Source organism: Streptomyces sp. NPDC111520 (assembly GCF_055635295.1).
Genome location: NZ_JBVKBW010000007.1, coordinates 1 through 56973, shown reverse-complemented (window position 1 = coordinate 56973; position 56973 = coordinate 1). Strand labels below are relative to the sequence as shown.

Here is a 56973-nt window from a genome sequence, read left to right as displayed (position 1 = left end):
CTCCGGTCCGGACTCGTCCGGGCAGAGCAGCGGCTGCAGCCCGGGGTCCGCGTCCTCCAGCAGCAGCACCCCGCCGGGGCGGAGTGCGCCGACCATGCGGCGCAGCGCCTCCGCCCGGTCGGTGACGTGCACCAGCACCAGCCGGGCGTGGACGAGGTCGAAGCCGCCCGGTGGCGGCGGGTCGGCGGCGACGTCGTGCCGCAGCACCTCGACCACGCCGCCCGCGGCGCCGCGGGCCCACGACACGTCGATGTCGGTGGCGACCACCGCACCGCCGGGGCCGACGCGGGCGGCCAGCCCGAGCGGCACGGAGGCGCCCCCGGCCCCCACCTCCCAGCAGCGCATCCCCGCGCCGACGCCCAGCGCGTCGACGTGCCGGAACGTTACCGGGTCGAACAGCTCGGCGAAGGCCGCGAAGCGCGTCCCGGCCTCGGCCCGGCGGTTGTCCAGCAGATAGCCGTGGTCCTGTCCGGGGGCGTGCCCGTGGCCCGCGCCGCGTGTCGTCATGGCGCGATTCTCCGTTACCGGGGCCCTTCTCCGGCCGCCGGGGGGCGCCCGGCGATCAGGGCACTCGTGTGGGTGACAGCGAGAAGCCCGGACGGCCGTGCCCGGCGGATGGGTGCATCACGCAGTCAGTCGACATGTCGCCCGGGACTGACAGATGTCGCTTACAGCTAACAGTTACGGATATGTCCGCATTCTGTAACGCGAAGCGATTGTTCCGGTTGTGTGCGTCGCCGGTGGGCCAGAGTTGGGTCATCGGCAACCGCCGAAGCATCCGCACCGCGGGAACGGCCCGGAAGGGCCGGGAACGCACCTTTGTTGAGGGGGCATCATGTCTGCTCGTATCACCCGCCGCGTCATCGCCACCGTCCTCGCCTCCGGAGCGGTCGTGGCCGCCGCCTCCCTGCCGGCCACCGCGGCCGACCACCGCGACCACGGCCGGTCCCGGGTGGTCATCGGCGACGTCAACACCCGCGACGGCCACGGCCGGTTCGGCCGCGGCGGTGACGAATGGATCGAAGTGGTGAACACCGGCCGCGGTACGGTCAACCTGCGTGGCTGGACCCTGTCGGACCGCGAGGGCAACCGCTACCGTTTCAACAACGTGCGGCTCGTCGGCCACTCCAAGGTGCGCGTGCACACCGGCTTCGGCCGCGACGGCCGGCGCGACGTCTTCCAGGACCGCCGCAACTCCGTCTGGGACCGCCGCGACGCCGCGACCCTGCGCAACGACCACCGCCAGGTCGTCGACGTGAAGTCCTGGGGCGGCCGCCGCTGACCGGCAACCGATCCGGGCCGTGCCGCCGCATCCCCGTGGCCGGCACGGCCCACCCCGTCCCCCTCGACGGCGTGCCGCGGCGAAATCCCGCTGCGGCACGCCGTCGTGCTGCGCGAGCATGGGGGCATGGACCGAAAACCTGACGCATCTGACGCATGGGTGACCCTCCTGGGCTGCGAGAACCTGCCGGGCCGTCCCGGGCCCGTCGAGCTGACGGCCCTTTGACTGCGGGACCGCGGCATCGACTGGTGGCCGTTCGCCGGCCACGAGGTGATGATCGACCTCATGTGCGGGATCGGGGCGGACGGGCACTGGCACGGAACCCACGAAGTACGGGTCGACGCGGCCGCCCTGCGCCGGCTCGGACTCCACCCGGACCAGCCGACGTCCGCCCCCGCCGATCCGCCGATCCCGGCCTGGTGGGGTTCGTGGGCGACACGCCGCGCACGCCGCGGATGACGGAGACGACGGAGCGCCGTGGTCCCGGCCGGACGACCGGCCGGGACCACGGCGCTCGCGCGTCCGGCCGCTACGGGTTGGTGTTGATGGTGAAGGTGGACGTGGTGTTCTTGATGTTCAGGTAGTTGTCGTTCATCGTCAGGTTGTTGAAGGTGACGGAGCCGACCGCCGGACCCTGCCCGGCCTCCGGCATCTCGTTGGCCCACAGGCCGAAGCCCGACTTGGCGTCGTAGGCGTCACCGCTGCGGTGGGCGCCGGTGATGGACACGTTGGTGAGGACCGTGTCCTTGATCGGGTTCTGCGGCTGGCCCCCCACGTAGTTGGTCTGGAACATGATCCCGCTGTAGGTCGGGTCCACGATGTCCACGTCGCTGACGCGGATGCCCTGGAAGACCTTCGAGGCGGAGAAGAGCCAGATGCCCGGGAAGGTCTGGCTGCCCCAGAAGTGCCCGCCGCAGCGGACGATGGAGATGTTCTGGAGGTTGGTCGGGTCGGTCCCGAAGCCGTTCATCGGGTAGCCGAAGTCCAGGGAGCTGATCGTGACGCCCGAGTAGACCAGCGTGTCCGCGACGAGGATGTTGCGGAAGGTGTTGGCGTAGCCGCCGTAGACGGCGATGCCCGCGGCGCGCCAGGTCAGCAGGGACGTCAGGTTCTCGTAGAGGTTGTTCTTCTCGTCCGCCCCGCCGGCGTCGATCGCCGAGAAGAGGGCGAAGCTGTCGTCACCCGTGGCACGGGCCTCGATGTTGTCGAGGTGGTTGTCCGTGCTGCCGTTGGTCATGTTGACGCCGTCGGCGAAGGTGTCGCGGATCCGGGAGTTCGTGATGGTGACGTTGTCGGTGTTGGCGCCCCAGTAGAGGCAGACCGTGTGCTCGTTCCAGACGTTGTCGATCGTCATGTTCGCGACGTTCGCGAAGTCGAAGACCTTGCCGGGGCCGTCGATGCGCGAGGTGTAGTTGCCGAAGAAGGAGAAGCCCGAGAAGGACGAGCCGTTGGCGGTGGAGTCGGCGCGGAAGCCCGCGTCGGTGTTGGACTGGCCGGACGGGGTGTGGAAGCGGGTGTACCAGGGGCCGGCGCCGATGATCTTGACGGTCTTGCCGTAGACCTGGAACTTGCTGCCCGTCTCGTAGTCGCCCGGCGGCAGGTAGACGCCCTTGAGGGTGCCCGTGGTGTCCATCCGGGCCTTGTCCAGGGCGTTCTGCACGTCCTGGTGGGTGAACCCGGTCGGCGCGGTGTAGGCCGCGGGGTCGGGGTTGGCGATGGGCGAGACCTGTTCGGTGTTGACGAAGTCGATCGCGTACTGGCTGCCGTTGGCGGCGTCCTTCTGCAGCTTGATCTTCGCCCCGGCCGGCACGGTCGTGCCGAGCATCATGTTGGCCTCGTCGTAGATGTGGCGGGGGCTGCCGTCACCCGGGTTGTTGCCGGGGGCGGTCTCGCTGCCGTACAGCCACGCGTACTTGGAGGTGAGGTCGATGGCCTTGAGGAACGCGCCGTTTACGTAGACGTTCAGGGTGGAGTTGATCCCGCCGCCGCCCGCGGCGTCGGGGATCGAGTAGCGCACGACCAGGGTGTTGGTGCTGGCCTTGGTCGTGAACTCCACCGAACTGCCGGTGCTGTTCAGCGTGACGGCCTTGCGGCCGGACGCCTCGCCCGCGAGGTCGCCGACGGTCCGGTTGGGACCGGTCACGGCGGCGCCCCCGCCGAGGACCCCGTCCTCCGCCTCGTACATGTCGTACGGCATGTTGGCGCCGCGCCCCACGAACAGGGACTTGGTGCTGGTGTTGTTCTGCTGCTTGACGGCCAGTTCGTTCGCGTCGGGTGCGATGACGGTCTTGACCGTGTACTTGCCGTTGGCGGCCGTCCAGGTGCCCAGGGAGACCGGGCTCGTGGTGCCGCCCGCGGCGATGGCGCCGCTGTAGGAGCCGGTCAGCGTCTTGACGACGGAGCCGGAGGCGGTGTCGGTGACGGTCAGGGTGATGCCGTGGGAGCCGCCCGCGGACGCGACGGTGCCCTGGTTCTTGATCGCTACGGAGAAGGTGACGGTGTTGCCCTTGGCCGGGTTGCCGGGGGACCAGCCGGTGGGTGAGGCGATCAGGTCGGAGCTGTCGACCGGCCTGACGACCAGCGGGGCCGGGCTGCTGTAGGCGTTGTTGGTGTCGTTCTGCTCGATCACGTCCCCGGCCTCGTCGACCGCGGCGCCAAGCGGGTAGCTGCCGGCGTCCCGTACGCCGATGTTCGCCGTCACCGTGGTCGAGGCGCCGGCCGCCAGCGCGCCGACGGAGGCGGTGCCGACCTTGGTGGTGCCCAGGTAGAAGGCGACGTTCGTGGCACCCGAGGCCAGTTCACCGATGTTGTGCACGGTCGCGGAGAGGCTGACCGCGTCGGTCTCGACGGGTGCGCTCGGGGACACGGACATGCCGCTGATCGTCAGGTCCGGGTTCGGCGCCGGGGTGCCGATCACCTGGAACTCCGCCAGCTGGCCCGCGGCGGCACCGCTGTTGGCGGTGAACTGCAGCCGTACGTCGGCGACCCGGGCGCTGACCGGGATGGTCACCGTGTTGCCCGAGGACGGGTTGAAGGTGTAGCCGGCCGCCGCCTTGAGGCTGGTGAAGCCGCTCGCGCCCTGCTCCCTGCCGAGCACCTGCACGGTCTGGGTGCGGGTGCCCCATGCGCCGTCGGGGTTGAGCTTGAGGACCACCGAGGTGACGTCGGCGTTCGCCCCGAGGGAGACGGTCAGCGTGTTCGGGTAGCTGCCGCCGGCGCCCTCCCAGTAGGTGGTGACGTTGTTGTCGTTGGCGTTGGCCGCGACGAAGTTCTGCGTGCTGGACGAGGCCGTGATCGGCTTGCCCACGGCCAGGTCGGAGCCGTTGCCGCCGGAGCCGTTGCGCGTGACCGTGGTGCTGGCGACGCTGCGGTTGCCCGCCGCGTCCTTGGCCTTCACGTAGTAGGAGACGGTCGCGGTGTCGGGCTGGTTGTCGGTGTACGTGAGCGTGCTGCCGGACACCGTGGCGCGCAGCACCTCGTTGGCGTAGACCTCGTAGCCGGTGACGCCGACGTTGTCGCTCGAGGCGGTCCAGGTCAGCTTGACCTGCCCGGAGCCGGGCTGGGTGAGGGCGAGGTCGCCGGGCCGGCTGGGTGCCTGCGTGTCGCCGCCGGAGCCGGTCCGGGTGACGGTGTTGCTGTTGCCGGAGACGTTGCCGGCCGCGTCCTTGGCGCGCACGAAGTAGCTGACCGTGGCGTTGTCGGGCTGGTTGTCGGTGAAGGTGAGCGTGCTGCCGGAGAGGCTGGTGCGCAGCTCGCCGTTGGCGTACACGTCGTAGCCGGTGACGCCGACGTTGTCGCCGGCGGCGTTCCAGCTCAGCCGGATCTGGCCGGAGCCGGGCTCGGTGTAGGCCAGGCCGGTGGGCGCGTTCGGCGCGGTGGTGTCACCGGAGGCGGGGCCGTACACCTCCAGCTCGGACAGCTGGGCGGCGGCCCATCCGGTGTTGCCGGTGACGTCGACCCGCAGGTAGCGGGTGGTCGTGCTGCTCAGGCTGATGGTGACGGTGTTGTTGTCGGCCGGCTTGAAGGAGTAGTCGCGGGACGCCACCAGGTCGCTGAAGGACGAGCCGTTGGTGCTGCCGCGCAGCGACAGCGTCTGCGTCCGCGCCTCCCACGTGGGCGGCAGTTTCAGCACCACCTTGGTGACGGCGACGGAGGACCCCAGGTCGGCCTGGATCCACTGGGGGAAGGCGTTGTTGTTGCTCTCCCAGTAGGTGGTCTGGTTGCCGTCGCCCGCGTTGGCGGCGATGTAGGGCGCGTTGCCGCTGCTCGCGGTGAGGGTGCGGCCCCGGGCGAGGTTGTCGGTGGAGGTGGCGGAGCCGTGCACCTCGAGCTCGGAGACCTGGGCGGCGGGCCAGCCGGTGTTGGCGGTGACGTTCAGCCGTACGAACCGGGTGGGCGTGGCCGCGAAGTCGATGGTCACCGTGTTGCCCGAGCCGGGGCCGAAGTTCCGCCCGGCCGAGCCGGAGAGCGTGGAGAAGGTGGTGCCGTCGGGGCTGCCCTGGACCGCGAAGGTCTCGGTCCTGGCCTCCCAGGAGGCGGGGAGCTTGACGACGACCTGGTCGACGCTGGTGCTGCTGCCCAGGTCGACCTGGACCCACTGCGGGAAGGAGCTGCCCGCGCTCTGCCAGTAGGTGTTCTGGTTGCCGTCGGTGATGTTGCCGACCCCGTACTCGGCGTGGGAACTGCTCGCGGTGGCCGGCGCCCCCGCGGCGAGGTCGGGGCCGCCGGCGGCCGCGGCGGGCAGGGCCGACAGGCCGAGCAGCACCATGCCCGCCGCGATCACCCCCGCCAGCAGCCGTCTGATGAACCGTTCCTTTGGCATGTCGTCCCTGTACCTCTCGTCAGAGTTGTTGGTGCCATGACATGTCGCATGCGATACGGCTGCCACGCGGAGAAAATTGCGTCGATTGCTTTGGTAATTGCGCGGCCCGAGCCGATAGTTGCAGAGGTGTTTCCGGGCGTCTATGCCCCCGACCGGGCTTTCGTCTCAGTCGACACGGGCTTGCGCTGGAGTGTCGTTCAGCCGACAGGCCGTTGCGGAAGCCCCGCAAGAACTTGCGCGTCCTACTCCGCGGTGCGCAGCGCCTGGTACATCGACCAGAGGACGGAGACGAGCGGCACCGCCACCACCGCGCCGATCACCCCGGCGGCGATGGCGCCGCCGATGACGGTGAGCGCGACCACCACGGGGTGCAGGCGCACCGCCCAGCTCATCACGAGCGGGTGCAGCACATGGCCCTCGATCTGGCCGATGACGACGATCAGGCAGACGACGATCGCCGCGATGAGGGGCCCCTTCGCCGCCAGCGCCACCACGGCGGCGACCGCCAGGGCGATGGGCGAGCCGATCAGCGGCACGAAGGCGGCGAAGAACTCCAGCAGCGCCAGCGGCAGCGCGAGCGGCACCCGCAGCAGGTACAGGGCGACCCCGACCAGGATCGCGTTGGTCGCCGCCACCAGCACGATCCCGTGCGTGTAGCCGGTGAACGTACGCCACGCCGCGCTGCCGGCCAGCGACACCCGGCCCCGCACGCTCCCCGGCAACTGCCCGCAGAACCAGGACCACTGACGGTCGCCGGAGTGGAGGAAGAACACCGAGCAGAACAGCGCCAGCGCGAAGACCGTCAGCACCTCGACCAGGCGCCCGGCGCCGCTGAGCGCGGTGCTGATCAGCGTCGCCCGGTGGCTGGAGAGCCACTGCCCGATCTTCGACTGCAGGTCGTTCAGCGCCTCGGGGTCGAGCCGGAACGGCGGGGCCTCCAGCCAGCGTTCGATCCGGGCCAGCCCCGCGCTGAACTCGCGCTGCAGCCCCGCGGTCTCGCCGGCGACCACCTCGCCGACCATGGCCAGGATGCCGAACACGACGAGGATGCTGCCGATCAGCGACACGGCGACGGCCAGCGAGCGCGGGATCGCCCGGGCGAGCAGATCGGCCACCGGCCGCAGCATGGCGGTGACGACCAGCCCGAGGAAGACGGCCACCGCGATCTCGTGGAAGCGTCCGAGGGTGGCGAAGACGGCGTAGACGACGGCCCCCACGACCAGCAGCCGCCAGGAGTAGGCGGCGGCCGTGTTCAGTGCGGGGAACACCCGGACGCCGGGCCGCCTGGCCGGCCCGCGCACCTCCCGGCGCCCCGCGCGGATCCGGATCCGCCGTCCTTGGGACACCGTCCCGCACCTCCCCGTCGTGCCCGGCCTTACGCCGCGCGCCCCGCGCGCCTGTCCCTGCTTGCTACCACCGGCGGCGTGCCCTCCAACGCGGCGTGCGCCGCATTCGCCCGAAGGCACCCCCGGGCCGGCGGTGGATCTGCGGGGGGCCCGGCTGCTAAATTGGTCTAAACCAGTTACGGTCTCCCTCACCAGATCGGCGGTCCCGAAGTGGAAGTCGTCATCGTTCCGGACGCCACCGCGGGCGGCGAACTCATCGCGGGCGCCCTCGCGGACCTGCTGCGCCGCAAGCCCGACGCGCTGCTCGGCGTCGCCACCGGATCGACCCCGCTCCCCGTCTACCGCGCGCTCGCCGGACTGGCCCGGCAGGGCGCCGCCGACGTCTCACGCGCCCGGATCTGCCAGCTGGACGAGTACGTCGGCCTGCCCGCCGGGCACCCCGAGTCCTACCGCTCCGTGGTGCTGCGCGAGGTCGTCGAGCCCCTCGGCCTCGCGCCGGAGTCGTTCATGGGACCCGACGGCACCGCGGAAGACGTCGTCGAGGCCTGCGCCGCGTACGAGCGGACCCTCGCGGGCGCCGGCGGCGTCGACCTGCAGCTGCTCGGCATCGGCACCGACGGCCACATCGGCTTCAACGAGCCGTGCTCCTCGCTGGCCTCCCGGACCCGGATCAAGACCCTCACCGAGCAGACCCGCAAGGACAACGCGCGCTTCTTCGACCACCCCGAGGAGGTGCCGCACCACGTCATCACCCAGGGCATCGGCACCATCCTGGAGGCCCGGCACCTCGTCCTGCTCGCCACGGGCGAGGCCAAGGCGGAGGCCGTCGCCCTCGCCGTCGAGGGCCCGCTGGCGGCGGTCGTCCCCGCCTCCGCGCTTCAGCTGCACCCGCACGCCACCGTCGTCGTCGACGAGGCCGCCGCGTCCAAGCTGAAGCTGGCCGACTACTTCCGGGCCACCTACGCCGCCAAGCCGGCCTGGCAGGGTCTGTGACCCCGGCGGTTCACGTGCCGGGCGCCGGGGCGGGCGGCGCGAACAGCGTGCCGCGCGCCCCGGCGTGCACGGTACGCGCCGCGACCAGCGCCCACGCCGCCACCAGGCCCGCGTAGAGGACCAGCGCCGCCCCCTGGAAGGCCGTCGAGTGCAGCCGCAGCGCCAGCGCGCTCGTCCCCGTCACGCACGTGCCCAGCGGGAAGGTGAAGCTCCACCAGGTCAGGGTGAACGGCAGGCCGCGCCGCGCGGTGCGCAGGGTGAGCGCCGCCGCCAGGGCCAGCCACATCATCGCGAAGCCCCAGACGGGCACGCCGTAGAGGTAGCCGAACACCTCGGCCCCGGTGGCGTACGGACGGGGCAGGGCGGCAGGCGCCACGCCCCCCAGGAGGTTGGCCGCCGTGACGGACTGGCCCAGCGGGCCGAGCACGATTCACAGGGTCGGCACCATGGCCGCCGGGCCCGTCTTGTGGCGCACCAGCCTGCCCCAGATCTGCGGGATGATCACCAGGCTCGCGAGCAGGCTCATCCCGAACATGGCGTAGCACGCCAGCAGCAGCGTCAGCCGCGCCTGCCCCGCCGGCAGGTGCGGGACGAGGGCGGCCCCGGTGGCCGCGGACACCATGGGCGGCACGACCGGCATCAGCCAGCCGCCGAACGCCGAGTCGTCGGCGACCCGGTGGTCGGTCATCGCCCGGTACGGGATCCACACCCAGGTCAGCAGGCCCAGCACCGTGCCCGCCGACCACAGCGCCCCGGCCACGGCCAGGGCCGCGTGCGGTCCGGTCCAGTCGGAGCCCAGCGCCAGGGTGCCCGCGCCGACGGTCAGCAGCGCCATCGCCGGGGCGCCCCAGAAGTGCGCCATCACCGGATGGCCGGCGTGCGCCAGCGCGCGGTCGCGGTGGCGGGTCCAGTGCACCGCCCAGGCCGCGGAGAGCACCACCAGCCAGCCGGCCGCCAGCGCCCACACGACCGTGGCGGCCGTCCGCAGCCCCGGTACGTGCGCGGGCAGCCCGGCCGCCGCCGTGGCGACGACGCCGGTGCCCATCACGGAGGCGTACCAGTTGGGGCCGAGGTCGCGGAAGAGCCGGGAGGGGCGGGCCGGCTCCCACTGCGGCCCGGTGCGCGGATGGGCGCCGGGCCGGGAGGGGACTGCGAGCTTCGAAGGCATGTCCTCAGCCTCGCCCCAGCGGGTGCGAGGCCGGTAGGGACCACTTCCGGATGGGCTCATAGACTGGGCTTATGCCCCTGCCCGAGCGTGTGAGCGACCTGGCGGCGTACGACCTGCTGCTGTCGGTCGCGAGCCTCGGCAGCGTCGGCGCCGCCGCACGCGCCCACGGGGTCAGCCAGCCCGCCGCGAGCTCCCGCCTCCGGCACCTCGAACGCCGGCTCGGCCTGGACCTGCTGGAACGGTCCCCGCGCGGCTCGCGGCTCACCGAGCACGGCGCCCTCGTCGCCGACTGGGCGCGCACCGCCGTCGACGCCGCCGCCTCGCTGGACGCGGGGATCACCTCGCTGCGCGGCACCACCGAGTGCCGGCTGCGGGTGGCGGCCAGCATGACCGTGGCCGAGTACCTCCTGCCGCAGTGGCTGCTGGCCCTGCGGGCCGGCGCCCCGCGCACCACGGTCGCGCTCACCGCGGGCAACTCCGAGGACGTCGCCGCCGCCGTCCTGGCCGGCGAGGCCCACCTCGGCTTCGTCGAGGGCCCCGACGTCCCGCGCGGGCTGGTCGCCCGGCCGGTCGCGCACGACGAGCTGACCGTGGTCGTCGCCCCCTCCCACCCCTGGGCACGCCGTCGTTCCGGCGTCGGCGCCGCGGAACTCGCCGCCACCCCCCTGGTCAGCCGCGAACGGGGCTCCGGCACCCGCCGCCACCTCGAGCACGCGCTGACCCGGGCGGCGGGGCTCACGCTCGCCGACCCGCTGCTCGAACTCCCCTCCACCACCGCCATCAAGACCGCCGTCGCCGACGGCCTCGCCCCGGCCGTCCTCAGCTCCCTCGCGCTCACCGCGGAACTCGCCGGCGGCAGCGTCGTCGCCGTCCCCGTGGCCGGACTCGACCTCACGCGGACGCTGCGCCTGGTGCGTGCCCACGGGCGGGAACTGACCGGGCCGGCCCGGGAACTGGCCGGGATCGCGCGGAAGGGCGCCGTCAGCGCCGGGCGGCCGGAGGCGGGAAGCGCAGGTTCCGCAGGTCGGGCGGGACGGGAGCGGACGGCCGGTACAGCGGAGGCACCTCCCCGTCCGCGGCCGCGGCCGGCGCGTCACTGAGCCGGAAGCGGTCGCGCACCCGCCCGTAGAAGTCGGTCGGCCCCAGCCGGACCAGCCGCAACCGGTGCCGCGCCTTGTACACCCCGACCCAGTCGCCGGGATCGAGGACGCCCCTCAACTGGCCGTCGATGCTGACCGCGACCCGGCCCGAACGCGTCAGCACACGCACCCCCACGACCTCGTCCGGGGCCGCCACCAGGGTGCGGTCGAAGGCCATGTGCGGCGCGACCGGCGTGAACACGATCGCGTCCATGTGCGGCGAGACCACCGGGCCCCCGGCGGCGAAGCTGTACGCGGTGGAACCCGTCGGCGTGGCCGCCACGACCGCGTCCGCGGAGTAGGACGCGAACAACCGGCCGGCCAGGTACACCGCGAGGCTGGCCTGCCGGTCCCGGGCGAGCTTCTCGAAGACCACGTCGTTGACGGCGTTGACGGCCATCGGCACGCCCCAGCCCACGTCGTCGGGGTCGCTGGAGCGCACCCGCGGCGGCGGCAGCGCGGGCCCGCGCCCGTACCTCAGCAACGACTCGATGCCCTCCGGGATCTCCAGCGGCCGCGACGCCCGCAGCGTGAGCGTCATGCGGTCCTCGACGGACGCCCGGCCCTCGTGCACGCAGTCCAGCGCGTGCTCCACGTCACCGGAGCACACCTCGGTCAGGAAGCCGACGCGCCCCAGGTCCACGCCCAGCACGGCCGCCCCGCACGCCGCGGCCACCCGGGCGCCGCGCAGGAAGGTCCCGTCGCCCCCCAGGGTCACGACCAGGTCCGGGTAACCGGCGGCGGCCGCCTCCTCCTCACCGCTGTGCCGGGGTTCGTCCCTGCGCCACACGTCGATCTCCACCGCGGGGACCCCGTGGCGCGCGGCCCAGTCGTGCACCGTCGCGGCGGCCTCGCTCGCGTCCTCGCGCGCCCCGTGCACGACCATCCCGATCCGGCCCACTGGCATCACGGCCTCCCCGGCGGCGTCCGTTCCGGCGTCATGACCCCATCGTCCGCCTCCCCGGTGCGCGCGTCGCGTCGGGACGCCGCCGCCCTCGCCGCGCCCGGGCGGCGTCCTCGCCGCCGTGCGGTGGCACGCGGGGCGGAGTACCGTTCGGCTGTTCCACAGGTGCAGGGAGGACGAACGTGGAGACCAAGCCCGCGCCGGGTGTCCTCGCCCAAGTGGCGGACCTGATCGGCCGTACGCCCGTCGGACAGCGCGGAGCGCTGTGGCGGCTGGGCGCGGACGGCCGCCAGCTCGACGCCAACGTCATCCGCCTTCCGGCGGGCACCGAGGTCCGCCCGCACGTCGAGGCCGACCTCGACGTCCTGCTGTACGTCGTCGACGGTGGCGGACACCTCTCGGGCGACGACGGCGGACGCCAGACGACCCTGGCACCCGGCGCCCTCGCCTGGCTGCCGCGCGGCACGTGCCGCGCGCTGTCCGCCGGCGCGACGGGGCTGACCTACCTCACGGTCCACGCCCGCCGCCCCGGCCTGACCATCGCCGCCCCCGCCCCGGCCCTCGCCCCGGCGCCGGAAGCGGGCGACGCGGCGTGCCTGCTGCACCGCGTGTGCCCGGACTGCGGCCGGCTGTCCGGCGAGAGCGACGCCCTGTTCTGCTCCCGCTGCGGCACCGGACTCCCGCCCCGCTGAGCCGGTCCCCCTCATGCGGCGCCCCCCGGTGGGGCACCGGACCCGGTCCCGTGCGGCGGGACGTCGCGTCCGGCCGAGCGGCCCGGCGTCCCGTCTCCGTGCCGCTGGTCCCAGGTCCACGGGCCCTGACCGCGGGCGTTGCCGCTTTCGGGCCGGCCGCCCTCGAAGGGAGGGCGTCGGGCGCACCGGCGCCAGGCCCACGTGCCGCACACGCTCAGAAGTCCCCCTGCAGGGGCTGCTCGGCCCAGATCGTCTTGCCCTCGCGCGTGTAGCGGGTGCCCCAGCGCTCGCTGAGCTGGGCCACCAGGAAGAGCCCGCGCCCGCCCTCGTCGGTCGTGCGCGCCCGGCGCAGGTGGGGGGAGGTGCTGCTGGTGTCGGACACCTCGCAGATGAGGTGGCTGTCGCGGATCAGCCGCAGCGTGATGGGCCCGCCCGAGTAGCGGTACGCGTTGGTGACCAGTTCGCTGACGATCAGTTCGGTCACGAAGGCCGCCTCCTCCAGCCCCCACTCCGCGAGCCGGGACTCCACGAGCGAACGGGCCCGCCCGGCGGCAGTGGCGTCCGGCGGGAGGTCCCACGTGGCGACCTGCTCCGGCGCCAGGACGCGGGTCCGGGCGACGAGGAGGGCGACGTCGTCGGCCGCCTCGGTGGACCGGCGGCCCTTGAGCAGGGTGTCCTCGACCGCGCCGCAGGTCTCCTCCAGCGAACCGGACGGCGCCGTCAGCGCCCCGCAGAGCATCGCCAGGCTGTCGTCGACGTCGCGGCAGCGGGTGCAGAGCAGCCCGTCGGTGTACAGCGCGAGGGTGCTGCCCTCGGCGAGTTCGATCTCCGCCGTCTCGAAGGGGAGGCCGCCGAGGCCCAGCGGCGGCCCCGGGGGGATGTTGACCAGGCCGGCCCGGCCCTCCGGGGTGACGACCACGGGGGGCGGATGGCCGGCCCGGGCCAGCGAGCAGCGCCGGGAGACCGGGTCGTAGACGGCGTAGACGCAGGTCGCGCCGACGACCGGCGGGGCGTCCTCGTCGCAGTCGCGCTGCTCCGAGGCCAGCCGGTCCACGAGGTCGTCGAGGTGCGACAGCACCTCGTCCGGGGTGGGGTCCAGGTGGGCCAGGGTGTGGACGGCGGTGCGCAGCCGGCCCATCGTCGCCGCCGCGTGCAGCCCGCGGCCGACGACGTCGCCCACCACCAGCGCGATGCGCAGCCCGGAGAGCGGGATGACGTCGAACCAGTCGCCGCCGACCCCCGTGGCGGTGTTGGCGGGCAAGTAGCGGTGCGCCACCTCGGCGGCGGGGTGCCGGGGCACGTCCCCGGGGAGCAGGCTGTGCTGCAGGGTGAGGGCCGCCTGGTGCTGCTGGGTGTAGCGGCGGGCGTTGTCGATGCTCAGGGCGGCGCGGGCGGCGAACTCCTCGGCGAGGGTGAGGTCGTCGGCCTCGAAGGGCTCGCGGCCGCGGGTGCGCCACAGGCTGATCAGGCCGAGCACGAGGCCGCGGGCGAGCAGCGGGACCACCATCAGGGAGTGCGCGCCGACCTCGCGGGCCGCCCGGGCCCGCGCGGGGTCCTCGTCGAGCCAGGCCATGGCCCGGTCCATGTCGGACTCGAAGACCGGACGGCCCTCGGCCAGCGACCGCGCCTGCGTGGAGCCCCGGGGGATGACGATGATCCGGCCCACCGGGTACATGATCCTCTCGGTGTCCGGGAACACCGACTGGACCGCCGCGCGGCAGACCACGGGGAAGGCGTCCTGCGCGGGCTCGTCCCCCTGGGGCACGGCCTCCAACAGGTCGACGGAGGCGCTGTCGGCGAGCCCCGGCACGGCCACCTCGGCCAGTTCGCGGGCGGTGCGGCCGACGTCCAGCGTGGTGCCGATGCGGGCCCCGGCCTCGCTGAGCAGCGCCAGTCTGCGGCGGGCCCGGTGGCGTTCGGTCACGTCCTCGACGGTCTGGGTCACCCCGAGCACGTGCCCGCTCGCGTCCTGCATCCGGAACGCCGATACGGCCACGTACAGTTCGCGCTGCGGGTCCCGGCGCAGCCGGCAGGGCTGCTCGGAGAAGATCGAGGAGCGGCCCGTCGCGAGTACCTGCCGCAACTGCTCGTCCACGGCCTCGGCGTCCGGACCGTAGAGGAAGTCGGCCGTGCGCAGGCCCTGGTGCTTCTCCGGCGGGACGCCGCTGAACTTGGTGATCGCCCGGTTCACGCGCAGGAAGGTCAGGTCGGGCGCGAAGACCGCGAGCCCGATGGGGGAGCGGCGGAACAGTCCGTCCAGCACCCACCGGTCGGTCTCCCACTGCACGACCTCGGCGGCCGGTGCCGCGACCACGTACCACTCGCGGCGGTCGTCCTCCCGCGCCACGGCGCGCACCCGGCAGCCGACCTCCACCCGGCGCCCGTCACGGTGCAGCACGGGCACGATCCCGAACCAGCCGCCCTCGCGGACGCACGCAGCGGTGACGCCGAGGACCAGGTCGAGGTCGGCGGGGTGCACGAGGAGTTCGGGTGCCGGGCGGCCCAGCACCTCCCCGGCCCGGTGGCCGAGCAGCGTCTCGGCGCGCGCGCTCCAGCCCACCACGGAAGCGTCGTCGTCCAGTACCACCGAGGCCGCGCCGTGCACCGAGAACGGATCCTCCGGTGACTCGCTGAACGTCTTGGCCGGGTTGTCCATCGCTACCACCGTCGCACGTGCCGGAGCGCCGGGCGAGCCGCGTCAACTCCTGTGGTTCCCCGCCGTGGCTCGGGACGGGCGCCCGTACGGGCACAGCTCCAGTATCGGCCCGTCCGGCCGGTGGCGCGTGGCCCGGAGGGCCACGTCGCGCGCTCACCGCGGGGGCTCATGGCCGGTGGCGGTGGCGGTGGCGGTGGTGGCGGTGGCGGTGGTGGTCGCGCGGAGCGGCCGGGCCAGCAGGATCGCGACGTCGTCCTGCGCGCCGTCGGGCAGCAGCCGGGCGAGGACGCGGTCGCAGATCCGGGAGAGCGGCCGGCCGGGATCGCGCAGGGCACGGGCGAGTTGGCGCATGCCCTGGTCGAGGTTGCGGTCGCGGGCCTCGATCAGGCCGTCGGTGTACAGCACCAGCACCGCGTCGGGCGGCAGCCGTATCCGCTCGGTCTGGAAGTCCCTGCGGCCCACGCCCAGCGGCGTACCGCTCGGGCCGTCGAGGAAGGCCACCTCGCCCCCCGGCCCGGTCACCGCGGGCGGTGGGTGGCCGGCGCGGGCGACCAGGCAGCTGCCGTCGGCCGGGTCGTGGACTGCGTAGACGCAGGTGGCCATCTCGTTCTCGCCGACGTCGGCGACGGCCGCGTCCAGCGAGCGGAGCAGTTCGGCCGGGGGGATGTCGTGCCGGGCCAGGGTGCGCACCGTGGTCCGCAGCTGCCCCATGACGGCCGCCGCGTGCACCCCGTGGCCCATGACGTCCCCGATGACCAGGGCCGTCCTGTCGCCGGGCAGCGTGATGACGTCGAACCAGTCGCCGCCCACCTCCTGGTCGCTGGCGGGCAGGTACCGGCCGGCCAGCTCCAGCCCGGGCACCTCGGGCAGCGCGAAATCGGCGAGGCTGCGTTGCAGGGTGAGGGCGGCGCGGCGCTGGGCGGAGTACATCCGCGCGTTGTCGATGCCGAGCGCCGCGCGGGCGGCGAGTTCGTCGATGAGCAGGTTGTCCTGGTCGTCGAAGGGCTCGCGCCTACGGGAGCGGGTCACCATGACGATGCCCAGCACCGTGCCGCGGGCCACCAGCGGGACCATGCGGGCGGAGCCCAGCGTCCGCAGGTAGCCCCTCAGCCGCTCGTGCTCCGGGCCGGGAACCAGCCGGGGTATGTCGGCCCTGGTGAGCCTCAACGGCCGGCCCTCCACCATGACCTGCTCGTACGCCGAGGCGCGGGGCACCTGGTGCGTCATGCCGACGGCCAGGTCCTCGGCCGGGGCCGCGGGGTCGGCGAAGGACACCGCGAGGCGGCGCACCATCCCGTGGGCGGAGGCGGTGGCCTCGTCCGGGTCGAGGACCTCCTCCAGCAGGTGCACGTCCGCGGAGTCGGCCACCCCGGGCACGAGCACCTGCACCACCTCCTCGGCGGTCTGCCGCAGGTCGAGCGTGGTCCCGATGCGCGTGCCGGCCTCGGCGAGCAGCGCGAGGCGCTGCCGTCCGCGGGTCGCCTGGAGCTGCGCCCGCTCCTCGCGGGTGATGTCGATCAGCGAGGCGATCACGCCCAGCCGGCGGCCGCCGCCGCCGAGCAACGGCGAGAAGGAGCACGACCAGACCCGCTCGGCGACGGGGTCGGCGCCCGTCCGTCCCAGGCCACGGAAGTCCACCACGGGCTCGCCGCGGGCCAGGACCTGCCGCATCACGGTCTCCAGCGCCATGGTGTTCAGCCCCGGCACGACCTCGCTCACGCGCCGGCCGATGTGCTGCGCCGCGGGCACCCCGTTCATGCGGGCCAGCGCCTCGTTGACCCGTACGTAGCGCAGGTCGGGGCCCAGCATCGCCAGACCGATCGGGGACTGGGTGAACAGCCCCTCCAGCGCCGCCAGCGAGTCCCGCATGCGCAGCACCGCCGAGGTCTCGGCGGCGATGCCCATCAGCCCGGTGCGGCCCTGCGGGTCGGCGGTCGGGCAGATCCACATCTCCATGGTCACCAGGTGGCCGTCGCGGTGGCGCACCGGCAGCGTGCCCACGACGGCCTCGCCCGACAGCACCCTGCGCGTCAGCTCGTCCGCCAGCTCCCAGTTCGCCACGGGGACCAGCAGGGGCGTGGCGCTGCGGCCGAGCACCTCCTCCGCGGTGTGCCCGAAGAGCTCCTGCGCCGCCAGCGACCACTGGGAGATGCGGCCCTCGGAGTCGATCCGCCACATCGCGATCGGCAGCAGGTCGCGGAACACGCCCGCCTGCCCGACGGCCACCTGGGGCTGACCGACGTCCTTCGCCGACTGCTGCATGTCCACCGCGACGACCCATCCCCGGGAACGAGGGGCGTTCTCATCCGGCCGGTCGCGGGCGGCGCGACCCGCCGGACCCGACCTGCCGATGTCGCTCATTGTCGGGCAATTCCGACAGAACAGCCTATTCGGAGATATCGGGCGCCGCTCGGGCGGGCGGGCGCGGGCGCCGTGTCCGGCCGATCTGGGTTAGCGTCGAAGGCATGAGGACCGTCCGGCGGATCCTCCGCCTCCTGCCCGTACTCGCCGTGCTCTGCGGTGTGCTGGGTCTCGTCCTCGCGACGGGCGCCGGGGCACGGGCCGCGGGAGGCCTCGACACGGCGGCCGCGGCCCTCCGTCAGGGTCCGGTCTACGTCGACCCCCGGGCGCGGGACGCACTGTCGCCGGCCGAGGCGGACGCCCTCGCCGGGCGCATCGAGAAGGCGGACCGCCCGGTCTTCGTCGCCGTGCTCCCGGACACCGCGGAGTTCCCCGCGACCACGCTCCTGCAGGACCTGCGGACCAAGGTCGGCATCACCGGCGTGTACGTCGTCGCCCTCGGTGACCGCCTCGACGCCGGCGCGGACCCCGCCGTGATGCCGCACAACGCCGTCGAGAACCTGGCCGGCGCCGTACGCCGCTCCGACCCCGGCGACCCCGCGGCGATGGTCACCGGCTTCGTCGACCAGGCGCTGCCACAGGCGGGCGGGCACGCCCCGGCCTCGTGGGGCGGCGGATCCGCGGGCGGCGGCACCGGGGTGCTGGTCGCGCTCGGCCTCCTGGTCCTCGTCGTGGGCGGCGGGGCCGTCCTGATGTCAGGGCGCGCCAAGCGGCGCCGCGAGGAGCAGGACCGGCGCCGCCTCGACGAGCTGCGCCCGGTGGTGGACGAGGACGTCACCGCCTTCGGCGAGGAGCTGGGCCGGATCGGCTTCGACCCGGGCGGCGCGACGGCCGACGACGCCATGCGCGAGGACTACACGCACGCCCTGGACGCCTACGACACCGCGAAGGCCGCCATGGACCGGGCGCGGTCGCCCGACGACGTCCGGCCGGTCAGCCAGGCCCTGGAGGAGGGGCGCTTCGCGCTCGCGACCCTGGAGGCGCGCATCGGGGGCAAGCCGCTGCCCGAGCGCCGCCCGCCCTGCTTCTTCGACCCCCGGCACGGTCCCTCCGTCGAGGACGCGCCGTGGGCGCCCGAGGGCGGCGGCGCCGAGCGGGCCGTACCGGTGTGCGCGGCCGACGCCGCCCGGCTCGCGGACGGCCTGGAGCCCATGGCCCGCCAGGTAGGCACGCCCCGCGGCCCCCGCCCGTACTGGGAGGCGGGCCCGGCCTACGCGCCCTGGGCGCAGGGTTACTTCGGCGGCGGGATGCTGCCCGGGATCCTCGTCGGGACGCTGCTGGGGGGTTCCCTCGGCGGCGGATGGGGTGGGGGGTTCGACGGGGGCGGGGTGGATCAGGTCGGCGGCGACTACTCGGGTGCGGACTTCGACCCCGGGGACTTCGGGGGCGGCTTCGGGGACGGCTTCGGAGGCGGCTTCGGGGACGGCTGAGGGTCCCGGTGGGACGTTGTGTGCGGCGCCGTTGTGGTTGCTGTTGGGGTTGCTGTTGGGTTTCTCCCCCACCCTCGCGCCCTCCCCCCGGCCGAAGGCTGGGGGAGGGCGGGAGGGTGGGAGACAGCCCGCCGCAGGCGCAAAGGACCCGCACCCGGCGCCGCGGACCGCACCGAATCGCCGGGTGCAGCCGACGCGCAGACAATCCGCACACGACACAGGCCGCAACCACAACCCCGGGTGGCGAAGGGCACCGCTACGCCGAGAGGGCGGCGTCCCCGCCCTCCGGCGCGTCGACGCACGCGAAGGCGAGCTCGTCCAGGGAGATGCCCAGCGCCGCGGCGAGGGCGGCCACGGTGAAGAAGGCCGGCGTGGGGGCGCGGCCGGTCTCGATCTTGCGCAGGGTCTCGGCGGAGACGCCCGCCGCCGCGGCGACCTCGACCATGCTGCGGTCGCCGCGCGCCTGCCGCAGCAGTGCCCCGAAGCGTTCGCCGCGTTGCCGTTCCCAGGGGGTCAGGGGAGTTCGCACCATGTCCGTGATACTAATACCGGTATAAGAATTGGGTGCCCCCGGGGGCGGAAAAGGAGTGACGGACATGGTGGAGATCAAGACCGACGCCGCGCTGGCGGCCATGCGGGAGGCCGGGCGCGTCGTGGCGCGTGCGCTCGCCGCCGCCCGGGAGGCGGCCCGGGTCGGGGTGTCGCTGCGGGAACTGGACGAGGCGGCGCGCGCCGTCCTGGACGGGGCGGGCGCGCGGTCGCCCTTCCTCGGCTACCGGCCGTCGTTCGCGCCGACACCGTTCCCCGCGGTGATCTGCACCTCGGTCAACGACGCCGTCGTGCACGGCATCCCCACGGCCTACCGGCTGCGGGACGGCGACCTGGTGAGCGTCGACTGCGGCGCCGAACTGGAGGGCTGGACCGGGGACGCCGCGATCAGCTTCACCGTCGGCACGCCACGCCCCGCCGACGTGCGCCTCATCGAGGCCACGCGGCGGGCGCTCGACGCCGGGATCGCCGCGGCCACCGTCGGCAACCGCGTCGGCGACATCTCGCACGCCATCGGCACCGTCGCCCGCGAGGCCCGCTGCGGCATGCCCGGGGACTTCGGCGGCCACGGCATCGGCCGCCGGATGCACGAGGACCCCCACGTTCCCAACCAGGGCCGCCCCGGGCGTGGTTACCCGCTGCGGCACGGGCTGGCCCTCGCCATCGAGCCGATGCTGATGGCCGGGGGACGCGGCGGCTACCGCACCGCCCCCGACGGCTGGACGCTGCACACCGAGGACGGTAGCCGCGCCGCCCACTTCGAGCACACCGTCGCCATCACGGACGAGGGCCCGCGCATCCTCACCGCGCCGTGACCTGGCCTTCGAGCGCGGAGCGCAGCCAGGTGTGGGCGGCACCCGGGGTCGGGTGCGCCGGGCCCCTGAGTTCGCCCACGAGTTGCCAGTAGCGGTCGATGCGGGGTTCCTCGGCGAGCATGCCGCTCAGCCGGCGGCGGAAGCCCGGGGTGTCGCGCTCCCCGAACGACCGCGCGTGGGCGGTGACGAAGCAGTCGAGCGCCTCGCCCGCGCCGGGGTCGCGGCCGGCCAGCAGGTGCGGCGCGGCCAGCTCGTAGGCCTCGTGAAGTCCCTCGTACAGGGCGGCGGGACGGGGGCCCGTGTCGGGCCGGTGCGGCGCCAGCCGGTGGACGGCGCCGGGCGGGCAGGAGGCCGAGGTGAAGGCGTGCAGCCGGGCGAAGGCCAGGACCTGGGCCGGGGCGGGATCGTCCGGCGGCTGCGGTACGGCGAGGTCGACGACCCGGGCCAGCACGGGGGCCGGCAGCCGGGCGGGCTGCAGCCAGCGGCGCCAGAAGCGGGCCATCGGGTCCGTGCTCGGAGGTACGGGGACGGCGCCGACGAGTTCCAGGCGCTCGGCGCGCTCCTCGGCGGTGCAGTCCCGCAGCAGCCGCAGGGCGGCCTCCCGCCAGCGCAGGGCGGCCAGTTGGGTGCCCAGCGTCCTCAGGTGACCGGCGACGGCGTCCTCCAGGGCGTCCTCCCGCTCCAGGGCCCGCGCCACCTCCGGCACCGGCAGGTCCAGGGCGCGCAGGGAGCGGATCTGCCGGAGGCGGGCGAGTGCCTCGGGCGCGTACCGGCGGTGGCCGCCGGCGCTGCGGGCGGCCTCGGGCAGCAGCCCGCGGTCCGAGTAGAAACGGACGGTCTTGACGGAGACACCGGCCCGCGCGGCGAGCTCCCCGATGCTCAACGTGCTGTCGGACTCCACCGCTTGAACCTCCCTCAGGGGGAGTTCCTACCGTACCGGCGAGCGCGGGCGGCCGGACGGCCGCTTCGCGGACCACCGCGTGCGGGAGGCACACATGACCGTGTTCGTACTCGTTCCCGAGGCCCACACGGGCGGCTGGGTGTGGGAGGACGTCGCCGGGCGGCTGCGGGAGTCGGGCGCGGCCGCCCTTCCGGTGGCCCTCACCGGCATGGCGGGCTCCGGCCGCCCGGCCGGGCCCGGCACCGACCTGGACACCCACGTCGAGGACGTCCTGCGGGCCGTCGACACCGCCGGGTCCCCGGACGCGGCGGACGTCGTGCTCGTCGGCCACGGCTACGGCATCCACCCGGTGGTCGCCGCCGCCGACCGCAGGCCCGGGCGGGTCGCCCGCGTCGTCCACCTGGACGCGGGCCTGCCCCGGGACGGCGACCCGCCGCTGCGGCTGCTGCCCGACCGGGAACTGGGCGCCCGCCTCTCGGCCCCGGTCGCGGGTGACGACGCGTGGCGCGTGGCCCCGCCGGCGCCCGGCGGATGGGAGCGCTGGGGCAGTACGGCGGGCGTGCCGGACGCCGCGCTCGCCCGGCTCGCCGCCGACGCCGCGCCCCAGCCCGCCGGGACCCTGACCCGGCCGCTGCGTCTGTCGGGGGCCGCCGCCACCGTGCCGACGACCGGCGTCCTGTGCACCGGCAACGGTTCCAGCATCGCGACGGTGGAGGCGCTGGTGGGCCTCGGGCACCCGGAGCTGCAGGCGCTCACCGACCCCCGCGTCACCCTCTTCGAACTCGCCACCGGCCACTGGCCGATGCTCTCCCTCCCCGGCGAACTCGCCGACGTCCTGCTGAGGTCGGCCGCCGGGGAGGGCCACCGGATCCGCGTGACGGGTGAACCGCCCGCGCATCTGCGGCCGTTCCTCCTCGACGTGCCCGAACGGCCCCGCGAGCGCCGCGAGCGCACCGACCTGTACCTCCCGGACCGCGCCGACGACGAAGGGCCCCGCCCGGCCGTGGTGTTCGTGCACGGCGGCCCGGTGCCGCCCGGTGCCCGTCCGACTCCGCGCGACTGGCCGGCCTTCGTCGGCTACGGCCGCCTCGCGGCGGCCCACGGGGCGGTCGGCGTGACCGTCGACCACCGGCTGCACGACCTCGGCGACTTCCCGCGGGCCGCCGAGGACCTCGCCGGAGCGGTCGAGCTCGTCCGCGCCGATCCCCGGGTCGACGCCGGCCGGGTCGCGCTGTGGTTCTTCTCCGCGGGCGGGCTGCTGTCCGCGGACTGGCTGGCGGCGCCGCCGCCGTGGCTGCGCTGCGTGGCGGCCACCTATCCCGTCCTCGCGCCGCTGCCCAACTGGGGCCTGGCCGCTTCCCGTTTCCGGCCCGCGGCCGCCGTGCACGACGGCGCGCCGCCGTTCGTCCTGACCCGGGTGGGACGGGAGCGTACGGAGATCGCGACGACCGTCGAGGAGTTCCTGGCCGCCGCCAAGGACGCCGGGACGGACGTGGAGGTCCTCGACCTCCCCGACGGCACCCACGGCTTCGAGACGACCGACCACGGCGAGCAGGCGCGCGGCGCCGTGGAACGGGCGATGCGCACCGTCCTCCGGCACCTGCGGGGCTGAGCCTCAGACCCCCGCGGGCAGCCGGGACGGCGGTACGGCCAGCACCGGGCAGGCCGCGTGCGCCACGCAGTAGCGGGCGACCGAAGCGCGCAGCGCACGCGGCAGCAGGCCGCGCGACCCCGTGCCGACGACCAGCAGGTCGTCGCCGCGGGCGGCCGCCTCGACCAGCACGTGCCCGGCGGGCCCGCGCCCGGTCCCGGCACGGAAGTCCGGCAGGCCGGGCGCGGCGCCGGCGCCGAAGGCCTCCTCCAGGGCGGCGCGCAGCCGCTGCCGCGCCTCCTGCTCCCAGTCGAAGGGCCGCGGCGGGAGCGGCACCCGGCGGTAGCTGAACTCCTCGGGGGGCGGCTCCCACGCCAGGACCGCCAGCAGGCCCGCGGAGCGGGACCGGGCCTCCGCGACCGCCCGGTGCAGCGCGGCCAGGCTGCCGGGGGAACCGCTCAGGCCGACGACGACCCGCCGGCCCGCGCCCGGTGCGCCCCGAAACGGCGACTCGATCACGGACAACCTCATCTCTCGGCCTACGACCAACGGCGGCGCGCCCCGGCGTGGCCGGTCAGCGCATCCCGGACGCGTCGAGCACCGCGCGCGCCGCGGTGCCGTCGATCCGCGCGCCGAGCCGCCCCAGCACCTCGGCCCCCTCGCGGAGCGTGCCGGCCGTGAGGGAGCGCCGCGCGTCCCCCTCCAGCCGGTGCCACAGCAGCGGATTGGCCTCCAGGACGCGGGGATCGAGCTCCAGCCACCGGCCGTGCGCGTCCCGCAGGAGCAGGCGCCGTGACATGCCGGGGGACTGGCGGACGACGGTCAGCGCGTCGGTGCGCACCCTCCGCTCCCGCAGCGGGCCGCGTACCGCAAGCCACCCGTCGCCCGCGGTCACCCGGTCCGGGTGCAGCAGGACGAGCACGATCACGGCGAGGACCAGCCACAGCGCCGCACGCCGCCCGGTCAGCGTGCCCGCGGCCGCGTCGAGCGCCACCGCCAGGCACAGGAAGGCGAGCGCGCAGCCCAGCGCGCGCCGCAGGTCGGTACGCCAGTGGCGGTCACCGGTCGTGTCCTGCCGCGCGGGCCGCGGAGCCGTTCGCCGTTCCATGGGGCCGACCGTAGGCAGGGCGGAGCCCGCCGGGGCGCGGCCCTGACGGGCCCTTGACGAGCGCCGGCGCGGTCTTTGCGCGCCCCTGACGTGCGGGAGTCCGGCCGCCCTCCCCCCCCGTCGCTCAGCCGACGTGGACGCGCGGCCTGCGGTTGCGGTCGGGCTCCGCCTCGCGCAGCACCTCGCGGGTGACCGGGGCGACCTCGCCCTGCCCGAAGAGGAAGAACCGCAGGAAGTTGGCGAACGGGGTGCCCTCGGTCCACTCGAAGTAGATGTGCGGACGCTGTCCGGTGGTGTCGCGGACGTGCAGCAGGAACGCCGCCAGCGCGTTCGGGATGGACGAGCTCTCCAGGGTCAGGACGCGGTAGCGGTCGTGGAGGACCTCGCCGCGGACCACCAGGCCCGCCTCGAACTCCGAGGGGTCGGCGACGGTCACCTCGACGAAGACGAAGTCCTCCTCCGCCGGCAGGTCGTTGTCGGACCGGATCTGCTTGATCTTGTCCCGGTACTCGGCGGCGTCCCGCCGGTCGGGCTCGTTGGCGATGAAGCGGATCGTGCGGTGGGAGATGTCCCGTACGAAACGCTCGGCCATGTCGTCCATGCCGATGCCGGTGATACGCAGTTCGAAGGCGCGGGCGAGCCGGGACAGGAACGAGATCAGCATGATGCCGACGATGAAGCAGGCACCGATCTTCACGCCGTCCGGGCGCTCGAAGACGTTGACGACCGTGGTGTAGAGGAAGACGGCCGAGATCACCCCGAAGCCGATCGTCCAGTTGCGCTGCCCCGCCTTGCGGGCGGCTATGGTCACCGCGATCGCCGCGGAGGAGATGAGCACCAGCACACCGGTCGCGTAGGCGCCGCCCTGGGCGTCGACGTCGGCGTCGAAGATCCAGGTGACCAGGAACGCGACGAGGGTGAAGACCAGCACCATCGGCCGTACCGCGCGCGCCCAGTGCGGCGCCATGCCGTAGCGCGGCAGGTAGCGCGGCATGAGGTTGAGGAGCCCGGCCATCGCCGAGGCCCCGGCGAACCACAGGATGCAGATCGTCGACACGTCGTAGACGGTGCCGAAGGCGTTGCCCAGGTACTCGTGCGCGAGGTAGGCCAGCGCGCGGCCGTTGGCCCGGCCGTCCGCCTCGAACTCGGCGGCGGGGATCAGCAGCGTGGTGATGAAGCTGGTCGCGATGAGGAAGCAGCTCATGATCACGGCGGCCGTGGTCAGCAGCTTCTTCGTGTCGCGGATGCGTCCGGCGGGACGCTCCTCGGTGTCGGACGGGTCGCCCTTGACGTGCGGCATCACCGCCACACCGGTCTCGAAGCCGGACAGGCCCAGCGCGAGCTTCGGGAACACCAGCAGCGCCACCCCGACCATCACCAGGACGTTGCCGTGCTCGGTGGTCAACGCGTGCGACCAGTCGGTGACCACGTGCCCGGCGGTCGCCACGTGCCACAGGCCGACGACCACGACGACCACGTTCAGCGCCAGGTAGATGCCGACCAGGGCGACCGCGACGCCGATCGCCTCCAGGAAGCCCTTCATGAAGACCGCGCCGAGCAGCGCGACCAGCAGCAGGGTGATGAGCATCTGCTTGTCGTGCAGCGAGCTCGCCAGGTGCGGGTTCTCCACCAGGTGCGTCGAGGCGTCGGCCGCCGACAGCGTGATGGTGATGAGGAAGTCCGTCGCCGCGAAGCCCAGCAGCGTCAGGACGAAGAGCTTGCCCTTCCAGAACGACAGCAGCCGCTCCAGCATGGCGATCGAGCCCTCGCCGCGCGGGCTCTCCTCGGCCACCCGCCGGTACACCGGCAGTGCGCCGGCCAGTGTCACGACCACCAGCACGATGGTGGCCACCGGCGACAGCAGACCCGCCGCCAGGGCCGCGATGCCGGGCTGGTAGCCGAGGGTGGAGAAGTAGTCGACACCCGTCAGGCACATGACCCGCCACCAGCGCTGGCCGTGGTCGTGCCGTTCGGGGACCGCCTGTCCGCCCTGCTGGTGCCGGGCCATGTCGGACAGGCCCTCGAGCATCCACGCGCGCAGGCGACCCGTAGGGACGGGGGAGGACATCCATGCTCCTGACGTACTGCGACTGGTTCCCGCCACCACGAGATGGCCTGGTCAGCGTACGCACCGGCCGGCGCCCGATCCCCCGTACGGCCGCGTCACGCCGTTAAGATTCCGTCAAGAGTGCCCGCCGCGTCCCTGACGTGTCCTTTACGCCCCGCTCCGGTCAGGACGTGGGCACGAGGACGTCGTGGTGCGGCCCGCCCACGACGACCTTGAGCGCTCCGGTGTCGGCCGCTGACGCGAAGACGTCGTAGGCCTCCGCCATCTCGTGCAGTTCGAAGGTGTGCGTGACGAACGCCCCGGTGGGCAGCTTCCGGGCCTCCAGCAGACGCAGCAGGGTGGGCGTGGAGTACGTGTCGACCAGGCCGGTGGTGATGGTGACGTTGCGGTCCCACAGCTCCTCCAGGTGGAGCGTGACCGGCCGGCCGTGCACACCCGCGTTCGCGACCCGGCCGCCGGGCCGGACCATCCGCGTGCACGTCCCGAAGGTCTCCGGGAGCCCCACCGCCTCGATCACCACGTCGGCGCCGAGCCCCGCGGTGAGGTCGTCGACCAGTTGCTCCGGCTGCTCGCCCGCCGGGACGACGGCGTCCGCGCCCAGGTTCTTCGCCGCCTGCAGGCGGGCCGCCGACACGTCCACGGCGATCACGGTGTGCGGGGAGCACAGCTGGGCCGTCGCGACGGCGGCCAGGCCGATCGGGCCGCAGCCGACCACGGCGACGGTGTCCCCGGGCCGTACCCGGCCGTTGAGGACGCCCACCTCGTAGGCGGTGGGGAAGACGTCCGAGAGCAGGACCGCGTCGAGCCCGGTCACGTTGTGCGGCAGCACGTGCAGCGAGGTGTCGGCGTACGGCACGCGCACGTACTCCGCCTGCGTGCCGTCGATGCGGTGCCCGAGCACCCAGCCGCCGCCGTCCAGGCACTGCCCGTAGGCCTGCTCGCGGCAGAACCGGCAGCGCCCGCACCCGGACACGCAAGCGACCAGCACCCGGTCGCCGGGCCGGACGGTGTCCACGTCCGCGCCGGTCTCGACGACCTCGCCCACGGCCTCGTGGCCGAGCACCGTGCCGGGAGCGACGCCGGGCACGTCGCCCCCCAGGATGTGCAGGTCGGTGCCGCAGATCGCGGCGGTGTCGACACGGACGATGGCGTCGCTCGTGTCCTGGAGGACCGGATCGGCCACCTCCTGCCAGGCGGCGCGTCCCGGACCCTGGAAGACCCATGCCTTCATGGCGTTCCGCTCCTTCGGGCTGAGCTGTCTCCCCCCTCCCAGCGTGGGCGCGGCCGGCGGCCCTCGCATCCGGCGCCGGGGGCGGCCGTCACACCCGGTTCTGCGTCAGGTCGAAGCGCACGTCGACGACGCCCTCCACCGACCGCACCAGGCGGTCCGCGACCGGCACCAGGGAGCGGTCGCCGAGCAGTCCGCTCAGGGTGACGACCCCTTCCTCGACGTCGACCTCCACCGAGCGCCACGCGTCGGGGAAGAGCCGGGCGACCACGTTCTCCCGGACGTCGCGCGCTATCTCCTCGTCGGACCGCAGGAAGACCTTCAGCAGGTCCCCGCGGCTGACCACGCCCTTGAGCATGCCGCGGGCGTCCACGACGGGCAGCCGCTTGACCTGGTGCCGCGCCATGGCGCGGGCCGCCTGGGCCAGCGAGGCGTCGCCGCGCACGGTGACCGCGGGCGCGGTCATCAACTGCTCGGCGGTGAGCGCGGCCGCCTTGCGGGACGCGGCGGACGCGGTGGACGCCACCGGGGGCGGCTCGTCCTCCCGGCGCTCCTCCTTGCGCAGCAGGTCGGCCTCGGAGACGACGCCCACGACGCGCGTGCCCTCCTCCACCACCGGCACCGCGCTGACGTGCCACTGCTCCAGGGCCCGCACGATCTCCTTGAACGAGGCGAGGCGGGTGACGGCGACGACCCTGCACGTCATCACGTCGCCCACCGTCGTCGGCTGCCGGACGGCGTTCATGGCGGCCTCCACGACCCGGGACGAGCCCCCCTGCTTCCAGTCTCGGCCGGTGCGGCGGCGCGCGCACGGTCCGCCCGCTCCCGCTCGGCCCCTCAGCCCCCGAACGTGAGCGGCACCGTCTCCAGGACGACCCGGCGGCCGTCCTCGGCGGACAGGACGTACGCGGTGAGCGTGCCCGGCCCACCGGCCGCGCGGTAGGGCACGGTCACGTCGAAGGTGCCCCGGGTGCCGCTGCCGGAGGTGGCCGCCACCCGTACGTCGGCGACCGTGCGGCCGGAACGGTCGGAGAGCCGCAGCCGGAACTCCGCCTCGAAGGTGTCGGCGGTGCCGTGCACCCGCAGCGGCGCGGTGACGGTGTCACCGAGGAGCGGCGACTCCACGAGGACGGCGGGGGAGAGGTCCTCGAAGTCGGCGCGGCCGAGGGGGCGCCCGCCGGCCGCCGTGCCGAGGGCGGCCGCCGGGCCTCCGTCCACGCGGAAGCGCACCTTCTCCACGCCGGCGAACCGCGTGGCGGTGAACACCACTTGGGCGAGCCGCGCCGCGACGGACGCGCCTCGGGGGCCGTCGTCGAAGCGGCCCGAGAGGTCGACGGTGGCGACGCGGTCGCGTACGGCCAGCGAACGCAGCACCGTCCCCGAGGGGATCGCCGTCGCGCGGTCCTGGCCGCGCTCGGCGCCGCTCGGCCCGGCGAGCAGGGCCCGCAGGGCCTCGGCCGCGGTCGCCGGGCCGTCGACGGTGCGCGGCGCGGCCGACAGCTTGCCGCCGTGGAGGAAGTAGACGGCCGTGCGGACCGCGCGGGGCGCCGCCGTGGCGGACGGGGGCGGGGACGCCGAGGCGGACGTGGACGCGGTCGGGTCCGGCGACGTGCCGGCCGGCGCGGCGGATGCGGATCCCGGCGGGCCGGAGCCGGCGGTCCTGGAGGGAGTCACGGAAGCCTCTTGACCGGAGCCACCGCAGGCGGACAGCAGAGCGAGGGCCACCAACGCGGCGGCGAGCGCCCGCGCGGGGCGTGAGGAAGCGAGCCGGGCACCGTCCATGTGAGTCCTCCCCTCCGGCCTGCGCCCAGCGTGCCCGCTCCCGCCCCCGGACGCCATCACCCGGGAGGGTCAGGAGCGGCGGAACAGCGCCGCCCAGAGGAAGTCCTCGCCGAAGCACGCGGATTGCGCCGGCTCGTCGCGCATGCGGCGCAGTTCGACCTCCGCCAGCCCGGAGAAGATCCGGCGCAGCGCGTCCGGGGTGTAGGCCAGGCCCCCGTGCAGACGGGACTCGCGGTAGAAGTCCGCGTCGTCGAGCTCGGACCCCATGGCGCCGGCCGCGAAGCACGTCAGCGCCAGATGCCCGCCGGGCGCCAGGAGTTCGTCCAGCAGCGCGAGGTAGCTGATGCGCCGGTGCGGCGGCAGATGGTGGAAGCAGCCCGAGTCGTGGACCAGGTCGTACGGGCCGCGCAGCGTGGTCCCGGCCAGGGCGAAGGCGTCACCGCGGTGGAAGCGCACGGCCACCCCGGCCTCGCGGGCCCGCTCCCCGGCCCAGGCGATCGCGGCGGGGGAGAGGTCGACGGCGTCCACGGTGAACCCCCGCGCGGCCAGGTACCGGGCGTTGCGCCCGGGACCGCACCCGAGGTCGAGGACCCGGCCGCCCGGCCTGATCAGGCCCCGGTCGAGCCACTCCACGAGGTTCTCGTCCGGCTTGTCCACGAAGAACGGCACCGGCCGGGACCGGTCCTCGTAGAACGCGTCCCACCAGTCCGCCGCCCCTTCGCTCCAGCGGTCGGCCCCCGCCTCGAACAGGTCGTCCAGGAGCCTCAGCACGTCGTCGACGTCGCGGATACCACGGTCCATCAGATCCCCTTTCCCGATGGGGCAACGCTAGGCGCCGCGTCCCCGAAAGCCCAGCTCAGCGGCCGTGCCCGAACCCCGCGTACGCCCGCCTCCCCCTCCCCGGCGGCACCCTCGGCCACGGCCTCCCGCGCCCCGGCAGCTCGCCCGCCCGCACCGCCCCCGAAGCCCTCCGCGACCCCTTCCCGGGACACGCCGGGCCCGGTTTCCCCACGGATTTCCGCGTGCGCCTAGGACAGGGTCGCCGCGTGGTCCGGGACGTAGGTCTGCAGGTCGCGGGGCGGGCGCTGGTAGCCGGTCGACCCGGGGCGGGGCGGGAGTTCGAGGGCGGGGAGCGGGATCTCCTCGTAGGGGACGCTCGCAAGGAGGTGGGCGATCATGTTGACGCGGGCGGCGCGCTTGTCGTCGCTCCCGACGACGTACCAGGGGGCCTCGGGGATGTCGGTGTGCACGAACATCTCGTCCTTGGCGCGCGAGTACGCCTCCCAGCGCGGGATGGACTCCAGGTCCATCCCCGACAGCTTCCAGCGGCGGGTCGGGTCCTGCAGGCGGGCCCGGAAGCGCTGCTCCTGCACGGCGTCGCTGACGGAGAACCAGTACTTGCGCAGGATGATGCCGTCCTCGATCAGCAGCCGTTCGAAGATCGGGCACTGGTGCAGGAAGCGCACGTGCTCCTCGGGGGTGCAGAAGCCCATCACGTGCTCCACGCCGGCGCGGTTGTACCAGCTCCGGTCGAACAGCACGATCTCGCCGCCGGCCGGCAGGTGGTCGACGTAGCGCTGGAAGTACCACTGGGTGCGCTCGCGTTCGGTCGGCGCGGGGAGCGCGGCGATGCGGGCGGTGCGCGGGTTGAGGTGCTCCGTCACGCGCTTGATCGTGCTGCCCTTGCCGGCCGCGTCGCGCCCCTCGAAGACGACGACGAGCCTGTGCCCACCGGCTCTGACCCACTCCTGGAGCTTGACCAACTCGACCTGCAGCCGCAGCAGTTCCCGCTCGTACACGCCGCGCGGCAGGCGGTCCTGCGCCTTCTTGTCACCCATGCCCTGGTGCCCTCGCTTCCGTAGGACGCCCACGGTACGGTCCCGGGGCCTGCCGGCACGGTGGAACGGGGCCGCGGGTCCGCCGGCCGGCCCACGCGGGCGGGGGCGGCCCGGGGGGCTCAGCCGACCGGGCCGGTGCCGCCCGGGGCGCCGACGGCGTGACCGGGGGCGGTCGCCGGGAACGGCAGCCAGGGGCCGCGCGGGTGCCCGTGGCCGTGTGCGTGCGGGAGGGCCGCGAAGGGCGGCGGCAGCTCGGTGTCCGCGCTGTCCGGTGCCGTCCCCGGGGCGGTCTCCGCCGTGGGCTTGGCCGCGTCGGCGGCCGGGGCTTCCGGGGTGTACGGGGCGCTGGTCGTCGGTGCCGGGGTCGGGGCGGGGGTGGTCGTCGGCGGGGTCGGGTCCGGCGTGTCCGTCGGCGTGGGAGTCGGCGTCGGCGTGGGCGTCGACGGCGGGGTGGCGCTGTCGGTGGGCTTCGGGGGCTTCGGCGTGCTCGTAGGCGGCTTCGGGTGGGTCGGCTTGGTGGTGGCGGGCTTCGCCGTGCTTTTCCCGGGCTTCGGCTTCGTGGCCTTCGCCTTGGCCTTGCTCTTCGCCTTCGCCTCGGCCGGACGCTTCGAAGGCGCCGCACCGGTGCCCTCCTCCGCATCCGGCGCCGCCTCGCGGCGCCCGCTGTCGGCCTCGACGAGGCCGTGCTCCGGCTGTCCGGAGGCGCTCGGCACGATCGAGGTGACGTGGATCTTGGAGGACCCGGACGAGCGGTCCGCCCCGGAATCGTCCGAGCCGGACTGCTGGAGTGCCCACGCGGTGCCGCCGAAGGCCGCGGCGGAGGCGACAGCCGCGGCGGACAGCTTGAGCCGCAGGGAACGCCCGCGGCGGTGCTTGGCCTGGTTGCGCATGTGAGACGAGGACCCTTTCGGCTGGCCCCCGCCCGGAAAGCCGGCTGCCGCGCTGCGCGGCCGGGGCCGGATACGCAAGGACTCTGCGCGAGCATTCCCGTCGACGCAAGGGCCTGACCTGCGCAGTCATCGGAAGTGGAAGGGCGAGTTCCGAAAATGCGCAGGTCAAAGCCATGATGAAGCGCGCAAATCGGGGCATGTGACATCGCCCACGTCGTTCGCGTGACGGACGTCCCGAAGTGGCGCACAAGGGTCCTTCCGCATCTTCACGGGCGATGCGGACGAAGGTCGTCGTCGCGGCGCGGGCGCCGTCGACGCGAAGATCCACCGGCTTGCATACTCGGGAGCGCCGTTCGGCGACGACCCTGGGCACCACACGCGGAGGCATGGACGTGGAGTACACGAAACTGGGCAGGACCGGGCTGGACGTCTCACGGATCTGCCTGGGATGCATGAGCTACGGCGCACCCGACCGCGGCAACCACCCGTGGACGCTCGACGAGGACGCCGCCCGCCCCCTCATCCGCGGCGCCGTCGAGGCCGGCATCACGTTCTTCGACACCGCCAACGTCTACTCCGACGGGACCAGCGAGGAGATCGTCGGCCGGGCCCTCGCCGAGTACGCCTCCCGCGAGGAGATCGTGCTCGCCACCAAGGTGCACGGCCGCATGCGCCCGGGCCCCAACGGCGCGGGACTGTCCCGCAAGGCCGTCCTCACCGAGATCGACGCGAGCCTGCGCCGCCTCGGGACGGACTACGTCGACCTCTACATAGTCCACCGCTGGGACCCGCACACCCCGGTCGAGGAGACGATGGAGGCCCTGCACGACGTGGTGAGGTCGGGCAAGGCGCGGTACATCGGCGCGTCCTCCATGTACGCCTGGCAGTTCTCCAAGGCCCAGTACACGGCGGAGCGCAACGGCTGGACGAAGTTCGTCAGCATGCAGAACCACTACAACCTCCTGCACCGCGAGGAGGAGCGCGAGATGCTGCCGCTCTGCGCCGACCAGGGCGTCGCGGTCACCCCGTGGAGCCCGCTCGCCCGGGGGCGGCTGACCCGCGACTGGGACGCCGGCAGCGCCCGGCAGGACACCGACGAGTTCGGCGGCACCCTCTACCTCGAGGAGGACCGGGTGATCGTCGAGGCCGTGGCGACGATCGCGGCCCGGCGCGGCCTGTCGCGGGCGCAGGTCGCCCTGGCGTGGCTGCTGGGCAGGCCCGGGGTCACGGCGCCCATCGTCGGCGTCGGCAAGGAGGCGCACCTGCGTGACGCCGTCGACGCGCTGGACGTGCGTCTGACCGAGGAGGAGCTCAAGGAACTGGAGAGCCCTTACCGGCCGCACGCCGTCGTGGGCTTCTGAGCGGCCCCGTGGCGGGGGCCGGGAGCTGCGTCCCGGCCCCCGCCACGGTGTGACGCACGGGCCGCCGGGGCCGTGGCCGTGGCATGTTCCGGCCGAGTTCGAGGCCCGGTGTCACAAACAGGGAGGGTGTCCTGTCCTCGTGGGGGACATTCCCTGTTTGGAGGAACACATGGGCGCTGAGCACGCACACCTGCCCCCCGGTGTCGAACTGGTCGGGAGCCTGCCGGAGGCGGCGGGGCGGATCCCGGCGGGCGCCGAGGCGAGGACCATCCGGGTCACCCTGCCGCCCGGTGACGCGGGTGCTCCGCCGCACCGGCACCCGGGGCCGGTCTTCGGCTACGTGACGCAGGGCGAGATCCTCTTCGAGCTGGAGGGTCAGGCGCCCCGGGTGCTCAAGGCCGGTGACGCCCTCTTCGAGCCCGGCGGCGACGTGATCCACTACCAGGGCGCCAACAACCTCGCCGACGCGCAGTCCCAGCTGGTGGTGGTCATGTTCGCACCGCCCGGGACCCCGGTGCTGACCGTGGTCGGCGAGGAGGAACTGGCCCAACGACGGCACCTCAGGGTGCCCCGGCGGTGACGCCGCCGTCCAAGTGACGTCGTCGGCCCCGCCGTCGCGCCGGGGAGACGTCTCCTTGTCCGGCACGCCCAGCAACGCCCGGAGCAACGCCCTCCCCGGCGGTCCCGGGCCATCCGTACAGTTTGTGGTGACACGTGGTGGTGAACGTCCTTCCCGGCATGCCTCTCACAGAAAGCGTCGTCTGCTCCGTCCCCCGCGGTGGACCGGCCCCTGGGGGAGGCGGTCAGGACCCCGTCCCCCCGGCCTCCAGGAGCCGCGTCGCATGACCGCCGACCCCCTTCCCACCCTGGTCGGCCGGCGGCGCGAGTGCGCGGCGCTCGACGAACTGCTGGCCGGTCTGCGCGACGGCGGGTCCCGGGTGCGGGTGATCCGCGGCGAGGCGGGCATCGGGAAGTCCGTGCTCCTGGAGTACGTGGCCACCCGGGCGTCACACGTGACGGTGACCCGGGCGAGCGGCATCGAGGCCGACATGGAGCTGCCCTACGCGAGCCTGCACCAGCTCTGCGCGCCGTTCCTGGCCGAGGTCGACGCGTTGCCCGAACCCCAGCGCGACGCCCTGCGCGTGGCGTTCGGGACGGCGGCCGGAGAGCCGCCCGACCGCTTCCTGGTCGGCCTCGCCGTGCTGACCCTGCTCACCCGGGCCTCGGAGACCCGGCCGGTGCTCGTCGTGGTCGACGACGCCCAGTGGCTGGACCAGGTGTCGCTGCAGACACTGGAGTTCGTGGCGCGGCGCCTGCTCGCCGAGGCGGTCGCGATGACGTTCGCGGTACGCGACCCCGAGGGGCGGGCCGCACTCGCCGGTCTGCCGGAGATGCGCATCGGCGGTCTCGACACCACCGCGGCCGGAGAACTCCTCGAAGCAGCCGTCGGCGGCCGGCTGGAGAAGCGGGTGCGGGACCGGTTCGTGGCCGAGATGCACGGCAACCCGCTCGCGCTGCTGGAGTTCTCCCGCGGCCGGACCGCCGCCGAGCTGGCGTACGGCCTGGACTCCAGTTCCCCTCGCGTCCAGGGAACGGTGGCGGGCCGCGTGGAACGGGACTTCGCCGGCCGGCTCGGTTCGCTGCCCGCGCCGACCCGCACGCTGCTGCTGATCGCCGCGGCGGAACCGGTCGGCGACCCGCGCCTGCTGGTCCGTGCGGCCACCTCCCTGAAGATCGCCCCCGACGCCGCACCGGCCAGGGCGGCCGGCCTGATCGAGTTCGGCGAGACCGTCCGGTTCCGGCACCCGCTGGCCCGTTCGGCGGTCTACCGTCAGGCCGGTCCGGAGGAACGCCGCGCGGTGCACCGGGCGTTGGCCACGGCCACGGACCCGGTCCTGGACCCGGACCGGCGTGCCTGGCACGCCGCGCAAGCCGTCGACGGGCCGGACGAGGACGTCGCGGCGGGGCTGGAGCAGGCCGCCGGCCGCGCGCGGCTGCGCGGCGGCATGGCCGCCGAGGCCGTACTGCTGGAGCGGGCCGCCGAGGTGACGCCCGACCCCCGGCCGCGGGGGCGCCGCGCGCTCGCGGCCGCCGAGGCCCACTTCTCGGCCGCCTCGCCCGACCGGGCCACGGCGCTGGCGACGCTGGCCGAACTGTGCCCCCTCGGCCCCCTGGACCGCGCCCGCGTGGCGCGCCTGCGGGCCAGGATCCTCTTCGCCCGCAGCCGCAGCGACGAGGCGGCACCCCTGTTCCTGGACGCCGCCGCGCAGTTCGCCGCAGCCGGGTCGCCCCTGGCGCGGGAGACCTACCTCGAGGCGATCGGCGCGACCGTCTTCGCGGGCCGGCTGCAGGGTCCGGCGGGCGCCCGTGCCGCGGCGGTCGCGGCCCGCGGGTCCGGGGCGCCCCCCTCGTGCTCGAGCGCCGCCGACCTGCTCCTGGACGGTGTGGCCACCCTCCTCGTCGGTGACCTCGAGACCGGTGGCCCGGCGCTGCGCCGTGCGCTGGAGCCCCTCGCGCACGAGGACGTCGGTACGCGGGAGGCGACGATGCGCTGGCTCCTCCTGGCCCCGGTCGCCCTGGAGGCGTTCATCCACTACGCCTGGGACCTGACGGCGTGGGACACGCTGGCCACGCGTGCGGTGCGCCTGGCCCGCGACATCGGGGCGCTCGGCGCACTGCCGCCCGCACTGATCTACGCGAGCGGGGTGCACATCCACACCGGCGACTTCGCCGAGGCGGCCCGCATGATCGACGAGGCCGACGCGATCGCCGCCGCGACCGGCCACGCCCCGCATACGTACGCGACGCTCGTCCTGGCCGCGTGGCGGGGCGACGAGGAGGCCGCCGCCGGATTCATCGAGGAGGCCGAGGCCAGGGCCGTACAACGCGGCGAGGTCTCCCTCCTGGGCGTCACGGGCTACATCCAGGGCGTGCTGTTCAACGGCCTGGCACGCTACGACCGGGCCCTGGCGGCCGCCCGTACGGGCATCGAGCACGACGGGTTCAACTTCACGGGCCTGTCGCTGGTCGAGCACGTCGAGGCCGCGACGCGGTGCGGCGAGCCCGATCAGGCCCGGGCCTCGCTCGACCGGCTGGTCGAGCTCACCCGCGCCGCCGATTCCGGGTGGGCCCGTGGCGTCACCGCCCGCAGCCGGGCGCTCCTCACCGACGGCGACGAGGCCGACGCCCTGTACCGGACGGCGATCGAGGAGTTCGGCCGCGACCGCGTGGTGGTGGCCGTGGAGCTGGCACGTGCCCACCTGCTCTACGGCGAATGGCTGCGCCGCAGCCGCCGGCGTTCGTCGGCCAGGGAGCACCTCCGCACGGCCCACGGGATGTTCGACGGCATGGGGGCGAAGGCGTTCGCCGAGCGGGCCCGGCGTGAGCTGCTGGCCTGCGGCGAGCGCGTCCGGGTGCGGGAGGCGGGGCCGGCGAGCGCGCTGACACCGCAGGAGTCGCAGATCGCGACGCTCGCGGCCGGCGGCATGACGAACCCGGAGATCGGCGCGGAGCTGTTCATCAGCCCGCACACCGTGGAGTGGCACCTGCGGAAGGTGTACATGAAGCTCGGGATCGGCTCGCGCCGGGCCCTGCGGGGCGCCCTGTCGGAGGCGGACGGCACGGACGACGGGGACAACGGGGACGACGGGGACGCCCGGTCGGTGCGGGCCGGCTGAGTACCGTCCCCGTGCGGACCCCCCCCGGGCGAGACCCCGGGGGGAGACCACGCACCGGACCACGCACTTCCGGGGCGCGGCGGGCGGTGCCCCGGAGGGAGGGTGGAGCCATCGCCCTCCACGGGCGCCGTCCACCCAGAGGAGTCCCCGATGTCCGCGTCCGGCCTGAAGACGACCTCGTCGACCGCATCCCGGCCCGTCCGGCCGCCCGAGGAGGACCCGCACGTCGTCCCGGAGGAGCTCCGGGAAGCGGACGCCGCGTTCGACGACGCCCACAGGCTGATGTTCGGGATCGCCTACCGCATGCTCGGCAGCGTGCGCGAGGCCGAGGACGTCCTGCGGGACGCCTGGACGCGCCGGCGGAGCGCCGGTCCGGCCGAGGTGCCGGACGCGCACCTCGTCATGATGGTGACCCGACTGGCGATCGGCGAGCTGCACTCCGCCCGGGCGCGCCGGCGGAGCTACGTCGGCCCCTGGCTGCCGGATCCGGTGCCGACCGCGGACGACCCCACCGTGGGCGCCGGGAACGGGGAGGCGCTGGACGTCGCGACGCTGACGCTGATGGACGGACTCACGCCGGGCGAGCGCGCGGCCTACGTGCTGCGGGAGGCCTTCGGCTTCCCGTACGCGCAGATCGCCGAGATCATAGGTCTCTCCCGGACCGAGGCGCGCCGCGTGGTCGCGCGGGCACGGGAGTTCATGGCCGAGGCCACCCGGGAGCCGGGAACGGCGACGCCTGGCACGCCGTGACGGGGCGCCCGTGACACCGCCCGCTCAGTCGCCGGCCTCGAAGTCGAGTCGCCGTGCGTCGTCGGGGAGCCACGGGGCCGGGGGGCCGTCGCGCCAGGTGTCGTGCCGGGCGGACACCGCCTCGACGAAGGGCCGCGGGGGGAGGTAGCGGTGTGCCTGTACGTGGTGGCCGATGAGGAAGGGCGCCGCGTAGACCTCCGTCGGTGAGGCCGGGACGCGGATCTCGCTGCTGCCGCGGGGCGCCCCCCGCACGTCGCCGGCGGCTTCGCACAGTTCGCAGGCGTGCCAGCCCAGGGTGGCGTTGACGTACTGGCCGTGCAGGACGCGGCCGAGTCGCCGCACGAATCCGGGCGGGGGCGGGCCGACGGTGTGGGGGTGTTCCGCCGTCAGCCATCCGATGTTGATCCGCCGGTAGCGGGGGGTGAAGGAGACGACGCGGGTGCCCTCGCCCTCCCAGAAGGTGTCCTCGGGCGACTCGTGTAGGGGCTCAGGTCCTCGTGGAACGTCACGGGGGAACCCTGGCACGTCGTGCCGTGCGTCCAGCGCGGGCCCTCCGGCCGCCCTGCCCGCTCAGGTGGTGGCGGGCGGGATGTTCTGGTTGGCGCGGAAGAAGTTGTGGGGGTCGTAGGCGCGTTTGACCGCGGCCAGCCGGTCGTAGTGGCCGCGGTAGGTGTGCTGGACCCGGTCGGTGCCCTCCTGTTCGCCGAGGAAGTTGATGTAGGCGCCGCCCATGGAGTGCGGGTGCAGGTCGGTCCAGTAGTCGACGCACCACCGGCGTACCGCCCCGGCGTTGGCGGGCAGGGGGTCGATCCCGGCGATGACGCCGGACCACACGGCGTCCCGGTAGGCCCAGGCGGTGCCGTCGCCGCCGGTCCGGTGGGCCGCCCCGTCGACCGGGTAGAGGTGCATCGTGGACAGGCCGGTGGGCAGCTTCCGGCCGTACTCCTCGTGGACGGCGACGGCCTCGTCCGTGATCGCGTCGAAGAAGTCGCCGCGCCAGTACCACTGCAACCCCTTCGGGAACAGCCCGTCGAACATGCTCTGCAGGGCGGGGTAGGGCATGGGCGCGGTGAAGTGGAACATCGGCGGGCCGGGCTCCTCGACGACGGCCAGGGCCCGCGCCAGCCGGTCCTCCTCGGGCTCGCCCGTGAGGCACCACACCACGCCGCACGCCTTCCGCCCGTGGAGCGGCTCGGGGAAGGGGGGCCCGGGCGGCACCGTGAGCAGGGCGAGGAAGCCGCTGAGGTCCTCCGGCGCGGCGGGGAGGAACTCCCGGTACCAGCGCAGCACTTCGCCGGTGCGGTCGACGGGCCAGACGGTCAGGCCGACGCCGACCGTGTCCACGGGGTGCAGCCCGAAGGTGAACTCGGTGACCACGCCGAAGTTGCCGCCGCCGCCCCGCAGGGCCCAGAACAGGTCCGGGTGCTCGTCCTCCGACGCGGTGACGAACGTCCCGTCAGCGAGGACCACATCGGCTGACCGCAGGTTGTCGATGGTCAGCCCGTACCCGCGGGTCAGGTGCCCGTGGCCGCCGCCGAGGGTGAGACCGCCGAGCCCGGTGGTCGACACCGTCCCGGTGGGGGTGGCCAGGCCGAAGGCGTGCGCCGCGTGGTCGAGGTCGCCCTGCAGGCTCCCGCCGCCCACGCGGGCGGTCCGCGTCCGCGGGTCGACGTACGCCCAGCGCATCGGCGTCAGGTCGAGCGTCAGCGCGTCGTCGACCACGCACAGTCCAGCACCGCTGTGTCCCCCGCCGCGTACGGCCAGTTGCAGCCCGGTGTCCTGGGCGAAGGAGAGCACGGTCCGTACGTCCGCCACGTCGACGCATCCGGCGATCGCGGCCGGACGCCTGTCGATCATGGCGTTGTAGACGCCGCGGGCCTCCTCGTAGCCCGGGTCCCCCACCGCGGTGACCGGGCCCCTCAGTGTCTCCCGCAGGCTCCGGAGGGCCTGCTCGTCAATGCCGCCCATGGCCGAACACCCCAGCTCGTGCGTGTGACGCCGCCTCCGCCGTTTCCATTGTTCGCCTGCCCGCCGCCCCCTGCACGTCGGCCGCCCGCCGTGCGGGCCGGACCGGGAGCGCGCGGCGGGAGCGCGGCGGGAGCGCGGCCGGAGGCCGGTCGGGCCGCAGGCGGGCGATGTTGGTCTAGACCTTGACAGGTATAGGCCAATCCGGTTCATTGCTCAGTGCGAAGCGCGACAACTCCCCCCACACAAGGAGCAGTTACGGTGATGCGACGTACCCTCGCCGCCCTGACCACCCTCACGGCCGCCGCCGGCCTGGCCGTGGCCCTCCCCGCCGGCACGGCCTCCGCCGCCTCCTGCGCCGCGGCGTGGAGCGCCGGCGCCGTCTACACCGGCGGCATGACCGCCTCCTACGGCGGACACAACTGGCAGGCCAAGTGGTGGACGCAGGGCGAGACCCCCGGCACGACCGGCCAGTGGGGCGTCTGGGCCGACCAGGGCACCTGCGGCGGCACGACCGACCCGGGCAACCCCGGCAACCCCTCCGGATTCGTGGTCAGCGAGGCCCAGTTCAACCAGATGTTCCCGGGCCGCAACTCCTTCTACAGCTACAGCGGACTGGTCGCCGCCCTCTCCGCCTACCCCGGCTTCGCCAAGACCGGCAGCGACACGGTGAAGAAGCAGGAGGCCGCCGCCTTCCTCGCCAACATCGCCCACGAGACCGGCGGACTGGTCTACATCGTCGAGCAGAACACCGCCAACTACCCGCACTACTGCGACACCAGCCAGCCCTACGGCTGCCCCGCCGGCCAGGCCGCCTACTACGGCCGCGGCCCGATCCAGCTCAGCTGGAACTTCAACTACAAGGCCGCCGGCGACGCCCTCGGCATCGACCTGCTCCACAACCCCTGGCTCGTCGAGCAGGACGCGGCCGTGGCCTGGAAGACCGGCCTGTGGTACTGGAACACCCAGAGCGGCCCCGGCACCATGACCCCCCACAACGCCATGGTGAACCAGGCCGGCTTCGGCCAGACCATCCGCTCCATCAACGGCTCCCTGGAATGCGACGGCCGCAACCCCGCGCAGGTGCAGAGCCGCGTCAACAACTACCAGCGCTTCACCCAGATCCTGGGTGTCGCCCCGGGCGGCAACCTCAGCTGCTGAACGAGCCGCCCTGCGCGCAACGGAGTGTGCACCGTTGAACGGTGCATGACGCCGCCTTCCCCCGGGCCGCAGTCCGGGGGGAGGCCGCCGCTCCGTGCGCGAAAGTCCTCGCAGGCGCCCCGTTGTCCGTGACACCGCTGCTCAGAAGGGTTACGGGGGGCGGCGGACGGCCCGCGCCACCCTGTGCATGATCCTCAGATTTCCGCCAGATTCCCGGTCGGCGGCCACCCGTCGTTCACGGGTTCGTCGCCATGGGACGGCTTGCTGGGAGCGAAGTTATCTAGACAACTTTGCCCACCCGTACGCCGCCGCGGCGGCGCCGGGGCGGAGAGGACCCAACACCGTGCCATCCCTCTCACAGGTCGCCGCATCCGGGAGCAGCGTCGCGCTCGACTCCACGACGCCTCCGCAACGCGGCGACAAACTCACCTTCACCTGGTCGACGGACGCCCCCGACCCCAAGAACTGGATCGGCGTCTACGACGGCGACCGGCAGCCCGGCAGCGGCGCCGGCTCCCTGGTGTGGACGTACGTCACCGGAACGTCGGGGAAGACGACCCTCGACACCTCCGGCCTGAGCGGCGGCCCGTACACCGTCTACCTGCTGGCCAAGGACGGCTACGGCGTCCTCGCCAAGACCGAGCCGTTCAGCTTCGCCGGCCCGCCCACCGGCGACTCCGTCGAACTGCGGACGCCGAAGCCGTTCGAGGGCGACAAGCTCTCCTTCCACTGGACGACCGACGCGCCCCACCCCAAGAACTGGATCGGGGTCTACGACGGCGACCGGGTCCCCGGCAACGGCGCCTCCCTCGCCTGGGAGTACACCCCCGCCGCGTCCGGCGACATCACCATCGACACCTCCGGCCTCAGCGGCGGCCCGTACACCGCCTACCTGCTGGCCAAGGACGGCTACGGCATCCTCGCCCGCACCGCCCCCTTCAGCTTCGTGCCGCGCCCCGTCATCCCGCGCCCGCACGCCGCCGTCGACGCCGTCACCACCGCCGCGCAGACCGCGGGCACCGCCTTCTCCGTCGCACTCGGCGGCCTGTGGATCCGGCCCGAGGGCAACGCCGAGGGCAGCGCCACCTTCCGGCGCGCCGGCGGCGACCCCTGGCTGGCCGTCGCCGCGGACGGCACCGTCAGCGGCAAGGCCCCGTCCACGGCGCCCCGTACGCCCGGCCGGCTGGTCGTCTCCGTCACCGACAGCGCCACCGGCAGCGACACCGTCACCGTGCAGGTGCCGGTCCGCACGAGCAAGGACCGGCTGACGCTCAAGGTCGCCGCACTGAACCTGTGGGACGCGGGCGGCCACGTCGACGGCGCGCTGGAGAAGCAGTTGCGGCTCGTGCTGACCCAGGGCCTCGACGCCGTCGCGCTCCAGGAGTGCGGTGACGACGGCGCCCAGCGGCTCGCCGCCGCACTCGGCTGGCACGCCCACCAGGCCGGCGGCCTCGGCATCGTGAGCCGCCACCCGCTCACCGACACCCTCGCCCCCACCGCCTCCCTTCCCGCCGCCGCCGCGACCCTGCGGCTGCCCGGCGACCGCACCGTACGGCTGTGGACCGCGCAGCTGGACGAGGCCGACTACGGGCCCTACGCCGTGCTCGCCGGACGCACCGCCGCGCAGGTCGAGGCCGCCGAGAAGGGCACCGTGCGCTACCGGCAGACGCAGGCCCTGGTCGCCGCCATGCGCCGGGACATCGCCTCCCGCGGTCCGGTCGTCCTCGCCGCCGGCCTCGCCTCGCCGTCGCACCGCGACTGGACGAGCCGCACGTCGTCCGCGCACGGCGGCACCGGCCGGCTGCGCTGGCCCGTCACCGAGGCCCTGGAGGACGCCGGCCTCACCGACGCCTTCCGCGCCGAGCACTCCAACCCCGTGAAGGACCCCGGCACCACTTGGTCGCCCGTCCGGCCGCAGCACGAGGGCGGCGGCGCCGAACCCCAGGACCGCGTCGACCAGGTCCAGTACGCGGGCCCGCTCAAGGTCGTCGAGGCGCACACCCTGGTCACCGGCTGGCCCCGCCCCGTCCCGGACGCCGCCGGAAACGGCTGGCCCTCCGACCACGCGGCCGCCGTCGTCACCTTCTCCCTGTCCGCCCGCGGCTGACCCCCGAACGACCCGAAGGACACATTCACCCATGACCGAGTTCAGCCGCCGGGCCTTCATCGGCACCGCCGCCGGAGCCGCCGCAGCGGTCGGCCTCCCCGCCACCGCGGAGGCCACCGGGCACGGCCCCGGGCACGGCAGCATCGAGGACGTCAAGCACGTGGTGATCCTCATGCAGGAGAACCGCAGCTTCGACCACTACTTCGGCACCCTCAGCGGCGTACGGGGCTTCGGCGACCGCCAGGCGGCCGTCCTGTCCAACGGCGACCCGGTGTTCCGCCAGCCCGCCCGCGGACGCGAGGAGGGCCACCTCCTGCCGTTCCGCATGGACACCACCAAGTACAACGCCCAGAACGCCGGCGGCCTCCCGCACGACTGGGACAGCGGCCACTCGGCCGTCAACAACGGCGCCATGGACAAGTGGGTGTCCGCCAAGGGCGAGCGCACCATGGGCTACTTCACCCGTGAGGACATCCCCTACCAGTACGCCCTCGCCGACGCCTTCACCCTCTGCGACGGCTACTTCTGCTCGCTGAACGGGCCCACCGACCCCAACCGCCTCTACCTGTGGACCGGCACCGCCGGTCCCGGCGTCGACGGCACCACCGGCCCCTGGACCGACAACACCCCGGTCACGGGCAACCCGGTGGCGGACTGGACGACGTACGCCGAGCGCCTCCAGGACGCCGGCGTCACCTGGCGCGTCTACCACAACCCCGACGGGTCGGACGACCGCGACGGCGACTACGACGACAACGCGCTGTCGTACTTCAAGCAGTTCCACGAGTTCCCCAAGGACGACCCGCGCTACATCAACGCCATGACGAGGTTCGACCTCACGGCGTTCGACAAGCACTGCAAGGACGGCACCCTGCCCACCGTCTCCTGGCTGGTGGCGCCGTACCTGTTCTGCGAACACCCCGCGGCCAGCCCCGACTACGGCGCCCACTGGGTCAACACGGCGCTGCAGTCGCTGTTCTCCAATCCCGACGTGTGGAAGCACACCGTCTTCCTGCTCATGTACGACGAGAACGACGGCTACTTCGACCACGTCATCCCGCCGTTCCCCGAGCCCGGCACCAAGGACGAGTTCGCGAACGGCAAGGCCATCGGCCTGGGCAGCCGGGTGCCGCTGTGGGTCGTGTCGCCGTGGTCGCGCGGCGGCTGGGTCAACTCCCAGGTGTTCGACCACACGTCGGTGGTGCGCTTCCTCGAGCGCGTCACCGGGGTGAAGGAGCCCAACATCTCCGACTGGCGGCGCACCGTCTGCGGCGACCTCACCAGCTGCTTCGACTTCACCAGGCCCGACTACAGCATCCCCCGGCTGCCGGACACCGTCGCGCTGATGGCCAAGGCGGACGCGGGCAACGCGCTGCCCGCGGTGAAGGTGCCCGACCATTCCGAGATGCCCGGGCAGGAGGAGGGCCGGCGGCCGCACCGCCCGCTGCCGTACCGGCCGTGGGCCGACGTGACCGTCGACCGCGCGAAGGGCAAGGTCATCTGCCGGCTCACCAACGACGGCACCGTCGGCTACCACTTCACCGTGCTGCCCAACACGGCGCTGCCCTTCACCGGCACGCCGTTCACCGTGCCGCCGCGCTCGACGCGCACCTACGAGTGGGACGCGGCGGCCACCGACGGCCGCTACGACTTCTCCGTGCACGGCGCCGACGGCTTCGTCCGCCGCTTCTCCGGGACGGTCGTCCCCGACGGGCAGGACGACGTGGCCGTCCCGGCGGTCACGGCGACCCTGCGGCACGACGGGCGGCCGGAGAACGCGGCCGTCGAGTTCTACCTGCGCAACGACGGCGGCACCGAGGCGGCGTTCACGCTCACGCCGAACGACTTCGCCGGCAAGGAGCAGACCGTGTGGGTCCGCCCCGGCGACCGCACCCGGGTGACCTGGCGCACCGACGGCGGCCGCTACGACGTGACCGTCACCGCGGGCACCGGCACCCGCTTCGTCCAGCGCTACGCGGGAACCGTCCACTCCGCGTGAGGCGCGCCGGAGGGGACGGGGTACGGGCAGCCGCCCGCACCCCGCCCCCTCCGGGTAGGGTCGGGGGGATCCGGCCGCGCGCGCGGCCCGCACGGCACGAGCAGCGCAGGAGACCACGGTGCGGCAGGAGCAGGGCACCCCGGACAGCGAGCTGCGCTACCGCAAGGTCGCGGCCGGACTCCGCGAGGCGATCATCGCGGGCGAGTACGCCGCCGGCACCAAACTGCCCCCCGAGGGAACCCTCGCCGAGCGCTACGGCGTCTCGCGCGGCACGGTCCGGCACGCGCTGGCCGTACTGCGCTCGGACGGCCTGGTCACCTCGCGCCGCGGCACCCGGCGCACGGTGCTCGGCGGCCCGCGGGCGCAGAGCTTCTCGGAACTGCTGAGCTTCACCAACTGGGCCCGCTCCATCGGGGAGACCCCGGGCGGCCGCGTGGACAGCGTGGTGCGACGCCCCGCCGAACCCTCCGAGGCGGGCCAGCTCGGCCTGGAGGAGGGCGCCGAGGTCTTCCTCGTCCTGCGGCTGCGGACGCTGTCCGGGGAGCCGGTGATGGTCGAACGCTCCCTCTACCCGGCCCGGATCGGCGCCCTGGTGGCCGAACTGCCGGCCGACACCGTCTCCCACACCGAGGCCCTGGTCGCCCACGGCGTCCTGTTCACCGATGCCGACCACACCATCGACCTCGCCTGGGCCGACGCCGACGACGTCCGCCTCCTGGACTGCCCGCCCGGCCAGGTCCTGCTGCGCGAGCGGCGCCGCACCACCGACCCCGAGGGGGCCCCGGTGGAGTGGTCCGAGGACCGCTACCTGCCCGGCACCATCGCCTTCACCGTGCACAACTCGGTGGCCGCCTCATCCCTCGGCCGCCGCCACAGCCCCCGTCCGGGGAAGGACTGAGTGTCCGGGAGCCTGGAGCGGGTCACCGCGGCCCTGGCCCATCGCCTCGGCGCCGCCCCCGGCGACCTCTCGGGCGTCCTTCACGACGAGCACGAACGATGGGCGCTGTACCGGCGGGCCTTCGACGACCCGGCGTGTCTGCCCGACCTGTACGACGCCGTGGCCGTCGAACCCGACCCGAGCGTGGCCCTCGGCATCGTCCTGCACGTCCTCGGCGGCCTCCCGCCCTCCGACCGCCCGGCCTGGACCGCCCGGCTCGGCACCGACCGTGAACGGGCCTACGCGGACCGGCGCGCCCGCGAACTCGGCCTCCTGCAGGGCGCGTCGGTGACCGCCCTGCTCGTCGACGAAGCGGTCCAGGACTCGTGGTCGGACTGGCTCCAGCTGGGCCTCGCCACGTCCTCGCCCGAGCCCGCGGTCCTCACCCGCCTCGCGTCCGCGGGCCGTACGAAGCGCATCCGCCGCCTCGCGTCCGAACGCGAGCACTCGATCCGCCCCCAGGACCCCCGTCCGGGGAAGGGCCCGGGGGAGGCCTAGGCGCCGGGCGGTCCGCCCGCTGACGGTGACGTAATCCGCTGGCCCGGTTCGAGCGGGCGCGCGAGGATGTGCGGGTGATCGAACGGGAGTCCGCGGTCCGGATCGTCGAGGCAGAGCTGGCACGGCAGGACCAGGAGTGTGCGGCGATCGATCCGCGCGCGGTGCGCACGGCTGTTTCGGGTGTCAGGGAACACGAACTGGTCTGGATCGTCGGCTGGCAGTCCGAGGAGTACCTACGCACCGGGAACACGCGGTCCGCGCTGGTCGGGAACGGGCCCTACCTGGTCGACCGCGTCGACGGAGGATTGCACCGGATCGGAGTCGTCTCCGCAAGGGAAGGTCGTTGGGAGGCCGACTACCGCGCCCGCATCCGCGGGCTGCCGACCCGTACCGCGGTGGACGACCTGCACGACGAGATAGGCGAAGTCGCTGCCGCGCGAGGACGCATCCATGCCGTGCGCACCCTGCGGCAGAGGCTGCCCGTGCTGTCACCTGCCCAGGCCCTCGCATACGTGAGCGGACTGCAGCAGGGTGGCGTACCCGTGGGCCTCGGGGACATCGCGGCCAGAACGCTCGTCGAACCCCTGGATCCGGTGTTCGCAGTCGAGACCATTCACCGGGGACGGCCCGGCTAGGGCACGGCTCCCCGGAACGTCCGTTCCGTGGGTCCGGGGGAACGTCCGGTGCGCCTGCGCGTGCTCCCGCTGTGCCTCCGCACGCTCCTTCTGGTGGGCGGTCGCGGCTGTCATGGTCGCTCTCGGCGGTACGGACCGTCGCGGGTGACCGGCATCGGGGGGACGCATGACGCGGCGTTGGCTTGTGACGGGGTGTTCGTCGGGGTTGGGGCGGGCGCTGGCGGGAGCGGTGGCGGAGGCCGGTGATCTGGTGATCGCCACCGCGCGCAAGCCGGCCTCCCTCCGGGAGTTGGTGGCCGCGTACCCGGACCGGGTGTCGGCGGTGGCGCTGGACGTGTGCGACCCCGGGCAGTGCGAGGCGGCGGTGACGCACGCGGTCGACCGCTTCGGCGGGGTGGACGTGCTGGTGAACAACGCCGGGGCGGGGCTGTTCGGCGCGGTCGAGGAGGTGTCCGACGGGGAACTGCGCGCCCAGCTCGATCTGTTGACGGTCGCGCCGTGGCGGCTGAGCCGTCTCGTCCTCCCGTTGATGCGCGCCGAGGGCTCCGGCCACATCGTCAACGTCTCCTCCCTGGCCGGGCGGATGGGGCTCCCGGGGCTGTCCGCGTACGTGGCGGGCAAGTACGCGCTGGAGGGGATGACGCAGGCCCTCGCGGCGGAGGTGGCACCCTTCGGGATCAGGGTGCACGCGGTCGAGCCCGGTCAGTTCGCCACCCACTACGGCTCGGCCGTGACCGAGTCCGCCGACCGCATTCCCGCGTACCGGGAGAGCACGGGAGAGGTGCGGGAGGGCTTGCGGGCCATGGCGGGCAGTCCTGAGCTCGGCCGTCCCGAGGCGTTCGCCACCCACGTCCTGCGGTTGGTCGCGGCTCGGCCGGCACTCGTGCGCGTGCCGATCGGCGAGGACGCCTACGCCTACCTGGACGCGATCGAGGCCGCCACGCGCGAGGAACTCGCGGCGGCCCGCGGCTTCGTCCGCGCCCATCCGCCGGCGCCGCCGCGCGGGGAGGCCGTCGTGACGACGCCGGCCACGGTCCCGGAGGCCTGACACGGCCGGTCGGGGGCCGTGTCCCGAGGGCGTGGTCATCTCCGAGCGACCCGCGACCTGGGTGGATGGCATTCCGCGCGATGAGACGTTCGTTCATCGCGCTGGGTGCCGCAGGGGCCGTCACCCTTGCCGTGGGCGGTTTCGCAGTCGGAGCGGCCCGGCAGGACGGCGTGTCCTCCGGGCGGTCCGCGACCTGGGCGTGCTGGTGGAGCGGAACCCCACGTGTTTCGACGTGGGGACGCGTGCGGCGGCCGAAGTCCTGTTGCAGCGTCCCTCCGGGGGCGAGGCGGGTGTGGCCCTGTGCGACCTCACCGGCATCGGTGCCGAGGACTGCTGGGTTTCCGAGGACTGAAGCGTGTGAGCAGGGGGTGGCCGCGGGCCCGCGTGGCACGGACCCGCCCCCTGCTCGCCGCTGCGGCCGTTGCCGCGACACGAATAGGAGCATATGCTCGTAACTCGAGGGGCGGCCCGCGGGGCCGCCCGGAGAGCACTGAGCCGCATGCGAGAAGGAGCCGCACCATGACCACCGTGAGGGCAGCCGCCGTCCAGATCAGCCCCGTCCTTTACAGCCGTGCGGGCACGGTCGGGAAGGTGGTGGAGAAGATCCACGAGCTGGGACGGAGGGGCGTCCGGTTCGCCGTCTTCCCGGAGACCGTCGTCCCGTACTACCCGTACTTCTCCTTCGTGCAGCCGGCCTACGCCATGGCCGGGGAGCACCTGCGGCTGGTGGAGGAGGCGGTGACCGTGCCCTCCGCCGACACCGATGCGATCGGTGCGGCGGCCCGCGACGCCGGCATGGTCGTCTCGATCGGCGTCAACGAGCGCGACGGCGGCTCCCTCTACAACACGCAGCTGCTGTTCGACGCCGACGGCACGCTGATCCAGCGCCGCCGCAAGATCACGCCCACCTACCACGAGCGCATGGTCTGGGGCCAGGGCGACGGCTCCGGGCTGCGTGCCGTGGACAGCGCCGTCGGCCGCGTCGGGCAGCTGGCCTGCTGGGAGCACTACCAGCCGCTCGCCCGCTACGCCCTGATCGCCGACGGCGAGCAGATCCACGCTTCCATGTTCCCCGGCGCGTTCGGCGGCCCGCTGTTCGCGCCGCAGATGGAGGTGGCCATCCGTCAGCACGCCCTGGAGGCGGCCGCCTTCGTCGTCAACGCCACCGCCTGGCTCGACGCCGACCAGCGGGCGCAGCTCGCGGCGGACACCGGTGCCCCGGCCGCGGTGTTCTCCCAGGGGTTCTTCACCGCCGTCGTCGACCCCGAGGGCAGCCTCATCGGCGAGCCGCTCACCTCGGGGGAGGGCGAGGTGATCGCGGACCTGGACCTGACGATGATCGACCGGCGCAAGCGCCTGATGGACGCCCGTGGCCACTACAGCCGCCCCGAATTCCTCGGCCTGTCGATCGACCGCACCCCCGCCGCTCCGCTGCTCGAACGCGGCGGCCACGTGCCGGCCCAGCCCGTGCACCTGCCCGACGACGGCCTCCGCTCCGGGGTCTGAGGCGCCACGGCGTCAGGCTCCGCGACCACGACGGTCCGCCACCGCGGTCATGCCCCCGGGCGTGGGGCGCGCGCCCGGATCACGCCCGCAGACCGCCGTCGACCGGGAGCACCGTCCCCGTCACGTAGGAGGCGCGGTCGCTCAGGAGCCAGGCCGCGGCCTGGGCGATCTCGTCGGGATCGGCGGCGCGGCGCAGGGGGGTGCGTTCGTTGAGCCGGTCGACGGTGCCGGGCGAGCGCTCGTCCCAGGCACGGATCATCTCGGTCAGCGTGGTGCCGGGCGCGAGGGCGTTGACGCGGATGCCCTCCGGGCCGTACGTGATCGCGGCCGACTCGGTGAGGCTGTTGACCGCCCGCTTCATCGCCGCGTAGGGGGACAGCGCGGGGTTGCCCCTGAGACTGCCCACGGACGAGTTGTTGACGATCGCGCCCGTGCCGGCGGTGGCCCGGATGGCGGCGACCTCGGCGGACATGGCCAGCCACGGACCCTTGAGGTTCACGGTGTAGACGAGGTCGAAGTCCGTCTCGGGCACCTGGTCCATGGGGGCCGGCGGCACGCTGGTGGCCGCGTTGTTGAAGGCGACGTCGAGCCGGCCGTACCGGTCGACCGCGCCGTCGACGGCGGCCCGGACACCGGCCGCGTCACCGAGGTCGCACACCACGTACTCCGCGGTGCCGCCGGCCGCCCGGACCTGCTCGGTCACCGCCCGCAGCTGGTCCTCCGTACGGGCGGCGAGCAGCACCCGGGCGCCCTCCCGGGCGAACAGCCGGGCCGCGGCGGCGCCGATGCCGCGGCCGGCACCGGTGACGAGGGCCACCTTGCCGGCCAGCAGGCCCATGGTGTCAGGGCCGGGGGTGGGGGTGGGGGCGGAAAGGGGGGACCGATCGGTCTGTGCGTTGTCCATGGCACCGAGCCTGCGTCCGGCAGCGGAGCGGATCCAGACACCACCGGTACCTGGATGGGCTCCGCCGCCCCCTGCACACTGGATGGCATGGACAGACGCGAGCTGGCCGGCTTCCTGCGCGGCAGGCGTGAGCAGATCACCCCTGCCGACGTGGGTCTGCCCGCCGGGCCGCGCCGTCGTACCCCCGGGCTGCGCCGCGAGGAGGTGGCGCAGCTGGCGTTCATCTCGACCGAGTACTACACGCGGCTGGAGCAGGCCCGCGGTCCGCGCCCGTCGCGCGAGGTGCTCGCCGGTCTGGCGCGGGCCCTGCGCCTGTCCGACGCCGAACGCGACCACCTGCACCACCTCGCCGGTGCCCCGCCCGGTCCGCCGGCCGGGCCTTCGCGTGAGGTGCGGCAGAGCATCCTCGACCTCCTGCGGCGGCTGCCGCACGCCGCGGCGATCGTGCTCTCCGCGACGTACGAGGTGATCGCCTGGAACGACCTGGCGGCCGCCCTCCTGGAGGACTTCTCCGTCCTGTCCCGGCACGAGCGCAACCTCGTACGCCGGGCCTTCCTCGCACCGCGCTCGCGGGACCGGCTGCTGTACGACCCGTCCGAAGCGCAGGCGTTCGCGCACGCCGCGGCCCGCCACCTGCGGATCACGGCCGCGCGCTACCCCGGCGACCCGGAGGTGGCCGCCCTGGTGGACGACCTCCTCGCCGGCAGCGTGGAGTTCGCCCGCTTGTGGGCCGCCCACGACGTGAGCGCCGAGCCCACCCTGCGCAAGACCCTCGACCACCCGCTGGTCGGCCCCGTCACCGTGAACTGCGATGTCCTCGACATCACCGACCGGGACCAGCGCGTCGTGATCTACACGGCCGACCCCGGTTCTCCCGCCGAGGAGGCGCTGCGGCTGCTGTCGGTGGTCGGCACGCAGCACATGGGGGTACCCGGCTGAGCCGGGGTCTGCCGGGGTCTGCCGGGGCCCGTCCGGGCCTCGGGGGCCTCAGGACGCTCAGGCTGTGCAGCAGGGTGCCGACGACGACGTCCGCGGCCCGCGCGGGACTCAGCTCGGGCAGTTGCCGCGCCACCAGGTGCATGAGCTGGGGGAGCAGCGCACTCGCCCATCCTTCCGCGAGACCGGGACGCAGCAGTCATTCGCCGGTTTCGCGTTCGAGGAAGGCGTCCACCTTGCGGACGGACGCCTCGCGCCGCGCGTGGACGTCGTCGTCGGCGAGCCTGCGGGCGAGGTCGACGGGCCAGGTGCGGTTGACGGCGATGACGTTCTCGACGTAGCGGTGCAAGGCCACGGCCACGGGCGCCTTACGGCCGTCGGGCGTCCTCGATGGCGTGCTCGACGGCCGTGAGGCGGGCCTCGTGGACGGCCGCGAGGAGCTCGTCCCGGGACGAGAAGCGCTGGTGGACGGTGCTCCGGTCCACCCCCGCCTCGGCGGCGACGGCCGCGATGCTCGCGCCGGGATCGGCGGCGGGCATGCGTGCTCCGGCGGTCAGGACGGTTTCCAGGTTGCGTGCTGCGTCGGCTCTCACCGCAGGGAGCCCAGCGCCGAGATGTGGAACCTGTGACAACTATTGCCGCTGCAATGCGGCGGTCATCTCGTTAAGTGCTACAGTTCTGTGGCAGATAAAGTTCCGGCGATGCCAGGGCCGTGCGGTCCGGCCGGCCGGCGCGGACGGTGGACGGCCCGCCGCCCCGTGCACCACTTCCCGAGAGGCAGGTCCCGATGCCGAAGGCACCCACGTCCCCGTCACCCGCGCCAGGTGGCGTCGCGGCCGCGATGAGCGCGCTGATCCTGGCGGTCCTCCTCGCGGCCCTCGACCAGACGATCGTCTCGACCGCGCTGCCCCGGATGGCGCGGGACCTGAACGGGTTCGACGACATCGCCTGGGTCAGCGCCGCGTACCTGCTCGCGTCGACGGCGGCGACACCGCTGTGGGGCAAGCTCGGCGACATGTTCGGCCGCCGGCGGCTCTACCTCGTCTCGGCCGCGATCTTCCTGGTCGCCTCGGCGCTCTGCGGCCTGGCGCAGAACCTGGCCGAGCTGATCGGTGCCCGCGTGCTGCAGGGCGTGGGCGGCGGCGGCATGATCGTGCTGACCTTCGCCCTGGTCGGTGACATCGTGGCGCCGAGCGAACGCGGCCGCTACCAGGGCATGTTCGGTTCGGTCTACGGCGTCGCCAGCATCGTCGGCCCCCTGCTGGGCGGCGTCTTCACCGACCACCTGTCCTGGCGGTGGGCCTTCCTCGTCAACCTGCCCGTGGGTGTCGTCGCCCTGGCCATCGCCGCACGGGCGCTGCCCACGGCCACCAGGGGCGCCCGGGTCCGCGTCGACTACCCCGGCGCCACCCTCCTCGCCGCCATCGCCACCGGCCTGGTCCTGGTCACGTCCTTCGGCGAGCGCTGGGGCTGGGGCTCGCCGGCCATCGTCGGCCTGATCGTCGCCACCGTCGTCATGGCCGTGCTGCTGGTGCCGGTCGAGCGCCGCGCCGCCGCCCCGGTCCTGCCGCCGGCCGTGTTCGCCTCACGGACCGTGGTGTTCTCCTCGCTGATCGGGTTCCTCGCCAACGCCGCGATGTTCGCGGTGCTCGTCTACCTGCCGACCTACCTCCAGATCGTCCACGGGGTCTCGGCCACCCTCTCCGGCGTCCACATGCTGCCCCTGGTCGCCGGCCTGGTCGTCAGCCAGTCCCTGGCCGGCCGCTGGGCCGCGCACGCCGGGCGGTTGCGGGTGATCCTCCTGGCGGGCCTGCTCGCCAACCTCGCCGGGCTGCTCCTGCTGGGCACGATCGGGGCGGCCACCGGCACCCTCGTGCTGAGCGGCTACTTCCTGATCACCGGTGTCGGCATCGGCATGGTGCCGATGGTGGTGCTGACCACCGTCCAGAACAGCGTGCCCGCCGCCGATCTCGGTGCCGCCAGCGCCGTGGTCACCTTCGCCCGCTCCATCGGCGCGGCCTTCGGCGTCGCCGTCTTCGGCACCCTCCTCAACACCGGCTTCGCCGACCGCACCCGTGACCTGCCGGCCGACCGCGGCTTCGCCGCCGCCCGCCCCGACACCATCGGCCACCTGCCCGCCGCCCTGCGCGACACCGCACTGGACGCCTTCGCCCACGCCACGGCCGCCGGATACCTATGGATCGCGCCCACCCTGGCCTTCGGCGTCCTCCTCGCCCTCTTCCTCAAGCCGGGGGCGGGGAAGGCGCCGAAGCCGGGTGAGCGCGCCGGTGCCGCCGAACCCGCCGCCGAATCCGCCGTCGACGCCTCCGCCCCGGCCGCCTGACCGACCGGGCCTGCGTGAGCGCGGGTCGTCCCGTCCCCTGCGAAGCCCCGCTGTTGCCGTCCCGTGACAGAGCGGGCTCGCAGGCATCACACGGCCCGCCCAGGCTCGACCGACAGGCGCACGGTGTGGACGTGCACGGGCCCCCCGGCCCCGGGCACGCCCCAGGGCGGCGTCGGATGGCGAACGCGCCACCCCGGGCCGTGAGTCGGCGCGGGAACGAGCGGACGGCAGGGCGACTCGATGACTCACCACGGCACCTTGGACCCGGTGACGGGCGAAGCAACTGCGACACGACCGTTCTCGTCACGGGTGCGTGGCACCGGCACCACGCACCCGCGTCCGCGCGGCGGGAGGCCGAACCGGTGGCGCCGAGGTGCCCTGACCGCGGCCCTCGCCGTGGCCGTCGCGCTGCTGATGCTGCTGCACTCAGCCGTCCCGAACGGGCACCGGGCGTTCGGCCGCCACCTCGGCAGCCTCCTGGAGACGCTGCTCCCGTGGCTGGGCCTGGCCGTCCCACTCGTCCTGGTCCTCGCCCTGGTCCGGCGGTCCGCGACGGCACTGGTCGCCGCCGTGCTGCCCGCCGTCGTGTGGGTGGGCATGTTCGGCGGCCTCCTCCTCGACAAGGGGACGGACGGCGGGAACCTGATGGTCGCGGCCCACAACGTCGGCGACGTCAACCCGGACCCCGCGGGCACCGCCCGGAAGCTGGCCGCGTCGGGCGCCGACGTCCTCGCGCTGGAGGAGATGACCGACGACGCGGCACGCGTGTACACGGCGAAGCTCGCCGGCACGTACCGGTACCACGCGGTCCAGGGAAGCGTGGGGCTGTGGAGCACGTACCCGATCAGGGAGGCGAAGCCGCTCGACGTCTACGGCACCGACCGGACCCTGCGCACCGTGGTCGACACCCCGCACGGCGCGCTCGCGGTGTACGTGGTGCACCTCTGGTCGGTCCGCGTCACCCCGCGGTCGGGCTTCACCACCTACCAGCGCGACATGGGCGCCGACGCGGTCGGCCGGGCCGTCGCGGCGGATCCCGTGCACCGGGTCGTCCTGCTCGGCGACTTCAACGGCAGCACGGACGACCGGTCGCTCGCTCCCGTCACCTCACGCATGCGCTCCGCCCAGACCACGGCCGGCCGCGGCTTCGGCTTCACCTGGCCGTCCTCGTTCCCGGTGGTGCGCATCGACCAGATCATGGTGCGGGGCGTCCGCGCGACCTCCTCGTGGACCCTGCCGGGGACCGGCAGCGATCACCTCCCGGTCGCGGCACGGCTGAAGTTGTAGGGCCGCCCCGCCGGATCGACGAGGAGATCGGGTTCCTCCGGTCCCGTCGTCGATCCTCACCTACAGTGCGGTGGGGAGGGACGCCCGGATCCGGCGTCCCGCACCGCGGAGCCGTACGAGGCCGCGCGGCGGGACCGCGCAGCCAGTGCAGAATCGAGGTCGGCAGCCGATGGACGCCGCACCGCAGCACCCCGACATGTCGCACGGGGCGCGCACCACCGTCCACAGCGCCGTCTCCACGGCCCTGGCGATGTGCAGCGATCGCACCCTGCACGCCCTGATGGAAGCGGCCGTGCCGATCGGGTCCGGCATCGGCGGCACGTCGGCCCGGATGGAGGTCGCCGGAACCCCGGTCTTCGTGAAGCGGGTGCCCCTCACCGACCTGGACACGCTCCCCGAGAACGTGCGCTCCACGGCGAACCTGTTCGGGATGCCCGACTGCTGCCACTACGGCGTCGGCGACGTCGGCGGACCGGGCTTCGGTGCCTGGAGAGAGCTCGCCGTGCACACCATGACGACGAACTGGGTGCTCGCGGCGGAGTACGAGGGCTTCCCCCTGCTGTACCACTGGCGGGTGCTGCCCGACTCCGCGCCGCTGCCGGAGGAACTGGCCGACGTGGACCGAGCCGTCGCCTACTGGGACGGCAGCCCGCAGGTGCGGCGCCGCATCGAGGCTCTCCAGCGGTCCTCGGCGAGCGTCGCGCTGTTCCTGGAGTACATCCCGCAGAACCTGCACCAGTGGCTGGGCACCCGGCTCGAAGCGGGCGACGAGGCCATGGACCGGGCCTGCGCGATGGTGGAGCGGGAACTGGAAGCGGGCGTCTCGTTCATGAACAGCCGCGGACTCCTGCACTTCGACGCCCACTTCGAGAACATCCTGACCGACGGCCGCCGCCTCTACTTCGCGGACTACGGCCTCGCGATCTCCTCCGCCTTCGAACTGTCACCGGCCGAGGCCGGCTTCTTCGACCGGAACCGGGCCTACGACCGCTGCTACACCGTCACCTACCTCGTGAACTGGCTGGTCACCGCCCTGCAGGGATTCAGCAGGGAGGACCGGGACGGTCGCTACGAGCTGGTGCGCGCCTACGCGGACGGCAAGCGCCCCACCGGCATCCCGGAGGAGGCCGCGGCGATCATCTCCCGGCACGCGCCGGTCACCGCCGTGGTGTCCGACTTCAACCGCACGTTCCAGCGCCGGAGCCGGCAGACCCCCTACCCGCTGGAGGCGCTCCGCCGGCTCGGCGGGACGGACGGCCCCCGGCTCCGCTGAAGCGCACGACCCCGGGCCGACCGTGTGCGCACCGGCCGTCAGCCGCTCGGCAGCAGCGACGGCGCGCGGGGCGTCAGGGGATGTCGAGTTCGGGCAGATCGAGGAAGCCCGCGATCGCCTGCACGATGCGTTCCTCGTCGTCACCGGTGTCGGAGTCCGCGTCCGGACCTGCCGGTCTCGCCGAGGTGAGGGCCGGGAGCAGCAGGTCCGGCTCGTCGCCGAACCGGTCATCCGGCGACTCGAAGCTGAAGGAGGTCACCAGGCGTCCTTCGCGGTGGTACGAGAAGTCGGGGCCGAATGCCTTGGCGAGGCACGGTTCCGTCGTGAAGACGACGAGCTCCCCGCCGTCCCGGCACAGCGACGCGTAGTCGGTGAGGTCGTCGTCGCCGTGGTTCCAGCCGTACATGTAGTGCAGCACCACCCCCCACGCGGCGCCCTTGCCGTACGCGAGCGGCACCCGCCGTGCCGCGAGGAGTCCCCTCGTGAGCGCGTCCAGGGTCATGCCCCTGAAGTAGACGACGTTGATCTCCTCGTGGTGCGGGAGCGGTTGGTGTATCCAGTGCCTCATACCGCGCACCGTAGAGCAGCGCACTGACACGACCGGGTCAGAAGGACTCTTCGGGCAGGTCCATGATGTCGAGGCTGACGCCGTCGGCGACGGACCGCGCGACGGAGACCTGGGGCAGGATCTCGGCGGCGAAGTGCCTGGCCGCGGCGATCTTGCCGGTGTAGAAGGCGGTGTCCTTGGCGCCGGCGCCGGCGGCGAGCTTGGCGGCGGCGACGGCGGCGCCCTTGAGCAGGAGGTAGCCGACGACGACGTCGCCGGAGGCGAGCAGCAGGCGGGTGGTGTTGAGGCCGACCTTGTAGATGTTCTTGACGTCCTGCTCGGTGGCGGCGAGGTCGGTGAGCATCTTGCCGACGATGGCTTCCAGGTCGACGGCGGCCTTGGCGAGGTGCTCGCGGGCGGCGGCGAGCTCCTCGCCGCCGGTGGCCTCGGCGAGGAAGGTCTTGATCTCCTCGGA

At 73.9% G+C, this 56973-nt stretch carries 45 protein-coding genes and 2 pseudogenes (1 of these 47 only partly in view); 23 read left to right on the top strand and 24 right to left on the bottom strand.

Features of this window, described 5'->3' with window-relative positions:
* Nucleotides 1-507 carry the 5' portion of a class I SAM-dependent methyltransferase gene (locus ACZ7MY_RS17810; RefSeq protein WP_499602830.1) on the bottom strand. Its footprint begins 357 nt before the window's first position, so only the first 507 of its 864 coding nucleotides appear in the window; it begins with the start codon at nucleotides 505-507; its stop codon lies beyond the left edge, outside the window.
* A 328-nt stretch (nucleotides 508-835) separates the two neighbouring features.
* Between ACZ7MY_RS17810 and ACZ7MY_RS17805 the strand changes: the two genes are divergently transcribed.
* Nucleotides 836-1282 carry a lamin tail domain-containing protein gene (locus ACZ7MY_RS17805; protein WP_499602829.1) on the top strand — a complete coding sequence of 149 codons (447 nt, stop codon included), beginning with the start codon at nucleotides 836-838 and terminating at the stop codon, nucleotides 1280-1282.
* A gap of 529 nt (nucleotides 1283-1811) precedes the next feature.
* Here the strand turns inward: ACZ7MY_RS17805 and ACZ7MY_RS17800 are convergent.
* Together ACZ7MY_RS17800 and ACZ7MY_RS17795 are read right to left on the bottom strand one after the other, a co-directional pair.
* Nucleotides 1812-6104, bottom strand: coding sequence for a discoidin domain-containing protein (locus ACZ7MY_RS17800; protein ID WP_499602827.1), 4293 nt, complete (start codon nucleotides 6102-6104; stop codon nucleotides 1812-1814).
* Nucleotides 6105-6346: 242 nt separating this feature from the next.
* Entirely contained in the window at nucleotides 6347-7405 is a 1059-nt protein-coding gene (locus ACZ7MY_RS17795; RefSeq protein WP_499603283.1) for an AI-2E family transporter, read from the bottom strand.
* Nucleotides 7406-7660: 255 nt separating this feature from the next.
* Here ACZ7MY_RS17795 and nagB point away from each other — a divergent pair, with 255 nt between their 5' ends.
* Nucleotides 7661-8443, top strand: coding sequence for a glucosamine-6-phosphate deaminase (gene nagB / locus ACZ7MY_RS17790; protein WP_499602826.1), 783 nt, complete (start codon nucleotides 7661-7663; stop codon nucleotides 8441-8443).
* Between the two features lie 10 nt (nucleotides 8444-8453).
* Here the strand turns inward: nagB and ACZ7MY_RS17785 are convergent.
* Nucleotides 8454-9611, bottom strand: a pseudogene (locus ACZ7MY_RS17785) (TDT family transporter).
* 71 nt (nucleotides 9612-9682) lie between these two features.
* Between ACZ7MY_RS17785 and ACZ7MY_RS17780 the strand changes: the two are divergent.
* Complete coding sequence (locus ACZ7MY_RS17780; protein WP_499602825.1) at nucleotides 9683-10711, top strand: LysR family transcriptional regulator; 1029 nt, start codon at nucleotides 9683-9685, stop codon at nucleotides 10709-10711.
* Here ACZ7MY_RS17780 and ACZ7MY_RS17775 read toward each other — a convergent pair.
* Nucleotides 10593-11657, bottom strand: coding sequence for an NAD(+)/NADH kinase (locus tag ACZ7MY_RS17775; RefSeq protein ID WP_499602824.1), 1065 nt, complete (start codon nucleotides 11655-11657; stop codon nucleotides 10593-10595). The two genes, ACZ7MY_RS17780 and ACZ7MY_RS17775, sit on opposite strands and share 119 nt — an antisense overlap.
* 179 nt (nucleotides 11658-11836) lie before the next feature.
* Between ACZ7MY_RS17775 and ACZ7MY_RS17770 the strand changes: the two genes are divergently transcribed.
* Nucleotides 11837-12346 carry a cupin domain-containing protein gene (locus tag ACZ7MY_RS17770; RefSeq protein ID WP_499602822.1) on the top strand — a complete coding sequence of 170 codons (510 nt, stop codon included), beginning with the start codon at nucleotides 11837-11839 and terminating at the stop codon, nucleotides 12344-12346.
* Nucleotides 12347-12560: 214 nt separating this feature from the next.
* Here the strand turns inward: ACZ7MY_RS17770 and ACZ7MY_RS17765 are convergent, their stop codons facing one another.
* The gene (locus tag ACZ7MY_RS17765; protein ID WP_499602821.1) at nucleotides 12561-15002 is read right to left on the bottom strand and encodes a SpoIIE family protein phosphatase; all 2442 of its coding nucleotides are present in this window, start codon (nucleotides 15000-15002) and stop codon (nucleotides 12561-12563) included.
* A gap of 153 nt (nucleotides 15003-15155) precedes the next feature.
* The gene (locus ACZ7MY_RS17760) at nucleotides 15156-17264 is read right to left on the bottom strand and encodes a SpoIIE family protein phosphatase (RefSeq protein WP_499603282.1); all 2109 of its coding nucleotides are present in this window, start codon (nucleotides 17262-17264) and stop codon (nucleotides 15156-15158) included.
* A 203-nt stretch (nucleotides 17265-17467) separates the two neighbouring features.
* Here ACZ7MY_RS17760 and ACZ7MY_RS17755 point away from each other — a divergent pair, with 203 nt between their 5' ends.
* Nucleotides 17468-18793: a hypothetical protein gene (locus ACZ7MY_RS17755; RefSeq protein WP_499602819.1), complete on the top strand. Its 1326-nt coding sequence runs from the start codon at nucleotides 17468-17470 to the stop codon at nucleotides 18791-18793.
* Nucleotides 18794-19049: 256 nt separating this feature from the next.
* Here the strand turns inward: ACZ7MY_RS17755 and ACZ7MY_RS17750 are convergent, their stop codons facing one another.
* Complete coding sequence (locus ACZ7MY_RS17750; protein WP_499602818.1) at nucleotides 19050-19325, bottom strand: helix-turn-helix domain-containing protein; 276 nt, start codon at nucleotides 19323-19325, stop codon at nucleotides 19050-19052.
* Between the two features lie 64 nt (nucleotides 19326-19389).
* Between ACZ7MY_RS17750 and map the strand changes: the two genes are divergently transcribed.
* A complete protein-coding gene (gene map, locus ACZ7MY_RS17745; protein WP_499602817.1) occupies nucleotides 19390-20157 on the top strand; it encodes a type I methionyl aminopeptidase in 768 nt (255 codons plus the stop codon).
* Here map and ACZ7MY_RS17740 read toward each other — a convergent pair.
* Complete coding sequence (locus ACZ7MY_RS17740) at nucleotides 20144-21058, bottom strand: helix-turn-helix domain-containing protein (RefSeq protein WP_499602815.1); 915 nt, start codon at nucleotides 21056-21058, stop codon at nucleotides 20144-20146. The two genes, map and ACZ7MY_RS17740, sit on opposite strands and share 14 nt — an antisense overlap.
* 94 nt (nucleotides 21059-21152) lie before the next feature.
* On the opposite strand from ACZ7MY_RS17740, the gene ACZ7MY_RS17735 reads away from it, so the two are divergent.
* Complete coding sequence (locus ACZ7MY_RS17735) at nucleotides 21153-22670, top strand: alpha/beta hydrolase (protein ID WP_499602813.1); 1518 nt, start codon at nucleotides 21153-21155, stop codon at nucleotides 22668-22670.
* Nucleotides 22671-22673: 3 nt separating this feature from the next.
* Here ACZ7MY_RS17735 and ACZ7MY_RS17730 read toward each other — a convergent pair whose 3' ends face one another.
* The 9 genes from ACZ7MY_RS17730 to ACZ7MY_RS17690 form a co-directional block, all read right to left on the bottom strand.
* On the bottom strand, nucleotides 22674-23168 hold the full coding sequence (locus ACZ7MY_RS17730; protein WP_499602812.1) for a universal stress protein: 495 nt from the start codon (nucleotides 23166-23168) through the stop codon (nucleotides 22674-22676).
* 55 nt (nucleotides 23169-23223) lie between these two features.
* A complete protein-coding gene (locus ACZ7MY_RS17725; RefSeq protein WP_499602810.1) occupies nucleotides 23224-23757 on the bottom strand; it encodes a hypothetical protein in 534 nt (177 codons plus the stop codon).
* A gap of 124 nt (nucleotides 23758-23881) precedes the next feature.
* Entirely contained in the window at nucleotides 23882-25825 is a 1944-nt protein-coding gene (locus tag ACZ7MY_RS17720) for an APC family permease (RefSeq protein WP_499602809.1), read from the bottom strand.
* Between the two features lie 163 nt (nucleotides 25826-25988).
* Entirely contained in the window at nucleotides 25989-27056 is a 1068-nt protein-coding gene (locus tag ACZ7MY_RS17715; protein WP_499602807.1) for an alcohol dehydrogenase catalytic domain-containing protein, read from the bottom strand.
* 88 nt (nucleotides 27057-27144) lie between these two features.
* Nucleotides 27145-27798: a CBS domain-containing protein gene (locus ACZ7MY_RS17710; protein WP_499602806.1), complete on the bottom strand. Its 654-nt coding sequence runs from the start codon at nucleotides 27796-27798 to the stop codon at nucleotides 27145-27147.
* 92 nt (nucleotides 27799-27890) lie between these two features.
* Nucleotides 27891-28727: a GerMN domain-containing protein gene (locus tag ACZ7MY_RS17705; RefSeq protein WP_499602804.1), complete on the bottom strand. Its 837-nt coding sequence runs from the start codon at nucleotides 28725-28727 to the stop codon at nucleotides 27891-27893.
* 177 nt (nucleotides 28728-28904) lie between these two features.
* Nucleotides 28905-29636 carry a class I SAM-dependent methyltransferase gene (locus ACZ7MY_RS17700; protein ID WP_499602803.1) on the bottom strand — a complete coding sequence of 244 codons (732 nt, stop codon included), beginning with the start codon at nucleotides 29634-29636 and terminating at the stop codon, nucleotides 28905-28907.
* Nucleotides 29637-29863: 227 nt separating this feature from the next.
* A complete protein-coding gene (ppk2, locus tag ACZ7MY_RS17695; protein ID WP_499602801.1) occupies nucleotides 29864-30673 on the bottom strand; it encodes a polyphosphate kinase 2 in 810 nt (269 codons plus the stop codon).
* 119 nt (nucleotides 30674-30792) lie between these two features.
* On the bottom strand, nucleotides 30793-31563 hold the full coding sequence (locus ACZ7MY_RS17690) for a hypothetical protein (RefSeq protein WP_499602800.1): 771 nt from the start codon (nucleotides 31561-31563) through the stop codon (nucleotides 30793-30795).
* Between the two features lie 392 nt (nucleotides 31564-31955).
* On the opposite strand from ACZ7MY_RS17690, the gene ACZ7MY_RS17685 reads away from it, so the two are divergent.
* The 4 genes from ACZ7MY_RS17685 (at nucleotide 31956) to ACZ7MY_RS17670 (ending at nucleotide 37351) form a co-directional block, all read left to right on the top strand.
* Nucleotides 31956-32924 carry an aldo/keto reductase gene (locus ACZ7MY_RS17685; RefSeq protein WP_499602798.1) on the top strand — a complete coding sequence of 323 codons (969 nt, stop codon included), beginning with the start codon at nucleotides 31956-31958 and terminating at the stop codon, nucleotides 32922-32924.
* A 169-nt stretch (nucleotides 32925-33093) separates the two neighbouring features.
* On the top strand, nucleotides 33094-33504 hold the full coding sequence (locus ACZ7MY_RS17680) for a cupin domain-containing protein (protein ID WP_499602796.1): 411 nt from the start codon (nucleotides 33094-33096) through the stop codon (nucleotides 33502-33504).
* 262 nt (nucleotides 33505-33766) lie between these two features.
* A complete protein-coding gene (locus ACZ7MY_RS17675; protein ID WP_499602794.1) occupies nucleotides 33767-36601 on the top strand; it encodes a helix-turn-helix transcriptional regulator in 2835 nt (944 codons plus the stop codon).
* Between the two features lie 150 nt (nucleotides 36602-36751).
* A complete protein-coding gene (locus tag ACZ7MY_RS17670) occupies nucleotides 36752-37351 on the top strand; it encodes a sigma factor-like helix-turn-helix DNA-binding protein (RefSeq protein ID WP_499602792.1) in 600 nt (199 codons plus the stop codon).
* Between the two features lie 24 nt (nucleotides 37352-37375).
* Here the strand turns inward: ACZ7MY_RS17670 and ACZ7MY_RS17665 are convergent, their stop codons facing one another.
* Nucleotides 37376-37876, bottom strand: coding sequence for a DUF7919 family protein (locus tag ACZ7MY_RS17665; protein ID WP_499602791.1), 501 nt, complete (start codon nucleotides 37874-37876; stop codon nucleotides 37376-37378).
* Between the two features lie 45 nt (nucleotides 37877-37921).
* Nucleotides 37922-39319 (bottom strand): FAD-binding oxidoreductase, encoded by a 1398-nt coding sequence (locus ACZ7MY_RS17660; protein ID WP_499602790.1) that lies wholly within the window; start codon nucleotides 39317-39319, stop codon nucleotides 37922-37924.
* 261 nt (nucleotides 39320-39580) lie between these two features.
* Here ACZ7MY_RS17660 and ACZ7MY_RS17655 point away from each other — a divergent pair, with 261 nt between their 5' ends.
* The 8 genes from ACZ7MY_RS17655 to ACZ7MY_RS17620 all read left to right on the top strand — a co-directional run bounded on the left by ACZ7MY_RS17655 (nucleotide 39581) and on the right by ACZ7MY_RS17620 (nucleotide 49207).
* Nucleotides 39581-40477 carry a glycoside hydrolase family 19 protein gene (locus tag ACZ7MY_RS17655; protein WP_499602788.1) on the top strand — a complete coding sequence of 299 codons (897 nt, stop codon included), beginning with the start codon at nucleotides 39581-39583 and terminating at the stop codon, nucleotides 40475-40477.
* A 343-nt stretch (nucleotides 40478-40820) separates the two neighbouring features.
* Nucleotides 40821-42584, top strand: coding sequence for an endonuclease/exonuclease/phosphatase family protein (locus ACZ7MY_RS17650; RefSeq protein ID WP_499602786.1), 1764 nt, complete (start codon nucleotides 40821-40823; stop codon nucleotides 42582-42584).
* A gap of 31 nt (nucleotides 42585-42615) precedes the next feature.
* Entirely contained in the window at nucleotides 42616-44583 is a 1968-nt protein-coding gene (locus ACZ7MY_RS17645; protein WP_499602784.1) for a phosphocholine-specific phospholipase C, read from the top strand.
* Nucleotides 44584-44701: 118 nt separating this feature from the next.
* Nucleotides 44702-45481, top strand: a complete 780-nt coding sequence (locus ACZ7MY_RS17640; protein WP_499602783.1) for a GntR family transcriptional regulator — start codon at nucleotides 44702-44704, stop codon at nucleotides 45479-45481.
* Nucleotides 45482-46018, top strand: a complete 537-nt coding sequence (locus ACZ7MY_RS17635; protein ID WP_499602782.1) for a hypothetical protein — start codon at nucleotides 45482-45484, stop codon at nucleotides 46016-46018. It abuts the gene before it with no gap.
* 74 nt (nucleotides 46019-46092) lie between these two features.
* Nucleotides 46093-46653: a YrhB domain-containing protein gene (locus ACZ7MY_RS17630; protein ID WP_499602780.1), complete on the top strand. Its 561-nt coding sequence runs from the start codon at nucleotides 46093-46095 to the stop codon at nucleotides 46651-46653.
* Nucleotides 46654-46819: 166 nt separating this feature from the next.
* The gene (locus ACZ7MY_RS17625) at nucleotides 46820-47701 is read left to right on the top strand and encodes an SDR family oxidoreductase (protein ID WP_499602778.1); all 882 of its coding nucleotides are present in this window, start codon (nucleotides 46820-46822) and stop codon (nucleotides 47699-47701) included.
* A gap of 519 nt (nucleotides 47702-48220) precedes the next feature.
* On the top strand, nucleotides 48221-49207 hold the full coding sequence (locus tag ACZ7MY_RS17620; protein ID WP_499602777.1) for a nitrilase-related carbon-nitrogen hydrolase: 987 nt from the start codon (nucleotides 48221-48223) through the stop codon (nucleotides 49205-49207).
* Nucleotides 49208-49286: 79 nt separating this feature from the next.
* On the opposite strand, the gene ACZ7MY_RS17615 is transcribed toward ACZ7MY_RS17620, so the two are convergent.
* Nucleotides 49287-50045: an SDR family NAD(P)-dependent oxidoreductase gene (locus ACZ7MY_RS17615; protein ID WP_499603281.1), complete on the bottom strand. Its 759-nt coding sequence runs from the start codon at nucleotides 50043-50045 to the stop codon at nucleotides 49287-49289.
* Between the two features lie 153 nt (nucleotides 50046-50198).
* On the opposite strand from ACZ7MY_RS17615, the gene ACZ7MY_RS17610 reads away from it, so the two are divergent.
* Nucleotides 50199-51050: a helix-turn-helix transcriptional regulator gene (locus ACZ7MY_RS17610; RefSeq protein ID WP_499602776.1), complete on the top strand. Its 852-nt coding sequence runs from the start codon at nucleotides 50199-50201 to the stop codon at nucleotides 51048-51050.
* A gap of 58 nt (nucleotides 51051-51108) precedes the next feature.
* Here the strand turns inward: ACZ7MY_RS17610 and ACZ7MY_RS17605 are convergent.
* Nucleotides 51109-51586 (bottom strand): annotated as a pseudogene (locus ACZ7MY_RS17605) (TetR family transcriptional regulator); the annotation flags it as partial.
* Between the two features lie 302 nt (nucleotides 51587-51888).
* On the opposite strand from ACZ7MY_RS17605, the gene ACZ7MY_RS17600 reads away from it, so the two are divergent.
* From ACZ7MY_RS17600 to ACZ7MY_RS17590, 3 genes are all read left to right on the top strand, one after another.
* Nucleotides 51889-53391, top strand: coding sequence for an MDR family MFS transporter (locus ACZ7MY_RS17600; protein WP_499602775.1), 1503 nt, complete (start codon nucleotides 51889-51891; stop codon nucleotides 53389-53391).
* 240 nt (nucleotides 53392-53631) lie between these two features.
* A complete protein-coding gene (locus ACZ7MY_RS17595) occupies nucleotides 53632-54678 on the top strand; it encodes an endonuclease/exonuclease/phosphatase family protein (protein WP_499602774.1) in 1047 nt (348 codons plus the stop codon).
* A gap of 169 nt (nucleotides 54679-54847) precedes the next feature.
* A complete protein-coding gene (locus tag ACZ7MY_RS17590; protein WP_499602773.1) occupies nucleotides 54848-55951 on the top strand; it encodes a protein kinase family protein in 1104 nt (367 codons plus the stop codon).
* A gap of 73 nt (nucleotides 55952-56024) precedes the next feature.
* Here ACZ7MY_RS17590 and ACZ7MY_RS17585 read toward each other — a convergent pair whose 3' ends face one another.
* Together ACZ7MY_RS17585 and ACZ7MY_RS17580 are read right to left on the bottom strand one after the other, a co-directional pair.
* Nucleotides 56025-56519 carry a DUF6461 domain-containing protein gene (locus ACZ7MY_RS17585; protein ID WP_499602771.1) on the bottom strand — a complete coding sequence of 165 codons (495 nt, stop codon included), beginning with the start codon at nucleotides 56517-56519 and terminating at the stop codon, nucleotides 56025-56027.
* Between the two features lie 37 nt (nucleotides 56520-56556).
* Nucleotides 56557-56973, bottom strand: a 417-nt coding sequence (locus ACZ7MY_RS17580) for an acyl-CoA dehydrogenase C-terminal domain-containing protein (protein ID WP_499602769.1), incomplete at its 5' end; no start/stop codon positions are given.

Excerpts from the sequence above, each read along its gene's own strand:
- ACZ7MY_RS17805 (WP_499602829.1), top strand. The coding sequence starts at position 836 with ATGTCTGCTCGTATCACCCGCCGCGTCATCGCCACCGTCCTCGCCTCC.
- ACZ7MY_RS17800 (WP_499602827.1), bottom strand. The coding sequence starts at position 6,104 with ATGCCAAAGGAACGGTTCATCAGACGGCTGCTGGCGGGGGTGATCGCG.
- ACZ7MY_RS17780 (WP_499602825.1), top strand. The coding sequence starts at position 9,683 with ATGCCCCTGCCCGAGCGTGTGAGCGACCTGGCGGCGTACGACCTGCTG.
- ACZ7MY_RS17775 (WP_499602824.1), bottom strand. The coding sequence starts at position 11,657 with ATGCCAGTGGGCCGGATCGGGATGGTCGTGCACGGGGCGCGCGAGGAC.
- ACZ7MY_RS17765 (WP_499602821.1), bottom strand. The coding sequence starts at position 15,002 with ATGGACAACCCGGCCAAGACGTTCAGCGAGTCACCGGAGGATCCGTTC.
- ACZ7MY_RS17760 (WP_499603282.1), bottom strand. The coding sequence starts at position 17,264 with ATGCAGCAGTCGGCGAAGGACGTCGGTCAGCCCCAGGTGGCCGTCGGG.
- ACZ7MY_RS17755 (WP_499602819.1), top strand. The coding sequence starts at position 17,468 with ATGAGGACCGTCCGGCGGATCCTCCGCCTCCTGCCCGTACTCGCCGTG.
- ACZ7MY_RS17750 (WP_499602818.1), bottom strand. The coding sequence starts at position 19,325 with ATGGTGCGAACTCCCCTGACCCCCTGGGAACGGCAACGCGGCGAACGC.
- map (WP_499602817.1), top strand. The coding sequence starts at position 19,390 with ATGGTGGAGATCAAGACCGACGCCGCGCTGGCGGCCATGCGGGAGGCC.
- ACZ7MY_RS17735 (WP_499602813.1), top strand. The coding sequence starts at position 21,153 with ATGACCGTGTTCGTACTCGTTCCCGAGGCCCACACGGGCGGCTGGGTG.
- ACZ7MY_RS17725 (WP_499602810.1), bottom strand. The coding sequence starts at position 23,757 with ATGGAACGGCGAACGGCTCCGCGGCCCGCGCGGCAGGACACGACCGGT.
- ACZ7MY_RS17720 (WP_499602809.1), bottom strand. The coding sequence starts at position 25,825 with ATGTCCTCCCCCGTCCCTACGGGTCGCCTGCGCGCGTGGATGCTCGAG.
- ACZ7MY_RS17715 (WP_499602807.1), bottom strand. The coding sequence starts at position 27,056 with ATGAAGGCATGGGTCTTCCAGGGTCCGGGACGCGCCGCCTGGCAGGAG.
- ACZ7MY_RS17710 (WP_499602806.1), bottom strand. The coding sequence starts at position 27,798 with ATGAACGCCGTCCGGCAGCCGACGACGGTGGGCGACGTGATGACGTGC.
- ACZ7MY_RS17700 (WP_499602803.1), bottom strand. The coding sequence starts at position 29,636 with ATGGACCGTGGTATCCGCGACGTCGACGACGTGCTGAGGCTCCTGGAC.
- ppk2 (WP_499602801.1), bottom strand. The coding sequence starts at position 30,673 with ATGGGTGACAAGAAGGCGCAGGACCGCCTGCCGCGCGGCGTGTACGAG.
- ACZ7MY_RS17690 (WP_499602800.1), bottom strand. The coding sequence starts at position 31,563 with ATGCGCAACCAGGCCAAGCACCGCCGCGGGCGTTCCCTGCGGCTCAAG.
- ACZ7MY_RS17680 (WP_499602796.1), top strand. The coding sequence starts at position 33,094 with ATGGGCGCTGAGCACGCACACCTGCCCCCCGGTGTCGAACTGGTCGGG.
- ACZ7MY_RS17675 (WP_499602794.1), top strand. The coding sequence starts at position 33,767 with ATGACCGCCGACCCCCTTCCCACCCTGGTCGGCCGGCGGCGCGAGTGC.
- ACZ7MY_RS17670 (WP_499602792.1), top strand. The coding sequence starts at position 36,752 with ATGTCCGCGTCCGGCCTGAAGACGACCTCGTCGACCGCATCCCGGCCC.
- ACZ7MY_RS17660 (WP_499602790.1), bottom strand. The coding sequence starts at position 39,319 with ATGGGCGGCATTGACGAGCAGGCCCTCCGGAGCCTGCGGGAGACACTG.
- ACZ7MY_RS17655 (WP_499602788.1), top strand. The coding sequence starts at position 39,581 with ATGCGACGTACCCTCGCCGCCCTGACCACCCTCACGGCCGCCGCCGGC.
- ACZ7MY_RS17645 (WP_499602784.1), top strand. The coding sequence starts at position 42,616 with ATGACCGAGTTCAGCCGCCGGGCCTTCATCGGCACCGCCGCCGGAGCC.
- ACZ7MY_RS17625 (WP_499602778.1), top strand. The coding sequence starts at position 46,820 with ATGACGCGGCGTTGGCTTGTGACGGGGTGTTCGTCGGGGTTGGGGCGG.
- ACZ7MY_RS17620 (WP_499602777.1), top strand. The coding sequence starts at position 48,221 with ATGACCACCGTGAGGGCAGCCGCCGTCCAGATCAGCCCCGTCCTTTAC.
- ACZ7MY_RS17615 (WP_499603281.1), bottom strand. The coding sequence starts at position 50,045 with ATGGGCCTGCTGGCCGGCAAGGTGGCCCTCGTCACCGGTGCCGGCCGC.
- ACZ7MY_RS17610 (WP_499602776.1), top strand. The coding sequence starts at position 50,199 with ATGGACAGACGCGAGCTGGCCGGCTTCCTGCGCGGCAGGCGTGAGCAG.
- ACZ7MY_RS17600 (WP_499602775.1), top strand. The coding sequence starts at position 51,889 with ATGAGCGCGCTGATCCTGGCGGTCCTCCTCGCGGCCCTCGACCAGACG.
- ACZ7MY_RS17595 (WP_499602774.1), top strand. The coding sequence starts at position 53,632 with ATGACTCACCACGGCACCTTGGACCCGGTGACGGGCGAAGCAACTGCG.
- ACZ7MY_RS17590 (WP_499602773.1), top strand. The coding sequence starts at position 54,848 with ATGGACGCCGCACCGCAGCACCCCGACATGTCGCACGGGGCGCGCACC.
- ACZ7MY_RS17585 (WP_499602771.1), bottom strand. The coding sequence starts at position 56,519 with ATGAGGCACTGGATACACCAACCGCTCCCGCACCACGAGGAGATCAAC.